The sequence below is a fragment of the Pantoea sp. DY-5 genome, assembly GCF_019795955.1.
GTDB lineage: Bacteria > Pseudomonadota > Gammaproteobacteria > Enterobacterales > Enterobacteriaceae > Pantoea > Pantoea leporis.
The window spans coordinates 57517-111597 of sequence record NZ_JAIMIE010000009.1 but is presented as its reverse complement, the minus strand read 5'-3'; the positions used below and the strand labels follow the sequence as shown (position 1 = coordinate 111597).

Here is a 54081-nt window from a genome sequence, read left to right as displayed (position 1 = left end):
GTCAGCAGCATATCGCCGTGATGACGCAGCTTGATCAGCAGAATATTTTTCGGTGCAAATTGGTCTGGAATCGGGCTTGCCATACTCAAATGATCTCAGAATTCAGTCAGCTGATTGTAGGGCAAACCCCAAAGGCGTGAAAGCCAGACTCGGCGCTTATTTCTTGCGCCAGCGATAAATCCGGCTCAGCCACAGCAGCAGTTGATACCATTGCTGGATACCGCGCGCGTTACGCAGCATGCGCTTGTGGGTTTGCGTGGCGAACAGATCGGCAATCATCGCCTGACGGGCGCTCTCTTCGGGTTCGCGGCGAATAGAGTGGCAGACGCTGAGCGCCTCATGCGTAATCTGGTAGTGAAATGCCGGGTAGATTTTCACTTTAGAACGGTAGCGTGCGTTGATCTCTTCCAGTAATTGCGCAATCTTCAGGTAATGGCGCTGATATTCCACGTTGCGCTGGCCGGTGCGTTTGCGGTTGCTGATCGAAGCATCATGCATGTAATAACGGTAAAGCACTCGATCGGTGTAGCGTACGCGTTGGGCATTGAGCATGAACTCGGTGGTCCATGGAATGTCCTGATGATGCAGGCCGGGCTCAAAGTAGAGTTTGAGCTGTTCGATCAATTCTCGGCGGTATATGCCCAGCCAAACCACATGCATGTAGCGATGCGTTTGCAGCGCCTTATTGAGCCACTCAGGGCCGCTCAGTACCTCGGTACTGGTGAGGCGATCGAGGGGAATCAGCGGCTTCACTTGCTGGCTGGCTTTGAAAAACCACTCCGCGTTGCACTGTGCGGCATCCAGATTATCGCGCTCTGCCATTTCAACCAGCGTTTGATACATCGCGGGATCCATGGTGTCGTCAGCATCCGGAAACGAAACGTACTTACCGCGCGCCACCGCGAGTCCGGCATTACGTGCGCGTGATACGCCGCCATTGGCCTGATGAACAACATGCACATGCGGGTGTTGCTGCGCATAAGCGTCAGCGCGCTCGCCCGAACCGTCAGTGGAACCATCATCAACAATGATGATCTCCAGCGAGGTTAACGTTTGAGCCAGTAGCGCTTGCATACAGGCAGCAAAATCGCTGCCCGCGTTGAACATAGGAATAATGAGACTGAGTAACGGGGCTGAGCTTTCAGGCTGCGTGGTCATGCTGTTTTAATGTTCTTCCGTCGCGCCAGGCGTTGTTGCTGCCGCGCGCTAATAAAATCGTGAATATCGTCAAGTTTCCGCTGATCCAATTCAAATAGATGTTCAGTGGGATGCATAAATTTGTACTGCGCAGCGAACACAAAGGATGAGGGCGCAATATGATTTGGACCAATCAATAACACATCGCCCAGCGGCCGCTGTTCTTCAACGCAGCATGGGCCATAAATCAAAATGATCGGCACTTGCTGCGCATCGGCAATATAGACATTGCCGGAATCTGACGCGATATAGAAATCCATCTCGCTAATTGCTCCAGGGACATCTTCCAGCTGCACTTTGCCTACCAGGCTGATCAGGTTCTCGCGCGCGCCGACAACTTTATACAGCTCCTGCAAACGTGATTGTTCATTCGGTGCGCCAAAGGCATAAAACTGGCAGGGCAAATCGCCTAAGTGGTCAAAAAGTCGCTGCCAAATCATCGGCGGGATAGTTTTTGCCTGATTGCCTGCGGTGATACTGATGCCAATGCGAATGCCATCATGCTGGAAGATTTCATCCGGTAGCGACTTGGGTTGCCAAAGTGGTTGTGTCGCATGCTTCGGATAGCTCTCTTTAGTAAATGAGCGATCGGCGAGTTTTAGATAGTTTTCCAGCGTAAGGGTATTTTTCTCATGCTCAACCACGCCGCTTGCGGTGAGATAAAACAGTCCCTGATAACCTTTGCGGCGATAGCTGGAAAGAAACTGTTTGTTGCTGGCATTACAGCAAGCGGCAATAAACAGATTAAGATTGGTTGGATGTAATAGATAGATGTTGTCGTAGCGGTTGAGTATCTGCCACACCAACTTCATTTTTTTGACTAAGCCTGAACGATGCTCTTCGATATACCAGATGTTTTCCAGCGTGTTATCGCGCGTGGCAAGTGCTGCAACGCTATTACTCAACAGCGCATCGCTTTTTCCCAGATGGGTTAACAGCGGAGTGATATTAATGAAATCACCGATTTTGGCTGTTTGAATGACTAGATTTTTACCGGTTCGGCCATGGAAGATTTTCATCACCCATTTGACCGGTAAAAAGAGTAAAAAGAGAATTACATACGTCAACGATCTATCCCCATGATACGGCCACACCGACATGGGGACCTGTTAATCTGAAACGTGCTGAGTGCCTGAAAATGCGGGTTCTTCCACTTCTGCCAGTTGCAAATATTGCTGACAAATAACCTTGAGACTATAAATGCTTAAGTCCAGATGTTGCAACTCAGGCGGAGCGGCATAAATCTCGCGCATTTTCTGCGCCAGAGAATCAGCATTCAAATCAGCCAGCCCGCGTGCAAGATCACCGCTCATGATAGTCGATGGCGCGCCGGGGCAACGTGTGCTCACTATCGGTGTGCCGCAGCTTAAGGCTTCGACCAGCACATTGCCAAATCCTTCGCTGTCTGAACTCACCACTAACAAGCGAGCATGGCGAATCCATGGATAAGGATTTTTATGGAAACCTTCGAAACGAACGCGTTCGGCGATGCCTAAATCCGCTGCTTGCTGGCGTAATCTTTCCGTGATTTTTTCGCTTCCCTGACCCAATAACACCAGTGGAGCCGTGATGCCACTCTGGGCATAGGCGGTCAGCAAACGATCGTGGCGTTTGGTTTCATGAAAACGGCCAACATGAAGGACAAAATTACTCCCTGCTAACGGACAAGGTTCTGCTGCCAGACGGGAAATCAGATCGAAATCGAACGGGTTATAGATTACCTGCGCTTTGCTGGGCTTCACGCCGATGTTCTGAATCACATCATCAATCACATATTGTGATACACCGACAAGCTGCTTGCCGCGATAAGTATCACGGATTTTCAGCCGCTTGAGCCACAAAGAGAAGCCCGATTTGCGAGCAAGATAGGAGGCGGAAAACACGCCGTGCAGGCAATACCAGGTTTTAGTCGCATCTAGCGCACGCGCATAGCGGACAATGCGATCGGTTTTATGCAGATTAGACAAAACCAAATCGAATTTTCCGTGCAGTGCTTCGCTTTGACGAACGGCTTCATCAAGCAAATACGCACGACGATGGGTTTCAGTCAGTTTGCGCCACGGACGTGTACTTTTATCAATCACGGTCTGATAATCCACGCCTGCGGGAATCGGGTATTCACATACTTTGCGCAATGAGAAGAGCGACACCCGATGCCCCTGGCTGACAAAACCTTCAGCCAGCGTCAGTACGACTTTTTCGGCACCGCCGCCCGGCAGGCCATCAATCACCATCAGAATGCGCTTCGACAAATTCTTGTGCTCCTAATCGCCAGCCTGTTTTGTATGACAAAATATCTATCATCCCCTGATAAAACAGGACTGAATATAAGATAAATCAATTTATTAGGTATGTTTGGCTTAAGACATTTCGTATTGTTCTTTCGAGAAGCATTCGATGTTGTCGTCGCAATTTACAGTCTGACGTACTCTAGTTTAACAGTAATTATACTGCTACCAACTTCTGTTAAATGGCGCCAGCTGAAAAGTTTGCCCTCATTCATGGGCTTGCGTACCATAGCGATGAGAAAGTGCTCATTTTACTGGATAAGTTATGGATAAGCCTGCGTTTTTAATCACTCTCGATACTGAAGGGGATAATCTTTGGCGCAATCGCAGCGGCAAGGTTACCACGCGCAATGTCCAGTTCCTGCCGCGTTTTCAGGCACTATGTGAGAAATACGGTTTTAAACCCACCTGGCTAACGAATTACGAAATGGCGAGCGATCCTGCTTATATTGAATTTGGCCGCGATCTGCTTACGCGTGGGCAAGGTGAAATCGGCATGCATCTTCATGCATGGTATAGCCCGCCGGAATACGCGTTGACCGATGATGACTGGCGCTATCAGCCTTATTTGATTGAGTTTCCTGAAAATATCCTGTACGACAAGGTCGCTTACATGACCGATTTGCTGGAAAGCGCTTTTCGGCAGAAGATGACCAGTCATCGTGCCGGACGCTGGGCTTTTAATGAAGTTTACGCCCGAGCATTGATCGACAACGGTTATTTGGTAGATTGCTCCGTCACACCTCGCGTGGATTGGCGCAATTCATCCGGCGCGCCGCAAGGCAAAGGTGGCACCGATTACAGCCGTTTCCCGGATCATGCCTATTACCTTGATGTTAATGATATTTCCCGCGTGGGTGACAGTCCGTTGCTGGAGTTGCCGATGAGCATTCAGTACCGCTATGGCGCTTTCACTAATCAGCTAAAAAAAGTATGGAACGACGTGCGCGGCAAGAAACGCGGTCCGTCCGTCAACTGGCTGCGTCCAGTGGGTGGCAATGTGCAGCAGATGAAGCAGGTGGTTGAGCAAACACTTAGCCAGGGAAATGATTACGTTGAGTTCATGCTGCATTCATCAGAATTTATGCCCGATGGCAGCCCCACGTTTAAAAATGAGGCTGATATTGAGCACCTTTACGATGATTTAGAGCAGCTATTTAGCTGGTTACAACCACGTACTCAGGGCATGACGCTAACAGAATACGCGCTTTTAAAGAAAAGTTACCAGTCACGCTAAATTACGGTACGTTATAAAACTATACGGTGATTTCTTTAATCATTGTTGCGACATCTATGGCTTGAATATCCGCCATGCTGTGGCCTTCTGCAGGGCGCAGCACGTACTGATTCTCGCCATAGCCACCAATTAGACCGGGATCGGTTGGGCCGTACAGCGTGATATTCGGACGATCCAGCGCCGCCGTCAGATGACTTAAACCGGTATCTACCGACACCACCGCGCGCGCGCCGGCTAACTGCTGCGCTACCTGCTCCAGCGTTAACTTTGGCAATACCTCAACATGGTCGAATCCTTCGGCCAGCCGCTGTGCGCGTTGGTGTTCATGCTCTGCGCCCCACGGCAATTTCACGCGTAATCCTGTTGGCTGCACCAACTCAATCAGCGCACGCCAATGTGATTCCGGCCAGTGTTTGTTATCTCGCGTGGTGGCGTGCAGAAACACCAAATAAGGCTGTGCATCGTTAGGTAGCGTAGAGCGGAAATGGCCGGCAATCGCATAGTCGCCCTGCGTTGCAGGTTTTTCATAGCCGAGGCTTTTGGCAAACAGCTCGCGCGTGCGTTCTACGGCATGCTGTTGTTTGTTGATTTCATGGCGTTTGTCATACCACCAGCTAGCGAAAGGTTCGCGGGCGCTGCGGCTATCCTGGCCGTGTTTCTCGCCTTTTGCCAGGCGCGTAACCAGCGCGGCGCTTTTGATCAAACCTTGCGCATCCAGCACCACATCATACTGACGCGATTGCAGCTCACGCTTAAATTTCACACGCTCTTCACGCTGCTGGCTACCGAACCAATGCTTACGCCAGCGGCGAATCGCCACCGGCAGCACTTTATCGACGGCCGGATGCCAGGCTGGAATTTGAGCGAAGTTTTCTTCAACCACCCAATCAAACTTGATGCCAGGAATCGCCTGCATCGCATCCGTAAGCGCCGGTAAGGTATGCAGCACGTCTCCCATCGAGGAGGTTTTAACAATCAAAACGTGCATCTTTACTCCTGCACCGGATGCAACAGCGCGCTCAGTTCCTGGTGGACGCGCGCTGGCTGAATATCAATCAGGCTCTGGTGATAACCTTGCTCGGCATCACCTTTGCGGACTTTGTGATAGCCGGTGATCAAACGAATAATGCGCGCGTGCTGAGACAACGGCGGCGTGAAGTCCGGGCTGCTTGGGCCATACAGCGCCACCAGCGGACGATTCAACGCCGCGGCGATATGCATCAGGCCGGAATCGTTACTGACCACCGCCGCACAGTTCGCCAACAGAATCACCGCTTGCTCCAGTTGCGTTTCACCTGCCAGATTTTTGCAGTGCGCACGCGCCGCTTCTGACAGCGTCTGCACAATGGTGTCGCCGGTTTCACGATCTTTCGCCGAACCGAACAACACCACCTGATAACCTTCGCCAATTAGCTGCTCTGCCAGCGCGGCATAATGATAGTGCGGCCAGCGCTTCGCCGGGCCAAACTCTGCGCCTGGACAAAACCCAATCACCGGACGATCGGCGGACAGCGCAAACTGCGCCGCCGTCATCCGCTTTTCATCTTCATCGACACGCAACTGCGGCCACAGCAAGGGCTGCGGCAGCTGCTGCGCGGAAGCAACCGGTTTGTCATAGCCGAGCGCTACATAACGCTCAACCATCAACGGAAAGGCCGCTTTATCCAGCACGCGGACATCATTCAACACGCCATAGCGCATCTCGCCGCGCCAGCCGGTGCGACGTTTGATCCCGGCGAAAAACGGCACCAGCGCAGATTTGAAGGAGTTCGGCAGCACATAGGCGCGGTCATAGCCGCTGGCCTGCAGGGTTTTTCCCAAACGACGACGCTCGCCCAACGCCAATGCGCCGTGGCCGAGCGGCATCGCCAGCGCCTGATTCACTTCCGGCATACGCGACAGCAATGGGCGGCACCAGGCCGGCGCCATCACGTCGATCACCGCTTCAGGATGCTCAGCCTTGAGCGTGCGATAGAGACTTTGCGACATCATCATATCGCCGACCCATGATGGGCCAATAACCAGAATTTTCATCGCTGCTGCCGGTTTCCTTATGCGTTACGGTTCAGCCAGGCCATGTATTCGCCCACGCCTTGCGCGACGGTTTTGAACGGCTTGTCGTAACCGGCTGCACGCAGGTTAGTGAGATCGGCTTGAGTAAACGCCTGATAACGGCCTTTCAGCTTATCCGGGAACGGAATGTATTCAATCTGGCCTTTCTGATGGAAATTCAGCACCGCATCCGCCACTTCCTGGAAAGATTCAGCACGGCCAGTTCCGCAGTTGTAGATACCGGAAACACCGTTTTCCCAGCACCACAGATTTACCGCAACCACGTCATCAACGTGGATGAAGTCGCGGCGGAAATCGTCGCTGCCTTCAAACAGTTTTGGATTTTCACCATTGCTGATCTGCGTGTTGAGGTGGAACGCGACGCTCGCCATGCCGCCTTTGTGGCCTTCACGCGGACCGTACACGTTGAAGTAGCGGAAGCCGCATACCGGTGATTCGGCTTCTGGCAGAATCTGGCGCACATAGTGATCGAACAGCATTTTAGAGTAGCCGTAGACGTTCAGCGGCTGCTCGTACTGGCGCTCTTCGATGAAGTTCTCATTGCGTCCGCCGTAAGTGGCAGCAGAAGAGGCGTAAAGGAACGGAATTTCACGCTCGAGGCAGAAGTGCAGCAGATCTTTCGAGTACTGATAGTTGTTATCCATCATGTACTTGCCATCCCACTCGGTGGTTGCGGAACAGGCGCCTTCATGGAAAACGGCTTCGATGGGGCCGAGATCTTCGCCAGACATGATGTAGCTGAGGAATTCCTCTTTATCCATGTAATCGGCGATGTCGAGATCCGCCAGATTCACGAACTTGGTGCCATCCTTCAGATTATCCACCACCAAAATGTCGGTCAGACCGCGGTCGTTGAGCGCTTTAACAATGTTGCTGCCAATCATGCCAGCGCCACCGGTTACGATAATCATATGCTTTGCCTTTAAAGAGTTGGGGGGAAACAGGAGGTTTCACCCACGAATGCCTATCATCATAACATTTCAGCCAGACGCAGGCAGCCAGATGACTCTGTATGCGCTGCACAAATCCTGTTCGCAGCGTGAACTATGCTGCAAAACCGAGATATTGATGGCTGAAATATCGTCTATTCGCTTTTCGATCAGTAATATGTGCCAAAATTTTGCTATCTGAGGAGCAGAATCATGTCCAGTCAGTTTTATTCGCAAATTCGTCAACAGCTTGAGACAACACGTCAGGACGGATTGTTCAAACAAGAACGCACCATCACGTCGGCGCAGCAGGCAGAAATCAACGTTGCCAACAGCCCGCCCGTCATCAACTTTTGCGCCAATAACTATTTGGGTTTAGCTAATCATCCGGCATTGATTCAGGCGGCGAAAGACGGCATGGATTCGCACGGTTTTGGCATGGCGTCGGTGCGCTTTATCTGCGGCACGCAAGACATCCACCAGCAGCTGGAACATAAGCTGGCTGAGTTCCTCGGCATGGAAGAGGCGATTCTGTTCTCGTCCTGCTTTGATGCCAACGGCGGCCTGTTTGAAACGCTGCTCAGCGCCGAAGACGCGATTATTTCAGATGCCCTTAATCACGCATCGATCATTGATGGCGTGCGTTTGTGTAAAGCGCAGCGCTATCGTTACGCCAATAATGACATGAGTGAGCTGCGTGCGCGTTTACAGGAAGCACGCGACAAAGGCGCGCGCCACATCCTGATTGCCACCGATGGCGTGTTCTCGATGGATGGGGTGATTGCCAATCTGCAGGGCATTTGCGATCTGGCCGATGAATTCGATGCGCTGGTGATGGTCGATGATTCCCATGCGGTGGGCTTTGTGGGTTCTGCCGGACGCGGCACGCACGAATATTGCGGCGTGATGGATCGCGTCGACATTCTGACCGGCACGCTGGGTAAAGCGCTGGGTGGCGCATCGGGCGGCTACGTGGCGGCGAAAAGAGAAGTGGTTGAGTGGCTGCGTCAGCGCTCGCGTCCGTATCTGTTCTCCAACTCGCTGGCACCCGCGATTGTGGCTGCCTCGCTGCGCGTGCTGGAGCTGCTGAGTGAAGGTGACGGTTTACGCCAGCGTCTGTGGGAAAATGCCCGCTTCTTCCGCGAAAAGATGACTGCCGCAGGCTTCACGCTGGCCGGCGCCGATCACGCTATCATTCCCGTGATGCTGGGCGATGCCAAAGTGGCGCAGCAATTTGCCAGCCTGTTGCAGCAGGAAGGAATCTACGTCACAGGCTTCTTCTATCCGGTGGTGCCGCAAGGTCAGGCGCGTATCCGCACGCAGATCTCTGCCGGACATACACAGGCGCAGCTGGAGCACGCCGTGGCAGCCTTCACCCGCATTGGTCAACAGCTGGGCGTTATCTCAGGAGCAGGGAAATGAAAGCACTCGCCAAATTAAAAGCCGAAGAAGGCATTTGGATGGTCAAGGACGCGCCAATACCTGAACCCGGCCATAACGACCTGCTGATTAAGATTCGTAAAACCGCTATCTGCGGTACCGACGTGCACATCTACAACTGGGATGACTGGTCGCGCAAAACCATTCCGGTGCCGATGATCACCGGCCACGAATATGTGGGTGAAGTGGTGGGAATGGGCCAGGAAGTTAAGGGCTTTGCCGTTGGCGATCGTGTTTCCGGTGAAGGCCACATCACCTGCGGCCATTGCCGCAACTGCCGCGCTGGACGCACGCATCTGTGCCGCAATACGGTAGGCGTTGGCGTCAATCGTCAGGGCTGCTTTGCCGAATATCTGGTGATTCCGGCGTTTAATGCCTTCAAAATTCCCGACAACATTTCTGACGAACTGGCGGCGATTTTCGATCCCTTTGGCAATGCGGTGCACACTGCGCTGTCGTTCGATCTGGTGGGCGAAGATGTGCTGATCTCCGGTGCCGGGCCGATTGGCATCATGGCGGCGGCGGTGTGCAAGCACGTCGGCGCGCGCCATGTGGTGATCACCGACATCAACGACTATCGCCTCGATCTGGCGCGCAAAATGGGCGTAACGCGCGCCGTCAACGTAGCGCAGGAAAACCTGCGTGACGTGATGGCCGAACTCGGCATGACCGAAGGTTTTGATGTCGGTCTGGAGATGTCTGGTGCGCCACCGGCGTTCCGCACCCTGCTGGAGGTGATGAACCACGGCGGCCGCATCGCGCTACTGGGCATTCCGCCGGGCGAGATGTCCATCGACTGGAATCAGGTGATCTTTAAAGGCTTGTTCATCAAAGGCATCTACGGCCGCGAGATGTTCGAAACCTGGTACAAGATGGCGGCGCTAATTCAGTCCGGCCTCGATCTCACGCCCATCATTACTCATCGCTATCACATCGATGAGTTCCAGCAGGGCTTTGATGAGATGCGCTCGGGAAGATCCGGCAAAGTGGTGTTGAGCTGGGATTAATTCATCCTCCGGCCTGGTGGCCGGAGAGTTTCAGGATTGTTTCTTTTCATCATCCGTCAGATAGCGTACTTTGCGCGTGTAATCCTGGCCTTTAAAGGTGAGTGGCTGAGTGGGATCATTCAGATACTTTTGCCATTCACTCAAGGGAAAGCCACCGTGCGCGCCAATGACGTCTGCCGGAATGGTTGCTGAGCTACCGCCAATCTTTTTGGAAACCGGCCAGTTTGCCCATTCTCCTAAATTGACGGTGCGAAGATCCAACATATCCAACAAAGCGGCGAGGGGAAGCTGATCCGTCGGCGGTTGGCTGTCATTCATTAATTCCCAGGTATCCTGAAAGAGCGTTAACCAGAGTGGACAAATACGTTTCCAGGTTTGTCGGGTTGCCGCCAGGTACGCACCATTAACGTGATCTTCAAAATAAGGTCTTATTGATGGCCGGTAATAGGCGGGAATGGCCTGGGCTTCCGCGCCCTCTAGCTTGGCGATCATTTTCCCGTTACGGAAACTGGAGTAAAGGTGGCCTGGATGCATACGAATATCAGGCGATTTAAGCAAATTAAGATCCGAATCAATCATTAAAATACCGTCGCCTTTGGCTTGTAAAGGCGCCTGAATTTTAATTAGTCGACTGCGATAGATTTGCTTATAGCGATAGCTTTCCTCGCGATGCGGAACATTGAGCGTTACCACGCGACAATTATGTGGAAGTTTGCCAAAAGCCTGCTCAGATTGGTCGCTCACGATAACAATCTCTTCCATTTCCGGCGCAAACCGACGAGCAAACTCAGCGCTTAATAACGCTTCTTCAACATAATCCGCGCCGGTACAAGGTATAACAACCGAGGTAACCGTAACGTCGCCTTGCGTATTGCTTTGCGCATAAGGGATATTATGGCGTGCACGAATGTGCCGACGATTTTTGTTCAAAAAATCAAACATGAGTTTTCCTTTCAATACTGTTATCCAATATCGTCTCCACCCCGGCCACATAGTTTTCAATGGCGTAGCATTCGCGTACACGTTCTTCGGCGGTGTTAATGAGACGTTGGCGTAAACTTGCGTCTTGCCATAATACGGCAAGATGCGCACTTAATTGTTTAATATCGCCGTATTCGAATAATAATCCGGTTTCGTTGTGGCTAATTAGTTCTGCCGTTCCAACTACGTTCGAACCAATCACGGCCGTTTTCACCAGCATGGCTTCCAACACGACGCGCGGTAGGCCTTCACTACTTGAAGCGAGAATAAAAGTGTCAAACGCCGCGAGGTAATCCAGAGGGTTATTTTGAAAGCCAGTAAACACAATATTCGACGCAATGTTCTCTTTGCGCGCCAGCAAAACCAAATTCTCCTGTTCCGGCCCGGCACCCACCACCACCATTTTCCAGTTGGCTTCGGGATGTATGCGTTTGAATTGGCCCAGCGCCTGGAAGATATGATGGTTCGCTTTACGCGTAATAAGAGAGCCGATGGAGCCAAAAATAAAAGTATCAGGCGAGTAAGCAAAGCGCTCGCGCACTTCCTCGCGATCCGGTAAGGCCTGATGGATATCAATAGCATTTGAAACGGTGAAGCAACGCTGCGCATCAATGCCGCTTTGGCGCAAAGTCTGATTTACGCCATGCGAAACCGCAATAACGGCATCAACACGTTTATTAACCATGTCCACTAACACTGAATTTAACTGTGGCTCAATGCGGCAATGTTGAATCAGTGCAACCTGCAAATCCTCAACCGCGCGATAGCCTTCAACATTTGTGCTCGGTTGATTATTCATATACAGCGCGTCATATTGCCCAGCTTGCAAAAGAGATGAAATCTGTTGGGCGTTTGGCAACACACGCCATTTTTCATCGACCCGATCAATCATCTGTTTTTTCAACGAACGGTTAAAAATGAACAGCGTTCGCAACAATTCTTTAGCGATTTTCGCCCATTTCGGCTGACGACGCTGGGCGATAAATACCACCGGAATACCTATCGAATTTAAGATTGACTCAATGGTTTCACTGTTACCGCGCGAATAGTTGTTGTAGAAACAGCAGGTAATATCGAACCTCTGCCGATCAATGCGCTTGAGCAATTCGAGCATACTGTTGGTACCGCCGCCCCATTCGCGGCCGGTATCCAACAGCAGAATTTTTCTTCTCATTGAATTTCTTTTCCCGAGCTCAGAAGAGCTGCCTTATTGACTGAACCAATAGACTTTGCGCAATGCTTTCACTGATCAACTCAACGGCGTGGCTCTGCGGCACTGGCGCCAACGGTTTGTTCGGTTTACATACGCCTGGCGCGCGGAAGCGTTGAGGCTGCGTTTTGGATGGCGGCGGAGTCGTGCCCTGATGCAGCGGCTCATTCAGTAACTGGCTTGGCCGCACTAACGTGATATCGGCGGGTAATGTCGGCAGCATCTGCTGCAGGACGCGCACCGTCGTGGGATGCGGATGGCCAATGGCGATGGCATAACCATCGCGCTGCGCCAGTTTCACCGCGCGGGTAAACTGTATGCGAATTGAAGCTTCATCCTGGCTATCGTCAAGGAATACGCGACGTTTGAGTACCTTAACGTTAGTGCCTTGCGCGGCCGGGATCGACTGACTGTTGCCAATCGTCATGCTATCGAGAAAGTAGTAGTTGTAGTGATTGAGCACCTGCATCACTTTCTGCATGCCGGGCAGGCTGGATGTCATTTTGCTGCCCATATGGTTATTCAGGCCGACGGCGTAAGGCACTTTGTCACTGGCTTCGCGAATAATCCGCTCGATTTCCGTGCTGCTCATCTCTGGCGTTAGCGTGTCTTTCTCCAGCGGCTGTTTGCTGAGCGGTGCCATCGGCAGGTGAATCAGCACTTCGCGACCGCCCTGATGCGCTTTCGTCGCCATCTCACGCGCATGTGGCGCATTCGGCAGGACCGCAACGGAAATCGCAGTAGGCATCTGCAGCACTTTATTCTCTTCTTTTGGCCGATAACCGAAGTCGTCGATCACGATGGAGAGTTTTCCCGCATGGGCGGAAAGTGATAGAAACAGGCCGCACAGGGCGGCCGAGAGCTTAGAGGGTTGAAACAAAACTTATCTTCCTAACCACGGTAGTGGATTGACGGCCTGTCCCTGGCGTCGGATTTCAAAGTAGAGCGAAGGCGTGCCGCGGCCGCCGCTGGTGCCCACAAGGGCGATAGGCTGTCCTGCCTTCACCTGAGCACCCACGCTCACCAGTGCGCTTTGGTTGTAGCCATAAAGGCTCATATCACCTTTACCGTGTTCCAGAACCACAACCAGACCATAGCCTTGTAGCCAGTCGGCCATCAGTACGCGTCCATCTGCGATAGCTTTCACTTCGGTGCCTTCTGGCGCATCGACCACCAGACCTTTCCAGCGCAATTCGCCCTGCATCGATTCACCGAAGCGATGTTCAATGCGTCCACGTACCGGCCAAACCGCTTGCCCGCCGGGCTTGCCTAATCCGCCGGTACGCGCCATCAGCTCGCGCTCACTCTGCGTTGGCTGATAGCTTGATCCTTTGGCTTTCGCCTGTGCCTGACGTTGACGCACTTTTTCCGCCTCGCGCGCTTCCCGTTCGGCACGTTCACGCGCTTCACGCTCAGCCTTGGCGATTTTGCTCTGCAATCGGCTTTCGTTCTCACGCATCTCAACCAGGTCAGCCTGATCTTTCTCCAGCGAGCTTTCCAATGCGGTTAGCGTTTTCTTACGCGCCGCGCTAGCTGCTTCCAGCTTGTTTTGCTGCGTCTGCTGCTGAGCTAACAACGATTTTTGCTGATCCTGTTTACCCTGCAATGATTGGCGCTGTTCCGCTAATTGCTGTTGGGTTTGCTTGAGATCGTCGATGTTTTTCTGGCGTGCGGCGTTGAGATAGCCGAAATAGGCAAGAATACGCTCACTGCGCTGGGCTTCTTCGCCACCAAGCAGCAACTGTAGACCATTATGCTGTCCCTGACGAAAGGCGGCATCAAGCTGTTGTGCCAGCAGTTTTTCCTGCTGCGCTTGCTGCTTTTCCAGCCGCGAAATAGAGGAGGTGACCTGCGCGATTTCACCTTCGAGCGTGCTGAGGCTGTTACGCGTTTCGCGCAGCTGACGGCTGGCCTGCGCAATCACTTTTTCCTGACTCTGCAGTTGATCCAACAGCTTACTGCGCTGCACTTTCTGTGCTTTAACGCTTTTCTCTTTCTCGGCGATATCCTGCTGAATGGACTTCAACTGCGTTTTACTGTCATCCGCACTGCGAGCGGCAGCAGGAAGTAATAATGTGCCCGCCAGAAGCAGACTCAGGGAGATTTCGGACCAGCGAAATGACAACGGAAGCGCAGTGCCGTTGTGACGGGTCCTTGTGTGTGTAACGGTCGCTTTTCCCTTCATAGTCGATAATTATTCCACGATGAACAGCCGCTTACCAGTTAGCCCGGCCGGGTTTTACTTTGCTAAAAATGTCTGTACCGAGCTTACCGGCATAAACTTTGTCTTAATTTTGGGATTAGAACACTTTTTTTGGAAAATGACGCACAAATCGTAACTCTGTCCCCTTAGCGACTGTACATGCGAAGTGGCGCAGGTATACTCAGAACCCTTGTTTTAGCTTATCAGCCCGGTTTGGAGTCGTTACCCCTCATGCAAGAAATTATGCAGTTTGCAAGCAATCACCCCATCCTCAGTCTGGCATGGGTCGCTTTACTCGTTCTCGTGATTGTGACCACCGTTAAAGGTATGTTCTCTAAAGTAAAAACCATCAGCCGTGGTGAAGCTACCCACCTGATTAACAAAGAGGACGCGGTGGTGGTAGACGTTCGTTCACGTGACGATTACCGCAAAGGACACATTTCTGGGGCTATCAACGTAGCGGCAGCAGACATTAAAAAAGAGAGCTTTGGCGAGCTGGAAAAGCACAAGTCACAGCACATAATTGTAGTTTGCGCGACCGGTCAAAGTGCGGGTGAATCTGCAGCGAAATTGAGCACAGCGGGTTTTGAAAAAGTCTCCGTACTGAAAGATGGCGTGAGCGGCTGGAGTGGTGAAAATCTGCCACTGGTGCGCGGTAAATAACTTCTTCGAGGTAACCGTATGGCGAATGTAGAGATCTACACCAAAGTCACTTGTCCTTATTGCCACCGTGCAAAGGCGTTGTTGGATCAGAAAGGCGTGTCGTTCCAGGAGATTCCCATTGACGGGAACGCGGCGAAACGTGAAGAGATGATTCAACGCAGCGGCCGCACTACGGTGCCACAGATTTTCATTGATGCGCAGCACATTGGCGGCTGTGACGATCTTTACGCGCTGGATGGGCGTCAGGGACTTGATCCTTTACTCCAGGCATAACTTTTCGGTCAGACAATTTTAACTCACAGGATTTAGTCACATGTCAGAGCAAAGCAGCAGCGAAATGCAGTTCCAGATTCAACGTGTTTACACCAAAGATGTTTCTTACGAAGCGCCAAACGCACCGCAGGTTTTCCAGAAAGAGTGGGAACCGGAAGTGAAGCTGGATCTGGACACCGCCTCTTCTCAGTTAGCTGATGGCGTTTTTGAAGTCGTTCTGCGCGTTACCGTAACGGCAACCGTTGGCGAAGAGACCGCATTCCTGTGCGAAGTACAGCAAGCGGGCATTTTCACCATTAGCGGTATCGAAGGCACGCAGATGGCGCATTGCCTCGGCGCGTACTGCCCGAACATTCTGTTCCCGTATGCACGCGAATGCGTAACCAGCCTTGTGTCTCGTGGTACTTTCCCGCAGCTCAACCTGGCGCCAGTGAACTTCGATGCGCTGTTCATGAACTATCTGCAGCAGCAAGGTGAAGGCGAAGCGCCACATCAGGATGCCTGATGACTACACTCAACGCTTCAATTAGCGTCATCGGTGCCGGCTCGTACGGCACCGCATTGGCCATCACGCTGGCCCGCAACGGCCATCCGGTTCTGCTCTGGGGCCACAATCCTCAAAGCGTGGCGCAGCTGCAAGCTGACCGCTGCAATGCCGCTTTCCTGCCCGATGTCCCTTTCCCTGATAATCTTGTTCCTGAAGCCGATCTGGCAACCGTGGTTAACGCCAGTCGCGATCTGTTGGTCGTCGTGCCGAGCCATGTATTTGGCGACGTGCTGACGCAGCTTAAGCCGCATTTGCGTGCCGATTCGCGGATTGTCTGGGCGACTAAGGGACTGGAAAAAGAGACCGGCCGGTTGCTGCAGGATGTGGCGCGTGAAATCCTCGGCGATGCGATTCCACTCGCGGTGATTTCCGGACCCACCTTTGCCAAAGAGCTGGCAGCCGGCATGCCAACGGCCATCGCACTGGCATCCACCGATGCGGAGTTCGCTGAAGACCTGCAGCAGAAGCTGCACTGCGGCAAAAGTTTCCGCGTCTACAACAATCAGGATTTCATCGGCGTGCAGTTAGGCGGCGCGGTGAAGAACGTGATTGCGATTGGTGCGGGGATTTCTGACGGCATTGGCTTTGGTGCCAACGCGCGTACCGCCTTGATCACTCGCGGCCTGACGGAAATGAGCCGTCTTGGCGCAGCGCTGGGCGCCGATGCCACCACCTTTATGGGCATGGCCGGTTTAGGCGATCTGGTGCTGACCTGTACCGATAATCAGTCGCGCAACCGCCGTTTCGGCATGATGCTGGGGCAAGGCGAGAGCGTAGACGATGCGCAACGCATTATCGGACAAGTTGTAGAAGGCTACAGAAACACTAAGGAAGTCAAAGCATTGGCCGCGCGTGTCGGCGTAGAAATGCCGATTACTGAGCAGATTTATCAGGTGCTCTATTGCGGAAAATCAGCGCGAGAGGCAGCATTGACCTTACTTGGCCGTGCAAGGAAGGACGAAAACAGCCAAAGCTAAAGCAGGATGCGCCAGCGTCACCACCTGTAGCGCCCCATCAGGCGCTTTTTTTATCGGGAGCAAACAGCAATGTCGTCTGAAGAGTTAGAACTGGTCTGGAACCATATCAAAGCCGAAGCCAGAGCCCTGGCCGACTGTGAACCGATGCTGGCCAGCTTTTACCATGCGACACTGCTCAAACACGAAAACCTCGGCAGCGCGCTCAGCTACATGCTCGCTAACAAGCTGGCGAACCCGATCATGCCCGCTATCGCTATTCGCGAAATCGTGGAAGAAGCCTATCGTGAAGACCCGGAGATGATTGTCTCTGCGGCCTACGATATTCAGGCTGTACGCCAGCGCGATCCCGCCGTTGATAAATACTCTACGCCGCTGCTTTACCTCAAAGGTTTCCACGCCTTGCAGGCCTATCGCATCGGCCATTGGCTGTGGAAAGAGGGCCGCCGCGCGCTGGCTGTCTATCTGCAGAACGAAATCTCCGTCTCATTTGCCGTGGATATTCACCCGGCGGCACGCATTGGTCGCGGCATCATGCTTGATCATGCTACCGGCATTGTCATCGGCGAAACGGCAATCATTGAAAATGATGTTTCAATTCTGCAATCGGTGACGCTCGGCGGTACTGGTAAAACCAGCGGCGATCGCCATCCGAAGATCCGTGAAGGTGTGATGATTGGCGCCGGCGCCAAGATTCTGGGCAACATTGAAGTGGGGCGCGGCGCAAAAATCGGAGCCGGTTCAGTTGTCCTGCAGCCTGTACCGCCGCATACCACGGCGGCCGGCGTACCAGCGCGCATTGTCGGTAAACCGACCAGCGATAAACCGTCGATGGATATGGATCAGCACTTCAACGGCGCAGGCTTTGAGTACGGTGACGGCATCTAGCCTTTGATCAGTGCGCCAGCATAATCGAGTTGGCGCCACGCTTCATACACCACCACTGATACTGCATTAGACAGGTTCATGCTGCGGCTCTCCGCCATCATCGGAATGCGGATTTTCTGCTCAGCGGGTAGCGCGTTGAGAATTTCTGCGGGTAAACCGCGACTCTCCGGACCAAACACCAAATAATCACCCTTCTGATAGCTCACCGCGCTGTGCGCCGGCGTTCCTTTGGTGGTGAGGGCGAACATGCGCTGTGGCGTTTCTGTTGCCAGAAACTCTGCGTAATTGGCGTGTTTTTTTAAGGCGGTATATTCGTGGTAATCCAGCCCGGCGCGGCGCAGGCGCTTGTCATCCCAGGCAAAGCCCAGCGGTTCAATCAGGTGTAACTGGAAACCGGTATTTGCGCACAAGCGAATGATGTTGCCGGTATTTGGCGGAATTTCAGGTTCAAATAAGACAATGTTTAGCATAAGGCCCCCAGAAACGAGGGCCGAAGCATAACAAATTATTGACGGGCGGAGTACAGCGGCAGCCACAGCGTGAGGCGTAAACCGCCGAGCGGGCTGTCATCCGCTTTAACCCAGCCGCGATGCTGCTGGATGGCGGTTTCGACAATCGCCAGGCCCAATCCGGTGCCGCCTGACTCACGATCGCGCGCCTCATCGGTGCGGTAGAACGGACGGAAAATCTGCTCGCGATCTTCTGGGCTGACTCCTGGACCATCATCATCGACATGAATGGTGATGCCCGCAATATCCACCGAGAAGCTGACGCTGATGTGCGAATTCGAATAGCGCAGCGCATTACGCACGATATTCTCCAGCGCACTCTCCAGCGCATGGGGATTACCGTACAGCGGCCACGGGCCAGGCGGATAGGGCACTTCCATCAGTTTGCCCATCTGCTCGGCTTCAAATTTGGCATCTTCCAGCACGCCATTCCACAGCTGATTGGCCTTCATCGCTTCGCTAACCAACGCGTTATTGTGCTGAGTGCGTGACAGGACCAGCAGATCGTTAATCATGCCATCAAGACGCTGCGCTTCCGTTTCAATGCGCTGCAGCTCTTTGCCTTCACCGTTACGGCGACGCAGGAGCGCGGTTGCCAGCTGCAAGCGAGTTAACGGCGTACGCAATTCATGGCTGATATCGGACAGCAGACGCTGTTGCGCCGTCATCATGCGTTCGAGCGCGCTCACCATTTGGTTGAAACTGGAACCCGCAGCCAGAAACTCTTGCGGCCCCGATTCCAGTTCCGGATGCTGGCGCAAATTGCCGCTTGCCACTTCATCCGCCGCATATTTAAGTTTGCGCGCGGGGCGTGCCAGGCTCCACGCCAGCCACAGCAGCAGCGGCGAGCTGATCAGCATCGTGACAATCAGCAGCAGTAGCGGGCGGTCAAACAGCAGATTAACGAAATCGAGCTGCGAGCTGGTGGCAGGACGAATCAGGTAAAGCTGATAGTTGTCTTCGCCATCGCGGACCGCGAAAGGTCCAACCATCTCCACGCGACCATACTTTTTCTTTTGTGGGTGGTCGGCGTTATCCGACTGCCCAATAAAGTTGCGGATGATCTGCATTTCATTGTGCTGCGCGCCAATCACCCGGCCTTCGCTGGTTACTAATAATAAACGCTGACCGGGCGGCGCCCATTTGTCGATAGAGCGGAAAAGGCGACGCCACCACATTAAGTCGTTCGGCGGATCCTGAGACAGCTCCGCTTCAACGTGCTGTTCAATCATGGTGCCCTGACGTTGCTCGCTTTCCAGTAACGCGGTCATCTGGCGCGAATCGAGTTTAGGCACCATGAGAACCAGCATCAACACCAACGCTAGCGTGAGCCAGAAGATGGCGAAGATGCGGGTGGTTAAACTTCCAATCATGATGCCGAAACCATCAGATAGCCGCGTCCGCGTAGGGTTTTAAACCACGGATGACCATCACGACGTTCCGGCAATTTACGACGCAGGTTAGAAATGTGCATATCGATAGCGCGGTCAAACGGTGTCAGACGTTTGCCCAACACTTCCTGACTAAGGTGCTCACGCGATACTACCTGACCCAGATGCTGTGCCAGCAAATAGAGCAGGGTGAACTCGGTGCCGGTGAGGTCCAAAGTTTCGCTGTCGAAGCTGGCTTCCTGACGACCCGGATTCAGGCGCAGGCAGTCGACTTCCAGCGTTGGTGAGCTGTTATCGTGCTGCTGTTGCTGCTCGCTCCAGTTTGAACGGCGCAGAATGGCACGAATACGCGCTACCAGTTCACGATCGTTAAACGGTTTAGGCAGATAGTCATCTGCACCCAGTTCGAGGCCCAGAACGCGGTCCAGTTCGCTGCCACGTGCAGTCAGCATAATGACCGGAGTTTGGTGCTGTTGGCGTAGTTCTTTCAAAGTGTCGATACCGTTCTTCTTCGGCATCATCACATCAAGCAATAGCAAGTCCACGGTGTTGTCTAGCAGGTTAAGCGCCTGCTCACCATCGCTTGCCACAATGACTTCAAAACCTTCCATCTCAAGCAGTTCTTTAAGCAGCGAAGTTAATTCGCGGTCGTCATCAACCAACAGGATTTTATTCATTTTTTATTGCCCTCCGCAGGCAAAATACCGTGTTCCTTGACTTGCAATCCAACGCTTTACGTACTTTTACACCCCCTGACGGATGTTTGCAGCCACCGCCGTACACTGGCTCTCGTTGAATCGCAAAACGGAACGAACTGGGAGTTAACGATGCGCTACTTAACCGCCGTCGTCATTGCCTCAGCGATGGTTCTCAGTCACGCCAGCGCCGAAGCAGCAGACACGACGTCGATTGACGAGATGCATCCGAACAGCGGATTGACGACAGGCAGTATGACGCAAAATCCGCAAAGCTACATGTTCGATGGCATTGAGCTGACTGAACAACAGCGGCAACAGATGCGAGACCTGATGCAGCAAGCGCGACACGAACGCCCAACAATCAGCGTTCAAGATATAGAAACTATGCATGACCTTGTCATTGCAGACAAATTTAACGAATCGGCTATCCGACAGCAGGCAGAGAAACAAGCCCGCGCAGCGGTAGAACAGCAAGTCGAGATGGCTCGGGTTCGTAATCAGATGTATCACCTGCTAACGCCTGCACAGCAAGCGACATTGCAGAAAAATTATGAGCGACGATTAGCTGAAGTTCGTCGGCTCTCAGGATTGCAGCCATCGTCACCGCTGCAAGCAGTGAGTAGTACCAGCAGTAACCAGTAACATAGTATCCCTGTTTTCCTTGCCATAGACACCATCCCTGTCTTCCCCCGCATGATGCGGGGGTTTTTTTTATCAATAACTTACCAACAAAACCACGCCAAAACAGTCAGTTAGTTTGAGTTATCAACCAACAGGAACCAGTTAAAAGCAACTGGAAAAGGGTCGCATTGGGGTCACTGGTGGACACAAGGTGGACGCACTTTCGGGAATGCTCCCCCGCATCTCAACTTATGACCGGCTCAGCGGATTCCTGACGGCTTTTCCTATCTCAATCGCCTCCAGTCCACCGCGCAGCGGATTGAGCGTCACAGCGTGCTGGAGGAAGTCTGGCGCAAAGTGGGCGTAAATCATCGTCTGCTCAATTTTCGCATGTCCGAGGATGTCACGTAGGGTAATGATGTTTCCGCCGTTCATCATAAAATGACTTGCGAACGTGTGCCTGAGAACGTGTGTTGCCTGACCGCGTGGTAGCTCCGGTATGGCGGTTCTCAGCTTTTCCCTAAAACTCTCGTAATCCACTTTGAACAGCTTCCCGCTTTTGCGCGAGCCGATAAGTTTTTCCAGCTCATCCGAAATCGGGATCACCCTGTTTTTGCCGTTCTTCGTGGCGAAAAAGTGGATGCGTCCCATACGCACGCGCATTGCATCCAGTTCTGCCGCCTCACTCCATCGTGCTCCGGTGCTCAGGCAAACCAGCGCAACCTTTCTTTCATCCCCTTCCAGAACGGCCAGCAGTGCGGTGATCTGTTCCGGCATCAGGAATATGACTTCAGGGTCTGCCTGTTTTAACGGGGGCAGCTTCTGCACCGGATTAGGCTGGCGATACTCACCGAGCTTAATCAGTGTCGTAAACATGCCGGAAAGGCGATAAACATCACGGTTTATTGTGGCTGGCGAAATCCCAGATGCCAGCCTGGACGTTCTCAGCTGAAGCAGGTTCTTTTTGCTGAGCGCGTTAGCCGGCATATCGCCAATATGAGAAATGGTTTTGAGTAGGTGCATCCGCTCAATTTTTCCATTCTTCAGCGTGATCCCGTGTACTTCCCACCAGTTAGCCAGTAGCTCAGAGATTCGCCTGCGGTCTGAGGGTTGCTTAGACCATTCCTCCGGCTCGCTGGCCTTACTCATTACCCAAAGCTCATACGCCTTCGCGTCTGATTTCCTGCTGAATTTCTTCCGAAATCGCTTTCCTGCTTTTCCGGTCGGGCGGATGTCCACCATCCATTGACCATCATCAGTTGGTTTAATGCTCATGGCTGAGCCCTCCTGATTGATGGTGTTGCTTCGTCGTTTGCCGGGCCAGTGTGGCTCAGCAGCCAGGCGGAATGTACAACTAACCATCCCAGCCTGTTAATTGGCGTTACTCTGTTTTTTCTGGCCCACTGTGTGAGAGAGCCGGCGATATCTGGCCGGCTGCTTCAGTAGTTTTGCCGATCATCATCCACAACGTGTATTTCTCAAATTTTGCTGTTCTAACAATCCTTTCAATTGTGCTTAGTCCTACATGATTGCTGTCAGATTCAATATTTTTAAAACTACCTAATGGAAGGCCGCATTCCTTAGCCATGGCGGCTTGCGTCATTCCTTCTGCCATCCTGATGGCGCGTATTTTATTTCCATAGTCCTGAGTCATTTGAACTCCCAAAAGTACCGGATTTATTAACGAGGCTACTGATTAGCAGCATCGGCGTTATCGCCCTCGTCATTTAAATCTTCAGCACCTTTAGGGGCTACTTGTCCAGCACGTATCGCGGTTTCGCCCGTCATCAGCCATAAAACGTATTTTTGAAACCGTGGATGTGCGCACATCTTTTCAATGATGCTTAGGCCTACCTCTCTTCCGGTTTCGTAGTTTTTAATGGTACTCAGTCCAATCCCTGTTAAATCACGTAGTTGCATCTGGGTAAGCCCCTCCGCAATACGGATTAATCTTAATTTCTTTCCATACGCTGTTGACATCGTTCCAGATCTCAGACTAGATTAGCGTCATGGTTCCATATCTCAGACCATGACAGTTTCAATAAACCCAACAGCAACTAGAAGCCGTAGGAAGCAGTTAGAAGCAGTTGGAACCTTACACAGGAGATTATCACATGAGCACGATGAGTGATGGTTTGGAGGTTAAAAGCCTCGCTGACGCAGTTACGTACCAGAAGTTTGGCGAGATGATCGGGAAGCCGGTCAGCGCAATTAAGGCGATGGCTGAGAACAATAAGCTGCCGCTGATTGAATGGCGTAACCCGGAAAACCCTACCGGCCGAGCTGGTGAAAAAATGGTGTATCTGCCTGAATTTAATCGTGCTATGCGCGATGCATATTACTCCCGACCGGTAGAACAACGCGATGCCTGGTTGCTATGGCTGGGCCTGTAAATGTCAGCGGCGCATCAGATAGTTGAAGTAAACAAGCACGTTAGCCTGTATCGCGGTTTCACAATTCAGCGTTTGCCGCGCAGCACAGTTGATAAGAATCACCGTTATCAGGTGACAAAAGACGGGATGTATTACGGGCAAGAGTTCGCCCAGGCTGAAGCGATACGCACAATTGATGGCCTTCATCGTGATCATGAAGTCTGGTGTGAGCGCCTAGGGGTTGCGGTAGTGGTTGGCGAGGTGACGAATTGTTCAAAGCCGATGAATGGCAACTAGCGGTTTACCTCACGGTTCTGGCGTGGGGATTAATTGAGTCGATGCAGCTGATCATTCAGGACATCTGCCGGCGACAAAAGGCAAAGCGTTACAAGGCAAGCAAAAAGGGAATCAAAGCAAATGCGTCATGAATACCAGGTATTAAAAAATAACCTTCTCAACTCTTACCACAACAAAGTGATGGTGCTCAAAGCTGCCACCGCCGTTGCGCCACAAGTGCGTGAGAACTCCATCGCTGATCACGCTTTCCGCCTGAGTATCGGTCTGGAAGGTCTTGTGACTGTCGCAAACGCCTCGGGTGATGCGGAATCTGCTGATGAGCTGGAAAAGGTTGTTGCTCAGTGCAGTCGCGGTGAAATTCCACTGCCGGCCATTACGTAATAATCCGGCGCGGTGCGCCGGGCTTATCAGGGGCATCATTTGCGAGTGATGCGGCTGATGAGTAGTTAAAAGGGGGTAATTATGGAAAGCAGTGGAGCAGAAGTTAAGCAACCCGTTTTATACCGAGGTGATTATTCCGATAAGCAGTTAGTGGCTTGGTTGAATAAATTGATCATGGCGATTGAGTTGCCTGCTGAATTACAAAAGACCGCTGAGTCTCAGCAGCAGTCTCTTGAATTTACAAAGCTAAAATTAGATGAACTTAATACATTGCGCGAGAAGTCAATTTGTAACGTAGTTCAGGATCCCACTCTTTATCCATGAAGGGACCCAGGCTGAACTTTGACATTTCCATGTCAGCTAAGTCAGAAGGATAGGGATTGATTATTTCCTTTAATACTTCTGCGGGAACTGGAAAACTATTAATTTCTGTATGGAGAGTGGTAATTAAGTCATCCAATGAAAACTCTCTTGCAACACTTGGCGAAATTTTAAGTTTTTCACAGCACAGGACAATCGCCGCGTTTTTTCCATGAAGGTGATCGGCTTTAGAATTATTTGATGTTCGATAGGAATCTAAAAACATATCAAATTTCATGAGAAGGAAGGTGCGGTGTTGTATGTGAATCCGTTGATAACTCCCAACGCTATACCAATCTAAACCATGAGTTTGATAGATGGATTCCGCGATAGCGTTGTAAAGCTCGTAATGACTTAGTGATTTAGACATTGTTTTCTCCATGTGTTGTCTTCTGCGTTCCACAGCCAATGCGACGCAGGAAATCAACATATCACACCATGAACCGGGCATGGTTAAAAAGCCGGTGCTTATCCGAGGCATCGCTTGCGAGCGGTGCGCCTAATAAGTCTTAGTGAGGTGAGTATGGCTGTTATCGAAAATGGAGAAGGGGCGGTAAACCCTTATGCCGCGATAGCTGCCCCATACCTCCGCAAATTTCATAAAACGAGAGTTGAGAAATGCGCGGGAACACCTTTAGAGCGAGCATTTAATAAGTTATCAGTACCAGAGAAAAAGGCCGTCTTTGTGCTTGGAAATGCCAAAGCGGAAATATGGCCGGGGAAAATGGCGAAGCTGGGACATAACCAGATTGCATTTGAATACAGCCAGTTTTCAGGGCAGGAAAAGTTAACACTCATTTCCGGCATGAAATCCCTGAAAGAATTGTCCGACAAGATTCCATATAGCCGGCCCGGTGAAGAAGGTGCCGCAAGGCTTACGGAGCATGAGGGCAGCGAAGGAGAAGAGCCCGAAGAGGTGCCGATTTCCTGTGTTACCAACGTTACTGAACCACCGGATATACATCTGAACGTTCTCGGCTTCTGAATTAAATAAACACTCATTTTTTAATTAGGCGAATTACTCGCCGGGCTTCGTGCAACCTGAAAAAGGTGTCTACATGCAATCAATACCTCGGGCGAAAGTGACGAATTGTGAAAACGTCATGATCTCCATGCTTTCCCAAGCTAATCAGGAGGGCCAGCAGGATAAGGCCTACTCCGTTTCAATCCGCCTCAATGCGTTGGCGATCATCATCGTTAAAAACCAACTCAGCCCCGCTGCTACTTCCGAACTTCTGCTGAAAGAAGCCGCGAAGTATGAAGCACAAGCGGTAGGGGGTTTGTGATGCCAGACATTATCGATATCGCCCAAGAGCACGCCGCAGAAATGCTGGCGCATCAGATTACTGCAGCAAGGTCGAAAGTAACCGCTGTAAGCAGTTCATTCTGTGAGTCGTGCGGTGATCCTATTCCTGAAGCCCGCCGCCGTGCGGTGATTGGCGTGTCTACCTGCGCAACCTGCCAGGAATTAATTGAGCACCGCGCGAAAGTCAGCGGTATGCATCAGGGTGGCCGCTCATGATTAAAACCATTCTGAAATGGCCAGGCAGCAAGGCCAAGTTGATGGGCGAGCTGAACAAGCACCTGCCAGCTGGTAAACGTCTAGTTGAACCCTTCGCGGGATCGTGTGCCGTGATGATGAATACGGATTATTCGGCTTATCTCGTTGCGGATATCAATCCTGATCTAATTAATCTGTATCGCCAAATTCAGGAATTTGAAAAACCATTCACCGCATTGGCCGCCAGCGTTTTTGCGCAGAACGCTGATGAAGACAGCTATTACGAAATCCGCAAGGTATTTAACGATGACGCCGGCATGACTCTCATGCATCGCGCAGCTTACTTCCTGTATCTGACCCGCCACGCCTACCGTGGCCTTTGCCGCTTTAATCAGCGTGGAGGCTTTAACGCGCCGTATGAGAAGACGGCTAAGCCTTATTTCCCTACAGAGGAAATTCAGGCGTTTTCGATTAAGGCGAAAAGAGCCATGTTCATCTGCGCCGATTTCACCGAAACGCTGGCGCAGGTCGAAGTCGGTGATGTCATTTATTGCGATCCCCCTTATGACGGCACATTCACCCAATATCATACAAATGCATTTCCCGAAATTCAGCAGCGCCAGTTGGCGCAGAAGCTGATTGAGTTGGCGACAGCTGGCGTGCCAGTTGTTGCTTCAAATAGCGATACGTCTCTGATCCAGAGCCTTTATGGCGACTTTGACCGTCACAGCATTACTGCCCCTCGCAGTATCGGTGTCGCAGCTGGCACTGGTAAAAAGGCCAATGAAATTATTGCGGTTAGCCGTCCAGCTAAGTCGGGCGAGGTGGCAGCATGAATCTCATTGACGTAGTGGTAACCAGAATTATTGACGTCAGACCATATCGTCATTTCTGGTTGGTTGAAGTTGAGGCCAATGCTTACGGGTGTTTGACCAAAACTGAGCTCATCAGAGATACCGAAGAGCAGGCTCGTAGTGTCAAGCCGGGTGATGTCATCGCGGTATGACTGAGATAAACCGCGGCAGAATCACCCCAACACCTCCACCTCCTTACCCCGGCAAAGCGCCAGAGCCTGCCGGGGCTTATGCATGGAATGCATCCAGAGATTCTGAAGAGTTTGCCGTTGACCGTACTCCGGGTGTAATTCGTTATCGGCATGATGGTGAATCACGTTCGGTTGAGCTTTTTGACCTTTTCGGTCAGCGCCGTGAGCGCGATCGGGAAGAACGTGTTTTACGACGTCGCCTACAAGCGCTGCCGCAATATATTCGGCGCTTTTATGCGCAAAAGCTCACTGAGATTGAAGAAAAACAGGGTAAGAAAAAAGCGGCTCATTGGCTTAAAAGTTCGTTTGGCCGCTTTGTTCTTCCTCGTGTTGATGCTGTTAACCAGCAGTATCAGCCTGACGGCGAAATGCCTCCTGCGCTCATTGAGTTTCGCAGTAATTTTTACCGTATTCCTTGGGCGGGAAAACGAGAGTTGAAAAAACTCTCATATCTGTTGGCCGATAAATTAACTAATGAGCTGATTAACGAAACCAACTTGCAAATGGAAAAACACGGTGATGCCGAGTTTTCTATTTTGTCCGGTTACGGTCGTGCAGCTTGGCTAATCTCACATCTGAAAATGACTGCGCCAGGCTGGCAGCGTTACTGCGCCGAAGAGCTTACCGCAGAAGAGGCTTTGTCAGCCGCCGCTCGTATTGAATCACCATCATGGTGGATGCGCCGCCTTCGCAAGTTACATGATCAGTGGCGCGAGCATTTGATGATCGCATCAGGTTATGTGCACAAGAAAGCGGCACCATATTGCAGTGAGTCTGTGCTCAATGAGTGGGTAGCCCAAAAACGCGCGAATCGTGAATTCCTGAATGCCATGGAGTTGGAGGATCAGGCTACGGGGGAGCGTACATCACTGGCTGATAAGGTAGACGGTAGCGTTGCTAATCCTGCAATACGTCGCGCTGAGCTGATGGTCAGAATGCGAGGCTTTGAGGATTTGGCAAAAGCTCAGGGCATGGTTGGTGATTTCTATACGCTGACTGCACCCTCCAGATATCACGCAATGCAGGTAAGCGGTAAGCGCAACAATAAATATCAGTTTGCTAACCCGCGCGAAACCCAACGGTATCTTTGCAAAGTATGGTCAAAGGTTCGCGCTGCATGGGCTCGTAAAGGTATTCGCACCTTTGGCTTTAGGGTTACTGAGCCTCATCACGATGCTACGCCTCACTGGCACCTGCTGCTGTTTTTCATGCCCGAACGTATTGAGCAGGCTCGCGCCATTTTCCGTAAATATGCTCTCAAGGTTGATGGTCACGAAAAAGGGGCGGCAGAGGCGCGTTTCAAGATTAAGCCTATGGACGAACAATTTGGTTCAGCAACTGGATACATCGCTAAATACATCTCCAAAAATATAGATGGCTATGCACTTGATGGTGAAAAGGATGACGAAACCGGCGAAGAGTTGAAGGATATGGCTAAGCGCGTATGTGCTTGGGCGTCGCGCTGGCGTATCCGTCAATTTCAGCAAATCGGCGGTGCTCCGGTAACAGTTTATCGTGAGCTTGGCCGTCTGCGTGATCGCGATCTGGTTCTGCATCCGGAGATAAAACCTGCTCAAGAAGCTGCGGGCGGATATGACTGGTTTGGGTATACGCAGGCGCAGGGTGGGCCATTAGTTCCACGTGATCTCCTACGCGTGCGCCTCAGTTATGAAATGACAGAAAACGGTAATGACTATGGAGACACCGTCAGCCGTATCAGTGGCGTTTACTCTCCATTTTCCCTTAATTCAACCATCTACACCCGCACTACCGATTACAAAATCGTGCCGAAACAAAAGACCAATTCGGATGAGGCTTTTGACATTTCAGGCGGCATCGCCGCCCCTCGGAGTTCTGTCAATAACTGTACGCGGGAGCCGATACAGGAAGAAAAAATGCCGGTATCGAGAACGGTCACTGGCGACCGTGGCAGCCGTAGTGAGCAAATTGAGGCCCCGGAAAGTGCAGTTGTGGCGATTGATTTCGGGAAGTTAAGCCGTAAAGAGCGGCGCGAAATCAATCGCCGGCTTTTGAATGAGGTTCGGGGCGAAAAAGATGCAGCCAAAGAACGCCGCGCATCAGTGGCGGAGCCAGTGATCATCGTACCGCTGACACAAAAGGTCATTGAAGATGCCCGCTGGCTGGGGATTGACCTGAGTGTTAGCCAGGCAAAATTGCTTACCTCCGGCAAACGGATGTGTTTTGACGGCCATTGGTGGGAGGTGTTTGCAGGTGAGCTTAAATCTGCTCAGCCTCCAGCTGCGAAACGGGCTCAGTCTCTGATTGAGCGAATGAAGAAGGCGCTTTAACCGGAGTGATAAAAGCTGCAGCACGGGCAATTTTGACCCTTCTGGCTATATCGGTTGGAAGCGGCCATGTGGTACCAACGGAGAAAAAAATGGGATACCTCGGGAGCAAAGCCGCAAGTGGTGCCTACCAGAAAATCATCGCACTGATGCCGGCACATGATACTTACATTGAGACGCATCTAGGTGGAGGTGCCATCATGCTGAGAAAGCCACTGGCCGCCAGGAATATTGGCATCGACATTGATCCAGTAACTATCAATGATTTCACTGAAAAAAATGCTGATTTTTTGGATTCGGGCAAATTCGAAATAATCCAGGGTGATGGTGTTGGGTTACTTTATGGGTTTAATTTTCAGGCCGCCGGCAGTGTGCTGGTCTACTGTGATCCGCCTTACCTACCAGAAACCCGCACCAGTAAAAATTGTTACCGTCATGAGTACACGATTGAAGACCATGTGAGCTTAATTGAGTGCCTGCGCAGGTTGCCACCAAATGTGCATGTAATGTTGTCGGGATACCCATCAAAGTTATACGACAGCTTACTAAGCAACTGGCATAGCACAGAGTTTCAGGTGATGACGCGTGGCGGCGTAAGGACTGAAAAGCTTTGGGTTAATTTTGACCCTGCTGCAGTGCTTCGTTTTTCTGCCGCATTCGCGGGTGAAGACTATGAAGACCGCCGGAGGATAAAGCGCAAAGCGGAGAGGTGGCGTAAAAAGTACACTCAGTTATCTCAGCAAGAGCGTATGGCGATCATGGCTGAGCTATCAGAGGTTGATTTTAAGGAGATGTACCGGGTGAGTTTCTAGCTGCTGCACAGTTAGCTTTTCCCCGCTGTTCATAAAGTAAAAATTGGTTGCTCTGATACTAAAGGTTCGCATTTTTTGCCCTCCTATGTCACAAGAATGCTGTTATTATATACAGTATTCTTGTGGCGCGGTCATGTATCGATGATATGTGCCGCTCCCCGCAGCACCGATTAGCGAGCGTGGCGAGTCTGTCGGGCGAGGAAGCGGAAGGGAACGGCAGGTGAATGAAAATACGAGTGGTGCTGTAGTTTCAGGATAATTCCTAAATGGCTTCGCTTGCTGGGTGGGGATGTTGAATGGATTCGGATTACTGGTTATACCGTAGCTGAGTCCAATCCGCCCCCCCGGCGACATTCCCCATGAAAATCTACGACACGAATTACGGGCCTGATACATTCGGGCGTATACGTATGGGTCTGATTACCGAAATGTTCCTGACTTTTGAAGGCTATCTCAAACCAGAGGTTGGTGATCATCTTCGCATCAGCTGCCTTTTTAAAGGCATTGTGCAAGACGTTTATAAAGTTGAGATATCGCAGGTGTCAGAATGTGTTGATGAGCCTGATACGGTACTCATCCAGGTTAAGAAAATTATTAATGTGCCGGACGTTAAGGCAGAACGGATAAGTGCATTATGGGGTGGAGCTTATGCCGTATCGAGTGGGCGTTCGATACACTGAGTGAAAGCAGTAATTGAGGGGTTAATTCAGCATTTATCCACTGTTTGATAGAACGGCGTTGTGAGATAAATGTCTAAAGTATAATCACGAAATGGCGATAATTTAGTACATGTGATGTTCATTAGTGTTTTTATAACCGCTAAACACTATATGTAGTATGTGCAAAAAAATTATTTGCTCAGAGAGTAAATTTTATTGCCGCTTAAGCTACATTGTTATAAAACGTCAACCCAATTTCACAAAAAACGTCCAATACATAAGTGAAATTAAACAATTTCTTTGTGTTTTACCAGATGTCACGCTGAAAAATGTATGTCCGTTATATAGTTAGCGTGGGATTCCCCTAGGAGGTCGCATGAGTTTTTCAACATTTGCAGGACGTAACCCTTTCAACACGCGCTCAAGCTTGATGAAGGCACTGAAGGAAAACCGTGGCTCTTATACTATCAGCCGCGACGGCCAGGTTTCACTTGATCTAAACAATGCCACTGTTAAGAAAAGCATTGCTAAACAGATTTCAAAGCTGGGCGGTATTAAGGAAGATAGTTCGAAGTGATAAACACGTTAAGTCTGGCGTTCCTGATTTTAAGTGGTTATATATTCTCGATTAATTCCCTGACAATCCGTTATAAACTTAAGCGCGCCGAAGGTTGGGGCGCTTATTTTTATGTCGCGATGTGGGGCGGGCTTTTCTCCGCACTATCATGGATTCTGTGTTCCCTCCTTAGTTATTCTGATGTTCTGCGCGATTTATACAACTGGATGCTATCGCATCACTTTTTTGATAAAGAACTGGTTGCGCGTCTCTTTCCTCTTAACACTAGTCATCCGGTCCCGGTTGGCAATGTCGCGACTACCAATGGCAATCTAAGTTTCAGTGATCTGAAAGTGTTGGTTTGGGGAGTGACATCAGTTTTGCTGGCTCTCTTTACGGCGCGTGCGGTATTGCCTTTTTGTGCCTGGCTGAGATGGGGCGAAGATCGCAGCGCCTTCGCACTCGCTTCGGCTGTAAATGATAATCACCAGGAAGCGTTACTCATTGAGGCATCAGTAAGGCAGTACCTTCTGCTGATAACGCTTGGCTCAAGAAAATTCTATGTCGGCATTGTGATCTGCCCGAAATTCGATAATGGAAAAGCGGAATACCTTCAGATCATCCCGATGCTTAGTGGCTATAGAGATAAAGACACATTGGTCACTCATGTCACGTCTAACTACAAGAGATTGTACGTTGAAAGCGGGTTGATGACTCCTGATGGCAAATTGCTTGAGCCGCCACCATTAGTGGAAGGTCAGGAAGCAAAGCCTAGGGTCGAAATACAGGATTTTCGTACGCTAATCTGCTTTGACGAGATTGAAACTATTTCATTCTTCGATTCAGATACTTATAACAAATTCAAAGATGCTGAAGAGAAAGATAAAGAGCATTCTAAGTCACTTACAGCTGACTTATTACCTAATGGATTACCACAGCAGCCAGAACCATAAATAGCAATCAGCATTATGAAGTCCCTCAATTGAGGGGCTTTTTTTTTGGGCGGCATAATCGCCGCAACAAATTGCATTTATTTGCACAGATTTAAGTTGCTGGCTAATGCCGCGTGAGGCCAGCTCTGGTGCGGTTTCCGGTTGACCGCATAAGTGCAAAAAAAGGCACTGTTTTTGTGTGCGGGCGAGGCGGGGGAGCAGTCGCGCTCTTCAGGGGGTAGCTATGCCCCTTTGATTCGCTGAAAATGGGCGCAAAAATGCCGCGCCCTGAAGCGTTCAGGCGTGCGGCCTAGCGTGACGGGGGAAAAGCAGAGAGCCCCGCAGCGTGGCGCTGAGGGGCTCTGGTGAGATGGGGTGTTATCGGCGGTGTCGGGATCGGGCGTCAGTCGCCTGCTTTCTCTTCAGCCAGAGCATAAGGGTTGAACTGGAACACCTCAACGCCTAGCCAGTCGTTGACCGCCTTCAGCGATTCCATGATCGGGTAGAGTTCGTTGATAGCAAATACCCTGGCAGCCTTCACAATGTCACCGAGGCCGCTGGTATTGTTGGGCATGACGCCCATCAGCTGAGGCGGTACGCGGTGGATGGCCAGCATGTCATCACGCGTGGCGTCTTTGATGCCGGTGAACTCATCTTTTGCAGCTATCTGACTGAACGGCAGGATTTGTAAGCCGTCCTTCTTACCGCCTGCGGCATACACAAACAGGTTTTTAAACGCGCCGCCGCCGCGCGCATCTTTCAGTGATCGCTTCAGCTTTTCCACGTCTGCCGAATTTGCCACGGGATCGGTAAGGTAAACGATAACCCCGGCGTGACTGCCGTTGATGTAGTAATTTCGGCGGAACAGCGTGGCCTCGCCGTTCAGCATGATGGACTGGAGGGCGGACATGTATTCCGGCGCACCGTAAATCTCCTGGTGGATGCTGGCGTTTCGCAGGTGGAACACCTTGCCGGGCTCAAAAGCGTAATCCTCCTGGTAGTAAGTCACAAACCAGTACTGATCGAGGTCCACGCCACGGCGGGTGTATTTCGCCAGCGAGTGCTTAAGCTTCAGCGGCTCACCCAGGCGGTTATCGCGCCGCTCAAGATAGGCATCACCAAACACCAGGTAATCCATCACGAATGCGCTGGCATCCTGACGCGAAAGCATCGGGTGTGGTTTAAAGCATGACATGATCACATTGCGTTTAAAGACCAGCGGCGATTCATGGTGCACCGCGCCGGCCAGCAGACGGGCGAGTCCGTAGGTGCTGATTGGCGGTTCATACCATCGGCCATTGTTGGCGCACTCCATGCAGTCCTGAAGGTCGCGCTGATCCATGATTGATGTGGGTTCACCAAAGCTAAATGATTCCAGCCCCTCAACCGGTTCGACCATCTCTGCGGCAGGCTGGCTGTTTGCTGGCGTGGCGGGTTTACTGAACGTCTTTTTATTCCTGCGGCTCATGGTCAAAATTCCTCAACAAAGCTTTCTGTGCCGCTGCCGGCGTCATTGCCCAGCGGTTCATTCATAAGTGCGTGCATCGTTGCCCAGGCTAAGTCACCGTGGCTGCTGCCGCGTGTACGGTCTGATGCGTAAGAGGTCTGGCCGCTCTGCGTGACGAATTTGCGGATGGTCATAAAGCTGCTGACGATATCCATCATGCCGGCGTCATATTCGAAGCGGCCGGCGCGAATCACCATCTGCGCCTTGAGTACCAGCTGGCGTTTAACCGCAGGGGTGTAAAGGTGCATTTGCGCTGCCGGGAAGAATTTCAGCACCAGTTGATGCACTGCCGCGCCTATGCCGGTGCCGTCGATATCGATGTGCTGCACGTTGTACATGCGGGTGAGGCGCTCAATAAATTTCGCCTGCTCTTCAAATTCCATGCCGCGCAGCTGGTGTCGTTCAATGACGCGGAATTTGCCGCCGGGCACCAGTGGTGGCGAGAGCACGACGAGGCCGGCGCTGTCACCTTTATCACTGCTGCCATTGGGATCGTACCCAATCCAGACCGGGCGGCTGGCGAGTGGGCGCGGGGCGTAAGGGTTCCAGTCCGGCCAGATGCCGCTGTACCCATCCACGCCGCAGCCAATCAGGGCGTTGTAGTTAAACGCACGTTCGCCGGCGACGACGAATTTACACATGTAGAGGTTGTCGAAATCCTCATCGCTGTTTTCGCTGCGGATCTCTTCCAGGTTGATAAGCGGGAAGCCCTGATCAATCACGTCCTGTACGGTGACAATCTGACGCCAGATATTGTCACCGCACAGCACGCCGTTCTTCAGCGCCTTGTGTGACAGGTCTATCTGCACCTGCTTGCTCTTAAGCTTGCCCTTGTTGTAAAGGTCTCCGTTCCAGAATTTATAGGCTTCGTGCTCTTCCCCTGATGGAGTGGAAAAGTAGGTGCGGCGCAGGCCTACCTGCGTTGCCATACCGGCGGCGACTTTACGCAGGTTCAGGAAGTTGGCGACCCAGAACGCCTCATCGAAATACAGGTCACCCGTGTATGACTGCGCGGTTGCCGCAGAGGTGCCAAGAAAATAAAGCGTTGCGCCGTTCGACAGAATGATCGCATCGCCGCCCTTCAGCTCAACGCCGATGCTGCGTGCCAGAAAAATAATGAATTTCTTAAACTGGAACGCCTGCGCACGCGATGCAGACAGGAATATCTGGTTAGTGCCAGTTTCCAGCGCACGCAACAGCGCTTCGCGGGCAAAGTACCAGCTTGCGCCAATCTGACGGCTTTTCAGGATGAAGCGGTTACGCAGGTTGCGCTGCTTGTACCACCGTTTCTGATGCTCAAACAGCGACTCCAGCACAAGTGTGCGCAGCTCTGTGATCTGCTCAGCCGTGAAGTGGTTCTTCGGCGTCTTCTTCTTCTGCTCTTTGTCCTGCTCTTTCCTTTCATCCCTTGCGAGGCGTGCCAGCTGTCGCCCGAGCAGGTCAATCGTCTTGAAGTCGTGAGAGGATAAATCTTCTTTCTCAATCAGCCGCAGATAGCGGACATCGGTGCGCTCAAGCGCCCGCTGAATGGGCGTTGATTTGTCCCATTCATCACGGCGGCGCCAGGAATAAAGCGTGTTCGCCTTCACCCCAAGTCGCTGAGCGATTTGGAGGATGCTGTATGCCTGCCAGTAGAGGGCTTTGGCTTCTGTTCGGGGATCGAGGGCTGTTTTCATGGGTACAGGCTATCGCGCCCGCGCGAGGTGGAATATCGCCGGCTGTTGTCACAGGCACCTCACAATTCCCTTATGTGGCGCGGCTTTGCCCGGTTTCGGAAGATAGGGGCACAGGGTGAAAGCACCTTAATCAACCGGAGCAAAGAGAATGCCGAAGTCGAAATTATTCCGCGTGGCCGTCGAGGGTGCGACCTGCGATGGCCGCCAGCTGGAGCGCCAGCACATTCAGGAAATCGCAGATACCTACAACCCGCAGGTCTACGGTGCGCGAATCAATCTGGAGCACCTGAAGAGCCTCAGCCCTGACAGCACTTTCCGCATGTACGGTGATGTCGATAGCGTGCAGGCCATCGAAATCAAAGAGGGGCCGCTCGCCGGCAAGCTCGGTCTGTATGCGCTGATTGATGGGACTGATGATCTGGTCACCCTCAATAAGTCACGTCAGAAGGTCTATAGCAGCATTGAGTTTGATCCGAATTTTGCCAAAACCGGCAAAGCCTACCTGATGGGTCTGGCCTTCACTGACAGCCCGGCAAGCCTGGGCACTGAAATGCTTCAGTTCTCTTCAAAGGCTGCGGTTAACCCGCTGGCTCACCGTAAAACCAACGAAAACTGCTTCTTTAGTGAAGCGTTCGAAACCGCAATTGAGTTTGAGTTGGAAGAGTCTCAGACAGACGGCGGTAAGAAGTTCTTCTCCAAAATCAAAGACCTTATCACCGGTGGCGAGCGCCGTTTCTCGGCAGAAGCTGGCGTGATCCGCGAAGCGGTGGAGATTGTAGCTGAGTCTCAGGGGCAGGTGCTGGACCGCGTCGAAGCGCTGAGCCAGCAGCAGACCGGCATGGCGAAGGCGGCAGACGTTGAGAAGCTGAGCAGTGAGCTGGCCGCGCTGAAAACGCAGCTGGCGTCACAGGATGGCGGGTTCAGCCAGCGTCCTCAGTCTTCAGGCAGCAACGGCGTAGATAGAACGCAGCTGGCTGACTGCTAATCCGGCAGTCACGTAAACCCGAATAAACCGATTAAGGAATAGTGAGATGAAATTAGAAACCCGCAAGCTGTGGGATGGTTACAGCCAGCGTCAGGCTGAGCTTAACGGCGTGCCAATCCACCATGTAAACACCCACTTTGCGATTGCACCAAGCGTGTCACAGACGCTGGAAGATAAGGTGCAGCAGTCCAGTGAGTTCCTGAAACAGATTGGTATTTTCCCTGTAACTGAGCAGGAAGGCGAGAAGCTGGGCTTGGGTGTAGGTGGCCCGGTTGCCAGTACCAACGCCAGCAGCACCACGCGCCGTGATCCGCGTTCAGTGCATACGCTGGACAGCGACAAGTTCCGCTGCGAGCAGACCAACTTTGACACCTTCATCACTTATGCGCAGCTGGACATGTGGGCCAAGTTCCCGGACTTCCAGCAGCGCATTACCAATCAGCTGGTTAACCGCCGTGCGCTGGATCGCATCATGGTCGGCTTCAACGGTATCAGTCATGCGGATAAGTCAGACCTGACGGCTAACCCGCTGTTGCAGGATGTGAATATCGGCTGGCTTCAGAAATACCGTGCCAATGCGCCGCAGCGTGTGATGTCAGGCGTCACGCTGACCAGCCGCGATGAGTCAAACAAAATCACCGCCAAAGGTGACTACAGCAACCTTGATGCGCTGGTTTATGACGCAACCAGCTCGCTGCTCGATGAGTGGTACAAGACATCGCCTGATCTGGTGGTGATCACGGGTCGCAATATCATGACCGCGCGTGAATACCCGCTGATCAACGGCATCAGCGACAACAACCCGAACAGTGAATCACTGGCCGGTCAGCTGATTGTGTCGCGTAAGACGATTAACAACCTGCCAACCCTGATTGCGCCGTTCTTCCCTGAGCACGCGATGCTCGTGACCTCGCTGCGTAACCTGTCGATTTACTGGCAGGAAGGTAAGCAGCGCCGGATGTTGAAAGAAGAGCCTGAGTTCAACCGTATTTCGACCTATGAGTCATCGAACGATGCCTACGTAATCGAAGACTACGGCTTTGGCTGCCTGATCGAAAACATCACCTGGGCTGAACCTGCCGCAGGTGGCGAGTAAATCACATTGAGCCGCCGGGCGAGCCCCGGCGGACTGGGGGAAACATGCTGACACCTGCACGCCGCCATTTTGAATCGGTAATGGCGCAGAATCGCGGCACTGCCGCAAACACGATGGCAGACCTGACGGCTTATGAGCAGATGCTTCACCGCCTGCGCATCGATAAAAACCGTTTTCGTGGCATCCAGAACAACAAACTCAAGGCGGACATCAAGGCCGAAGCCCTGCCGAACTATCAGGGCTGGGTAGATGGCGTGCTGGCATCTGACAGCGGTCAGGCCGATGAGGTGCTGACCACGGTCATGCTCTGGCACGTCGATGCCGGCAGTATCGCTGAGGCGCTGCGCATTGGTGAGTACGTTATCCGTCATCACCTGTCTATGGGCGACAACTTCCAGCGTACGGCGGCTGTGGTGCTGATGGATGAAATTTGTGATCCGGTGCTCTCGCACTTCAAAGCCAGCCAGTCAGACGTGCCGGTCAGTGTGGACTTGCTGAAGGCGCTGGACGGCCTGACGGCGAATGAAGATGTGCCTGAAGCGGTTCGCGCGAAGCTCTGGAAGTGCATCGGCTACACCCTGCGCACCAACCCGGAAACGCTGGATGAAGCGCTGGAATATCTGCGTAAAGCCATTGCGGAGTTCAGCGAAATCGGCGTTAAGCGTGACATTGAAATTCTTGATCGCCTGGTGAAAAAGGCTGCGTCAAACGTGACGGAATCCACTGAAGAGTTGAATGGCGGCGGCAACAGCGGCGCTGATATCCCGCGCTCTGCTGTAACAGCCATGACGGTGATTAACGGTGAGTCCGTACCGCTGGCCGCTGGCCCGGTAGTGCTCCGCCAGGAGTCTGGCAACGCACCGGCAGTTGATCTGGTTGCTACGGATTCAGCCACTGTGCCGGTAATTGCTGAGGCCGGTGGGGCAGAAGCAACCGTGCCAGCAGCTGAAACACCGGCGGCGGAGCCGGCAGCCAAAGCCCCGGTTAAACGTGGCCGTGCTGCAGGTAAGACAACAGCCGCTGGTAAAGCCAAAACCAGCGCAGCTGCGGCAAAGAAAACCACTGGCACAGCGAAAGCCAGAACGGGAGCGGCGGCAAAAACCGCTAAGCCGCAGTAAACGAATGTGCCCCCGCGCACCCGGGCGGCACGGCTGAGGTAAACAGCAATGCTGCGTTAGTTCAGCCGTCCACCGCCCGACTTTTGAGAGAGAAGCGATGAGCCTTGTAGCCCGTAAAGACATCAATCCCGTTGAAGGTGACGCACCAGATATCAGTGACGGCGGCGTGACGGTGAAAGCCGGCGCGTTCTGGCCTGAAATCCGACTGGCTGACCTGCGCAAATCAATGCGACTCAACGGGACGGTGACAACGGACAGGCTTCAGCACAACACCCGCGAAGCGGTGAGAAGCGTGACGCGCCAGCTGGCTGACTGGAAAGCCATGCAGGAAGCAGAAGGATATGCGGCGCTGGATGCCGTGCCGGCTGATGAAATCGACGGGCAGTCTGAGCGGGTTTATTGCTTCCAGCGTGCGGTGTACTGCATGGCGAAAGCGCTGCTGACTGAAGGTTATCGCGACTTTGATACGACAGAGCAGGGAGAGAAACACGCGGCGGCGTTGACCTCTCAGATTGACACGCTTTGGCGCGATGCGAATTGGGCAATTCGTGACCTTCAGGTTATGCCGCGCGGTCTGGCGGAGCTGGTCTGATGATCGTGCAGGCGCTACAGGGCGACACGCTGGACCAGATTTGTCAGCGCTATTACGGGCGCACGCGGGACGTAACTGAAGCGGTGCTGGATGCCAATCCGGGGCTGTGTGAGTTCGGGCCGTTTCTCTCGGCGGGGCAGGAAGTCTATCTGCCGGATATCGACCCGGCACCACAGGCGGAGATGGTGCAGCTATGGGACTGACCATGGATAGGGTTGTGTCGTTTCTCTCTTATCTTCCTTCGGCGTTTCTGACGTCACTGGGGCTGCTGTCTCTGACGCAGTGGGCAACGCTGATTGGCGTGGTGCTGGGCATCCTGACTTACCTGCTCAACCGCCGCCACAAACAGCGGATTGAAGAGGAAGAGAAGAAGCGCACGGCCATTTTTAAAGAGATGGCGGAGCGTGCGACACAGCACGATTTGCCGGATGTGGTCTGTGCGATTGAAGAAATCGCCAGGCTGGATAAGAGGCGAAAAACCGCATGAGCATGAAGCGTAGAGCTGTGACCTGTGCTGTATCCGTGATCATCGGGTTGATGGGTGTGAAGTACGCCGGCGAAATCCGTTCCAGCCCGCAGGGATTGGCGTTAATCGGTGATGCCGAATCGTGCCGGCGTGATCCTTATATCTGCCCGGCAGGCAAGCTGACCGCCGGCATTGGCTCTACCACGGCCATTGATGCCCATCACTTCTACAGCGATGAAGAAATTGCGGCGATGTGGGCCGATGACGTGAAGACGGCGGAGCGTTGTGTAAATCAGAACTTCAACGGGAGTGAGATGAATCAGAACCAGTTCGACGCCATGACCTCTGCGGCGTTCAACATGGGGTGCCTCAATCTCATCTGGTACACGGACCGCACCGGAAAGCGGGTGAAAACAACCATCTGGCGCAACGCGCAGGCCCGTCAGTGGGATGCGATGTGCGGACGGCTGAATGACTTCGTTAACGCCGGCGGCGTGAAGCTGGCCGGGCTGGTTAAACGCCGGGACGCTGAGTCCCGCCTGTGCCTGACGCGGGAGGACTGATGAGCCAGCTGAAGTTAAGTCCGGTGGTGATCCTGCTGATTGTGACCGTGCTGGCCATAGCGGTTGCCGGCTGGGAATTTTTGGCAAACCGCAGTGCTCAGGCGGAACTCAGCCAGGCGAAAAAAGATATCGACAGCGCCGCCACCGTGATCGGCAACGTGCAGCGCACCATGACCATTTTCAGCCAGATTTCAGCGGGGCGAGCCAGTGAAAAAGAATCTGATCGGCAACAGGGAGAAAAAGACCGCGCGGCGCTGCGTGCGTCACTGGCGGGTGACCGCTGCGCAGCTGAGCCTGTGCCTGCTGATGCTCAGCGCCGGCTGTTCGACAAAGCAGACCGTATACGTGCCCGCGCAGTGTCCCCGCCTGCCGGCGGAACTGTATCAGGCAACGCCGGTGCCTGAGCCACGCATGGCGGGCAAGCGCCTGTCATGGGGCGAATCACTGGAATGGAATGATGCGTTGCTGGATGCGCTGGACAGCGCGAACAAAGACAAAGCCGCGCTGATGAAAGCAGACGGCGTAAGAGCGGAGAACTGACATGCTGAAGGCGGATTTACTCAGGGCGGCCATCGTAGCGCATCAACCGTGGTTTGTGCAGAACCCTGATCGGCTGGAAGTGTACGTGACCAGCGGCAAAGTGATTGCCGGCGGCGCTGCTTCAGCCTCGTACAGCTACGGCTATGAACTGAACGTGCTGGCGATGGACTACCCGTATGACCTCGACAGCCTGACGATGCCGGTGCTGGGCTGGGCGCGGCGTCATCAGCCAGCACTGCTGCTGAATCCTGCTCTGCGTCAGGAGGGCATCAGCTTTGATGCTGAGCTGCTCAACAACGACACGGCGGACATTCTCTTTGTCATCAAAGCCAGTGAAATGGTGATCGTAACTTTTGATGAGAACGGCAAACCGCAGGCTAAGCACCGCGATGAACCGCTTCACGAAGAGATGTTCCCACCTGATGATCAGTGGTCACTGCTAGCCATCAACGACAACACTGGCGAAGAGCTGACGGAGGGTGACGCCAATGGCTGATGTGCTGATGTTTCATGAGCTGGACGCGATTATCCGCGATGTGATTGGCGTAACCAAAGCCACCACGCGGCGCAGCATGGCGCGGCGTATTGCCGGCGATATTCGCCGCAATCAACAAAAGCGTATCGGCAGGCAGAAAAACCCGGACGGCACGGCTTATAAAGCCCGCCGCAAAAAGAAAATCGGCACTCAGGGCGGCATTCGTTTCCTGTGGAACGGTCAGACGCGCAGCCTGCGCAACTGGCGACACAGTAAGGGCCGCTATGGTGACCGCATGATCACCGGTTTTGATGAAGAACGCGGCTCAATCCGCTCCTTTCTGCGTGATGACATTGAGCGCTATCTCAGCGTTGACCTGCGCCGAAGCGAGAAAACCAAAACCAAACCTGACCCGATGTTTCGCCGGCTGCGTCAGGAGCGATTCCTAAAGGCGAGTGCCTACCCGGATGCGGCAGTGGTGGGCTTTTCTGGCCGTGCTGCAGCGATCGCCCGGATTCACCAGGACGGTTTAAGCGACAAGGTTTCACATAACGCCACCGCGCGCTATCCGCAGCGCCAGTTGCTGGGGCTGACGGAGGCTGATCTGGATGCGGTGACTGAAGCCATTACCGATGCGTTGAAGGGGGCGAAGTGAACGATTTAACACTGGCTGAGCTTAACCGCCTGCTGATGAGCATGATCCGTGTCGGCATCGTAACGGAGGTGGATTTGCTCATGACCGTGGCGCGCGTACAGACGGGCGGGCTTCAGACTGACTGGATCCGCTGGGGTGCTGACCGCGCCGGCGATGCCGTTACGTGGTGGGCGCCATCCGTTGGAGAGCAGGTCGTGATTCTGGCTCCCGGTGGCGCGCTGGAAAACGCCTTCATTGCGTTCAGCCTTTACAGTGATTACGCGCTACCGCCGGATAACGGCAAAAAAATAGATGTGACGCGCTACCCGGACGGGGCGAAGAAAAGTTATGACCCGGCAGCCGGGCTTCTGAGCCTGCTGGCGATGAAAGCCGGCCTGATTGATATGAGTGGAACGCTGACGCTGAACGTTGGCCGTCTTGTAATCAATGCCGGCGAAACAATCATAAACGGCGAAGTGGTTCAGGGCGGCGGCCAGATGAGCTCAAACGGTGTGATTGCGGATGCGCACGTGCACGACAAGGTTAAGTCTGGCGGCGATATGTCAGGGGGGCCGCAGTGAGTACCGGCTGGAAGGGAATGAACAGCGCTGACGGCGCTGTACTTGATGATGAGGCCCATCTGCATCAATCAGTGAACAACATTCTATTGACACCGGCAGGCTCGCGGGTGATGCGTCGCGATTACGGCTCGTCCATCTTCTCGCTGATTGACCAGCCTGACAATGCGGTGACACGCCTGAAGCTGATGTCAGCAGCCTGCATCGCGCTCTGGCGCTGGGAACCACGACTGACGCCGGTAGCTGTGACTGTTGAGACGACGGAACAGGGGGCGGTACAGATGATTGTTAAATCCCGCCGCAGCGATACGTCCTCAACCATTACAACCGATATCACTCTGAAGGAAGGCCAATGAGCGGAGTCATCGACTTATCACAGCTGCCGGTGCCGCAGGTTGTCGAGGTGCCGGACTATGAGGCATTACTTGCTGAGCGAAAAGCCTACTACGTTTCGCTTTTCCCGGCATCGCAGCAAGCGGCCATTGCGCGCACGCTTGAGCTGGAGTCTGAGCCGGCGCTGATGCTGTTGCAGGAAGGATGCTATCGCGAAATCCTGCTGTGCCAGCGCATCAACGAGGCGGCGGTAGCCGGCATGGTGGCATTTTCTACCGGCACGGATCTGGACAATCTGGCTGCTAACAACAATGTCACCCGCCTGACCATTACGCCGGCAGACTCATCTGCGGTGCCGCCGCTGGATGCCGTGATGGAAGATGACAGTGATCTGCGGCTGCGCGTGCCGGCAGCCTTTGAAGGGCTGTCAGTTGCCGGGCCAACCGCCGCCTATGAATCCCACGCGCGCAGCGTGGATGGCCGCGTGCTGGACGTTTCGGCGACGAGCCCCAGTCCGGCGGTAGTAGTGCTGACGCTGCTGGCGCGGGAAGGCGACGGCACGCCGCCAGCGGATTTGCTGAGTGCAGTGAATGTTGCGCTAAACGGTGAATCTGTTCGCCCCGTTGCTGATCGTTTGTCCGTGCAGCCGGCAGTAATCAGCAATTATCAGGTTAAAGCAACGCTGCATCTTTATGACAACGTGGCGGGCGCGCCCTGTCTGGCGGCCGCAAGTAAAGCGATGGCGGCTTATATTGCTGAACAGCGAAAGCTGGGCCGTAGCGTGCGCCGCGACTCTTACAGCGCCGTGCTGCGCGTGGCCGGGGTGGACTGGGTAGAACTTCATGAACCCGCAGCGGATATGATTTTTGACCGCACGCAGGCGGGATACTGCACGGCAGTATCGATTGAGGTGGCGAGCGATGAGGTGCTCGCATGACGGTGAAAAACAGCCTACTCCCGCCGTCTGCCACGAATACTGAAATTCGGCTGGCGAAAGCACGCAGCGGCCTAAGTGCGCTGGCCGCACCGCTGCGTGATATCTGGAATCCTGACACCTGCCCAGTTTCGCTGCTGCCCTATCTGGCGTGGTCTCGTTCGGTTGACCGGTGGGATGAAAACTGGACTGAAAGCGTGAAGCGCAAAGTGGTGAAGGACGCATTTTATATCCATCAGCATAAGGGCACCATCAGCGCGATCCGGCGAGTGGTCGAGCCGCTGGGCTATCTCATTCGCGTGATTGAGTGGTGGAAAACCAACGATGAGCCGGGCACTTTCAGGCTGGACGTGGGCGTGCTGGACACCGGCATCACCGAGGAAATGTATCACGAGCTGGAGCGTGTGATCGCCGACGCCAAGCCGTGCAGCCGCCATCTTATCGGGCTTTCGATCACCTTGGACGCGAACGGCACGGTGCCGGTGGCCGTTGCCAGCTACAGCGGCGACGAGCTGACCGTTTATCCCTATACCCCTGAACTAATCAGCGTCGGCGGGCCGGTGTATTCCGGTGCGGCGGTGCATCTTATCGACCTGACGGAAGTGAGCGCATGACGACAAAATATTTTGCCCTGCTGACCAATCAGGGCGCGGCAAAGTTAGCCAACGCTGCCGCACTCGGAACAAAAGTGAACATAACGCAGCTGGCCGTGGGCGATGGTGGCGGCACATTGCCCACGCCTGACCCGGCGCAGACGAAACTCATCGGCGAGAAGCGCCGCGCGTCGCTCAACTCGCTGACGATAGATGCCGCTAATGGCAGCCAGATTATTGCCGAGCAGATTATCCCGGAGGGTGAGGGCGGCTTCTGGATCCGCGAGATTGGGATGTTCGACGCCGACGGCGTGATGATTGCCGTGGCTAACTGCGCCGAAACCTACAAGCCGCAGTTGGCTGAGGGCAGCGGACGCACGCAGACGGTGCGCATGATTATCATCGTCAACAGCACCAGCGCGGTGACGCTGAAGATTGATCCGTCCGTAGTGCTGGCGACGCGTAAATATGTGGACGACGGCGTTATAGTGGCGAAGCAGTGCGCCGAAAAGTTGCAAACAGAAGCAAAGGAGTATGCCGACACGCTGCTGGAGCAGGCGAAAGAGTACAGCGGCGACACGCTGAAGCAGCACGTGGACGATGCCAACCCACACGCGCAATACCTGAAGATTGCCAGCGCTCTTAAGGAACTGGCTGATGCAGGTAAAGTCCCTGATGCCCTTGCGGTGCTGGGACTGACCGAGCCAGCGCTCGCAGGCGCAAGCGGCGGCGTTCTCGGTGAGTCGGGTTACATCAAAATCCCAATGATTATCGCGGGTATCAAAAAGGTGCTTTACCTTCAGTGGGGAACCTTTACGAGCGTAACGGGAGGCTCCGGCACAAACGGTGTTTACGAAAGCCCGACAGCCACCGTCACGTGGCCGGTTGCATTCCCAAACAATGTCCTTCAGGTGATTACCGGCGGATCGTCCGACGTTGGCGGAGCCGGTCAGCAGGAAATGGCCTGGGCATTTGGCAAAAGCAGGACGTCTGGCTCCTTTGGCTTTCAGTGCCGAAGCCCGAACACCACCATGACAGGTTCATATATTGCGCTGGGGTATTAACGATGAGATTTTCTGAAACAACGCAGGCTTTCTACGACGAGGCTTTTGAGGACAATGCAGCGGTAGATGATATTCCTGCAGATGTCCGAGAAATCACTTTGGAGCAATATCAGGAATTTTATAGCGCCATAAATAGTGCTTGCCGGGTGTACGTTCAGAAGGACAAGCTTGTCATTTCCGAACCACGTCCCGGCGCACTCTGCGAATGGGACGACGGCAAAAAAACGTGGTTTATGAGCGATGCGGCAAAAGCGCAGCAGCAGGCGCAGGACATTGCGAACGCAGAGCGGCAGCGTCAGACTCTGACTGAAGAAGCTACGCAGAAAATATCACTTTTGCAGACAAAGGTGATGATTGGCAGGGCGCTGCTGGACAATGAAAAACAGACCCTGAATATCTGGCTGGACTATATCGACCAGCTGAACCTTGTTGACGTGTCAGCCGCGCCAGGTATCAGCTGGCCCTTAAAGCCCCAATAATTGAAAGCCCGCAGATAGCGGGCATTATTTTTTACAGACTTATCATCGAAAGTACGTCACTGGTTGTGAGGCTACCCAGCCCTTCGCGTATATCCTCGCTCTGTTTTTTCAGCGTCAGCGTAAACTCAATTTTCTGCGCCTTGCCATCCTGCATAAACTCGGTGCGGTTCTCCCTGATGCTGGTAATGGCAAAAATGCCGTAAATCGTGCCGGTACCTTCAATCAGGGGCCAGGCTTTGCCGCCGTAAGCCATGGTGCGAAGCGCGGCGAGTGACACATCACCGCCGGTTATCTCCGGGTACAGCGTGCCGGTGAGTGTGATCGTATCCTCGCCCGCCCCGATGTACTGCCACTTTGCCGATTTTCCTACCCGGTCATTTTTAACATGGCGAAATTCTGTCTGCTGCTCTAGCGACTGATATGGCGCAGTCTGGCGCATGAAAACGAACATGCCGTAAATCATCATCATAAAATCACCTATTCTCTGTCGCGCAGCTGTGAGCGGCGGCGGTTATCACGTTCACGCATCAGCCCGTCAAGCTCGCGGCGCACCGCTGAAGCCAAGCTCTTTTCGTCCATTTTTGCGCTTTCATAAAAATTAATTGTCAGGTTAATCACGTCGCCGCCCGCAGCCGCGCTGATGGCGGCTGTCGTCAGGCCGTCCGGATTTGACCGTCCTGCAGGTGTGATAGGGACTGGCATAGCGGCTGAAAGTGCCCGTGTTGGCCATGTCGCTATGCCGCGCACCATGTCGCCTACGCGCTGGGTAATTCCGGCCATGCTCGATGCGGGAGTGCTAATAGTTGGCTCCCGCCAGTCACCCACAACCGGCAGCACCGGGGGATGGTCTTTAAACACAATTTCGCCGAGCTTGTCAGGATCGCGTGCGGCTGCGCTGACATCAGTGGCGCTTTCAGCGGCTGACTTTTTCTTTTTGCCGGGATTGGTGCCTTTAAGTGCGTCAAAGCCTGAAGCGCTGGCCGGTGATGCGGTAGGCGGTGATGCCGGCGGCTTGGGTGGTGCATTCTGAACGGCTGCGGCAACGGTTGTTGCCGGCACAGGGTTCCATGCCTGCGCGACCATCTTTTTCTGCTTGTCGTCCCATATGTACATGATCGGCGCTTTCGGCTTAGCCGGTGCAGCGGCGTCCATGACGTTTGCGACCTCTTTGGCAGCGTTCGCCGCTTCAGGGATGGCGCCAAGTTTTTTCAGCAGGTAGCCAATACCCTCAGCCACTTTAATGATGACGCTGAGCACGCTGGAAACCGCATTACCTACAATCACCCCGAATGACTGACCGGCTTCCGTACACTCCTTCAGAGAGTCAGCAGATGTTTTCACCGGTTCGAAGAGATTTTTAAACCAGTTCCACACGCCAGAAATCGCGTTGCCGATGCCTTCAAACACCGGAACCAGTCCTGAAAACGCGGAGCGAACAGGTGCAAGCCCTGTGATTAAGCCGTCAAAGAATCCACTGAAGAAGGCTTTGATCGGTGACCAGTATTTCCAGATAAGCAGTGCTGCTGCTGCAACGGCTGCAACGAGCAGACCGATAGGGCTCAGCAGAAAACCAATAATGGATGAAACACCGATGAGCGCATATCTGATTGCGGTGAGGGGGGATGTGGCCACCCACATCAGGGTTGTTCCAATCTTGCTGGCACCGGCTGCAAAGGTGGCAAAGGTGGTCGCGGCCATTGCTGACATCTGTGCCCGCAGCAATGTCAGCGCCTGAAGGGGATTGCGGAAAGCCGATACCAGCGCCTGTCCGGCATTTTCTGCCTGCTCTTTTATGGCATTTAACGCGCCGCCTTTGAATGAATTAAGGATGCCTCCCTCATCATCGTTGTCTCCGCCTTTTAGGGCGCCAAGACCTTCCCTGATCCTCTCAAGCCAGCTGACACCTTCAGCGGCTTCGCTGCCTGAGAACAAACTGATGAAGGATCTAAATGCTTCACCTGCTGAGCCGGATGCCGGGACGATGTTTTTGAACCGCGCCGCCATGCCCGCCAGTGAAGCGAGTGCGCCACCAAAGCCCCTCCCTCCGCCAAGAAGCGTCAGGCCGAGTCGCATGGCGCCCAATGGCACAAGCACCGCACCGATGGCCAGCGCCAGCGATCCCATTATGGCAAGCGCTACGCCAATGACGGCGGCAACCTTCAGGAGGGAAGCGACTACCGCCGGATTGGCTTCTGCCCACGCCCGAAAACGCTGCGTTATCTGTGTAACGTATTTAATGACGCTCATGGCGGGGCCGCGCAGCGTTTCGCCCAGGCTGCTGAAGCTGTTATTCATAGCGGCTTTGGCAATCAGATACTGCGCGGACACAGAGTCTTTGTTGATATCCGACTCGCGGCGCATTGAACCTTTAGAGGCTTCGCCATTAACCAGCTGTAACTGCCGGTAAAGTTCGGGAAGGTTGTTTGCCAGTTTGGCTGCGTCATCACCGAATTCTTTGCCAAAAATCTGCGTCAAAACGGATGTTTGTTTATCAGGGCTGAGTTTCTTCGCAGCCTCGAGCACGGTAATAATGGTGCCCATTGCATCTGTCGGCATCGCCTTCTGGATTTTTTCAGCGCTGAGGCCAAGCGAATTTAGTCCATCGGTAAAGTTCTGGCCCTGTGTGGTGGCAATAGCGAGCTCACGCACCATCGCATTGGTAGCGCTGGCGGCAATTTCTGGCGCAGCGCCTAACGTCAGGAAAGTCGAGCCCAGCGCGGCCGCTTTACGGTAATCGAGCTTGTCTGCAATACCACCTACACGCTGTAGCACGTCGATAATGTCCGCACCCTTGGACTTAGCGTTGTCATCCAGGTAATTAAGTGCATCGCCGAGCTGCTCAATATTCTGTGTAGGTACTTTGTACAGGCCGGCGATTTTGCCCAGACTTTCAGACAGCTCGCCGGCGGGCAGGTCGAATGAGGTGGCCGCCATCGCGGCAGTATTGGCAAAACTCATTAAATCGGCTTTCTGCTTTTCCCAGGGATCGTCACTGTTTGACACACCCATTCGCGCGCCGCCGGCGACAAGCGCGGCATAATCCTGCGCGCCGTTCTCCATAGGAAGAGTTTCGCTGGCCGCTTTGATGGACTTTTGCAGGTCGTAATACTGTGCTGTGCGGTTGCCACTGGCGTCGCGCAGGTCATTAACCTGTTTGGCGACGTCCTTCATGGCATCTTCCATGCTGGCGTAGCTGGTTAAAGATTTAACGACTGGCGCAACCGTAGCGGCACCGGCTACAACTGCTTTCATCCCGCCGCCGGTCAGGCTATCGCGGCGCTCTTTTGCCCTCTCGTAATTACCCTGCGCGCGACTGACCGCCGCCAGCCTTCGCTGCTGTTCTGACAGTTGCCGGTTGTATTCGCCTGTCCTGCGGCTGATTTGTTCTGTGGCCGTTGAGCCGTTACGCAGCACAATGCCGTGGCGCAGCATGGAGGAACTCAGCGCGCCAAGTTTCGCGCGCTCCTCGTTCTGGGCGCGGGTCAGTTGACGGATACTTTCCGATTGTCGCTTCAGCGCGGCGGTTTGCTCTTCGGTGCGCTGACTGGCCGGGCCAAAGCTGTCACGCAGCTCTTTCGCTTTGTTCTTTGCTTCGTTCAGCTGCTGTGAGGTTTTCTGCGATGCGCGCGTAAGCCGGTCAAAACTGGCGGCGTTGCGTTCCATGCTTTTAAGTGAGGACTGCGTGTCGCGGATTTGGGAGGCCAGCGCGGCGGCACTTTTCTGCGCGGCACTGGCAGGACTGGTGAGCTTATTAACCGCGTCGAAGGCGACGCGGATACTGAGATTGCGATCTGTCATTCTTCGCTTCCGCTACGGGCTACCGCGCGCGAATGCCAGTCAATCAGTTCATTCACGGGCATGTCATCAAACGCGGACGGCGGCCAGTGAAAGATAACGGCGATATCTGCGATCAGTTCATCGGTCAGAACCGCCGGGCACAGTATTACGCGTCTTCCGCTTCGGTCGTGCTGGTCACGGAGGATGGCGCCAAAAAATCAGCCACTTCTTTAGAAAGTTCTGCGAAGTCGCGCACGTCCAGCAGTGATACTTCAGCTTCAGTCAGCGCCGGACTGGTGACGCGTGGCAGCAGCTTAATCAGTGAATCGACGTCGCTGGTCATGACGTCATACAGCTTCAGTCCGCGCAGGGAGCCGGTTTGCTGCATGGCTTCAGTGACGGTAACTTCTTTGATCTCGCTGTTTTTACGGATGACCGGTTTTACCAGGGCGATAGGTTTACGCATTTTTTTATTCCTATTGAACCGGCGAATGGCCGCCGGTGAATTGATTATGTAGGGTTAATTACAGGCCAATATTGGCGCGGTGTTTCTCAAGGATGTCCGTACCGTCAACCTTCCAGATCATGTTGAGAAGGTCGATTTCAAACAACTCATCGCCATCTACAGTGATCTTGCAGTAGGTATTTTTCAGCGTGTACTTATGCTGCGTGTTATCCCCCTGCTTTGCTGAACCCCAATCCATTTCAGTCACGCGTCCGCGTGTCTGGATTTCACAGGCTATTGCTTCACCGGTAGCGTCGTCGGAATAGGAACCAGCAAAGCGCAGCTGCGTACCGTCGATGTTAGCGCCATAGGTTTTCAGCATTTCCACTGACAGGCCGCCCATGGTGAGCTCCATATCCAGCGCGCCTGCCTCAAACCCCATGTGAGCGGCTACCGCGCCAACCATGCCCGCGCCCTGATAATCCTCCGTTTTACGGGTGAGCTTTGGCGTAGTGAGTTCTTCCGCCTGACCGAGAAAGCTTGCGCCGTTGAGGAAGGTGTTAAACAGAAACAGTTTTTTAGGTAATGACATTGCTTCCTCCGTTACGCTGAAAGCTGATCGAATACGGCAAAGTATTCGTCGGTGAATTCCTGCGTCAGTCCCAGCTGTTCAAGCGGAGGAACTGGCGTGTATTTGTAGCGGATGCGCAGCTTGCCATCGCGCAAATCGCCCGTGAAATTATCGTTTTTGTCATACCAGCAGCTGAAGCCCAAAAGGCGGTTTGACGTTACGAGCGAAGCGCCTTTGCGGTTAATTCCGTCCACGATGTCCTTAACCAGCGATGGCGTAAGCGGCTTATCGATATACCCGAAGTGCGCCTCAGCAATCATGTCTGCCAGAATCTGAGCGGTGCGGGTATAGCTTTCGAAGGTATAGGTTTCCGCATCGCATGTGCGGGAGCCCCAGAAGCGGAAGCCATCACGCTTAATCAGCGTGGTAATGCCTTTGCTATTGAGCTCATCGGCGTCCGTATCGGTGCCCTGAAGCGACCAGTAAACATCAGCTGAAATGCCCAGCACGTTGCTGACCACAACGTTCGACAGCGTTTTATGCCAGCCCTGATCGGCATCAATTTTCGCACGCAGACCCACGGCGTAAGCGGTGGCAGGGATGGTTTCGTTTTGACCTGATGCCGAGTTGTAGGCGATAAACTCAGGCCAGATGACCATCAGCTCGCGCTGCGCAAAGGTGGCGCGATAGGCTTTGGCTTCTGCGATGGTTTTGCAGCCGTATGCGCCGATGTAAGCAAACGCGCGCAGTTTTTCTGCAATGACGCCAAGCTGCGCAGCGACAGCAGCTGAGTCCAGACCCGGAACGGCCAGAACGCGAGGCGTTTCACCGGTACTGGCCGATACAGACAGCAGTGCAAACAGGCCGGTATAGCGTCCGTCTGCACCAGTGCCGCCGATGACAAGCTGATCCTGCGTGGGTGCGACTTCCCCCTCAGCTTTTTTGTAGGTAGATGCATCCTGCACGCGGATGACAATCACCTTCGGGCTGGCCTGATCGGAAATGGCTTTTAACGTGGTGTAGAGCGTGCCTTTTTTGCCGGCTTTGCCGAGCACGCTGCTTACGCGGGTGATCAGCACCGGCGTATTAAGCGGAAACGCTGCTGCGTCCGCGTCATCCGCGATACAGACAACACCAATCGTAGATGTGTCGATATCACGGATAAGCGTGCTGAGTTGAGTGGTCTCAGTTGTCTTCACGCCGTGATGAAATGTGTCGGTCATGGTCGTATTGCCTCTCGTTGATGAGTGGTTCCATCATCACCAGTTACCTCATCCAGTTCACGCGCCGGCGGTTGTCAGAAGCGGCTAACAACCGCCTGTGGCTGGCGTAACCCTCGCGCACGCGGGAGGATGCGACAGGGGGAAACTATGCTGAACATTCTTGATAAAGACTTAACACCTCGCCCGGCTTTCAGGCTGACGATTGACGGCACCGTATCGGCAAATCTGGATGCGCGCCTCATGTCACTGACTCATACCGACAACCGCGGCTTTGAAGCTGACCGCCTTGAGCTGACTATTGATGATTCAGACGGGCTGGTCTCAATGCCGGCGCGCGGGGCAAAGGTCAGTGTCGCCATCGGATGGCAGGGAGAAGCGCTGGTAAGCAAAGGGATATTTGTCGTTGATGAGGTATCTCATCAGGGGCCGCCGGACCGGCTCATCGTGACGGCAAGCAGCGCGGATTTCAGGGATGATTTCAACGTCAAGCGCGAATACAGCTGGCACAACGTGACAGTGGGAGATGTGGTTTCCGCGATAGCCGGACGCTACAAGCTGAAACCGGCGGTGAGTGTCTCGCTAAAGGATATCGGCATCGATCATGCTGACCAGACCAGCGAGTCAGATATCAGTTTTCTAACGCGCATGGCTCAGATGCTTGGCGCTGCTGCCACAGTGAAAAACGGTTCACTGCTATTCATTGTGCCTGGTAAGGGGGTATCAGCAAGTGGTCGGGTGCTGCCGGCTGTGACCATTACCCGTGAAAGTGGTGACAGTCATTCATTCAGGGTGGCTGATCGTGATGCCTACACTGGCGTTCAGGCTTACTGGCTGGATCTTAATTTTGGTAAGAAAAAGCCCACCACGGTCAAACGCCGGCGGAAAAAGAAAAAGGTAAACGTTGAGCCCGCATCAAGCAAAAAAGAGGGTGATTACGTAGAAGGTGCAGAAGGGAACGTATTTGTAATGCGCCAGACGTTTAAGACCGAACGCGCTGCCCGTCGCGCCGCGGCGGCTAAATGGAATCAGCTTCAGCGTGGTGCGGCAGAGTTTAATATCACTCTGGCTCGCGGCAGGGCAGATCTGTTTCCCGAACTGCACGCGAACGTGTCAGGCTTCAAGCCCACAATTGACGCGGCAGATTGGGTGATAAAGCAGGTGAATAACACGATTGATGAAAATGGCTTTATAACCGGGCTGGAGCTGGAAGTCAGAATTACCGATTGGGATGCGGAAGAAATTGGTGATGATTCGGAATAGATTATAAATCAGACATCTCTTAAACTATGCAACGAGTCTAATCAGAAGTGGTGAGGTCTTATGTTCACCTGCCCAAAGTGTAACGCCGCCGCAAGAACCCGTACCAGCCTGATGCTCAGCAAAGAAACACGTCGCAGCTATCACCAGTGCACGAACATGCTGTGCGGGCAGTCATTTACTACTCTGGAGTCAGTAGAAAATTACCTGAATAATGTAACGCCTTCCGCCAAGGCACACATTATTCCGGCAGGTGCTTTTCCGCGATCTAACTACGGCGAGAGCCAGTTGTCATTGCCAGTATGATGTACCCCAAAAGAACCCTGCAAAAGCGGGGTTTTCATTATGAAAAGTTCAAATGGAGGAATCATGGAAGTTTACGTTTACGCGGATGAATCAGGAAATTCAGGAAGAAATATCTTTGACCCCAAATCTCTAACTTATTATCAGGGGGCGATAATTTCATTGGGCGATGCAGATGAAATTATTGGAGAAGTAATTAATAGGCATTGCGCTAGATTAAATGTGCCAAGGATTCATTCCAATGAGCATTTGGAAACTGAAGTAGCTTTAATTTGCGATGATTTGATTAATGCGCTATCGCATTACAAATGGAAATTTTTTTACTGTGTAATTCATAAACCATATATTGTGCCAACTAAATTTGTTGATCTTTTTTTTGATAGCTATGATAACCCCGGGGTGCCAGTGCTGTGGTATACAACTGAGCTCTTCCGTCATTCACTGTGTTTAGCTGTAAACCACCTAATGACTGAAGATGAGGCTAAAACCTTTTGGGATTCATATTTGTCAGATGATATTAGC

Annotated in this window: 68 protein-coding genes (2 of these 68 cut by a window edge); 42 read left to right on the top strand and 26 right to left on the bottom strand. The window is 53.2% G+C overall.

The genetic code is table 11. The features are described 5' to 3' along the window. The 4 genes from rfaQ to K5Y30_RS22890 all read right to left on the bottom strand — a co-directional run. Positions 1–83, bottom strand: the 5' portion of a protein-coding gene (gene rfaQ / locus K5Y30_RS22905; RefSeq protein ID WP_222213532.1) for a putative lipopolysaccharide heptosyltransferase III. It extends 994 nt beyond the left edge of the window; only the first 83 of its 1077 coding nucleotides appear in the window; its start codon is at positions 81–83; the stop codon falls past the left edge of the window. A 73-nt stretch (positions 84–156) separates the two neighbouring features. Then, complete coding sequence (locus K5Y30_RS22900; protein WP_222213530.1) at positions 157–1158, bottom strand: glycosyltransferase; 1002 nt, start codon at positions 1156–1158, stop codon at positions 157–159. Continuing rightward, complete coding sequence (locus tag K5Y30_RS22895) at positions 1155–2264, bottom strand: glycosyltransferase family 9 protein (RefSeq protein ID WP_222213528.1); 1110 nt, start codon at positions 2262–2264, stop codon at positions 1155–1157. The genes K5Y30_RS22900 and K5Y30_RS22895 overlap by 4 nt, the downstream gene beginning before the upstream one ends. A 42-nt stretch (positions 2265–2306) precedes the next feature. Next, positions 2307–3431: a glycosyltransferase gene (locus K5Y30_RS22890; protein WP_222186126.1), complete on the bottom strand. Its 1125-nt coding sequence runs from the start codon at positions 3429–3431 to the stop codon at positions 2307–2309. A gap of 319 nt (positions 3432–3750) precedes the next feature. Here K5Y30_RS22890 and K5Y30_RS22885 point away from each other — a divergent pair, with 319 nt between their 5' ends. Beyond that, positions 3751–4722 (top strand): polysaccharide deacetylase family protein, encoded by a 972-nt coding sequence (locus K5Y30_RS22885; protein WP_222213525.1) that lies wholly within the window; start codon positions 3751–3753, stop codon positions 4720–4722. A 19-nt stretch (positions 4723–4741) separates the two neighbouring features. On the opposite strand, the gene rfaC is transcribed toward K5Y30_RS22885, so the two are convergent. Genes rfaC through rfaD form a run of 3 tightly spaced genes read right to left on the bottom strand, consistent with a single transcriptional unit; the run spans position 4742 to position 7706 of the window. Further along, a complete protein-coding gene (rfaC, locus tag K5Y30_RS22880; protein WP_222213523.1) occupies positions 4742–5710 on the bottom strand; it encodes a lipopolysaccharide heptosyltransferase RfaC in 969 nt (322 codons plus the stop codon). Between the two features lie 2 nt (positions 5711–5712). Continuing rightward, complete coding sequence (gene rfaF / locus K5Y30_RS22875; protein ID WP_222213521.1) at positions 5713–6756, bottom strand: ADP-heptose--LPS heptosyltransferase RfaF; 1044 nt, start codon at positions 6754–6756, stop codon at positions 5713–5715. 17 nt (positions 6757–6773) lie between these two features. Beyond that, positions 6774–7706: an ADP-glyceromanno-heptose 6-epimerase gene (rfaD, locus tag K5Y30_RS22870; protein ID WP_008109718.1), complete on the bottom strand. Its 933-nt coding sequence runs from the start codon at positions 7704–7706 to the stop codon at positions 6774–6776. Positions 7707–7937: 231 nt separating this feature from the next. Here rfaD and K5Y30_RS22865 point away from each other — a divergent pair, with 231 nt between their 5' ends. Continuing rightward, the gene (locus K5Y30_RS22865; protein ID WP_222213518.1) at positions 7938–9146 is read left to right on the top strand and encodes a glycine C-acetyltransferase; all 1209 of its coding nucleotides are present in this window, start codon (positions 7938–7940) and stop codon (positions 9144–9146) included. Then, a complete protein-coding gene (gene tdh, locus K5Y30_RS22860) occupies positions 9143–10171 on the top strand; it encodes an L-threonine 3-dehydrogenase (RefSeq protein WP_101760674.1) in 1029 nt (342 codons plus the stop codon). Before K5Y30_RS22865 ends, tdh begins: the two co-directional genes overlap by 4 nt. Before the next feature lie 30 nt (positions 10172–10201). Here the strand turns inward: tdh and K5Y30_RS22855 are convergent, their stop codons facing one another. Genes K5Y30_RS22855 through envC form a run of 4 tightly spaced genes read right to left on the bottom strand, consistent with a single transcriptional unit; the run spans position 10202 to position 14547 of the window. After that, positions 10202–11113 carry a hypothetical protein gene (locus K5Y30_RS22855; protein WP_222186089.1) on the bottom strand — a complete coding sequence of 304 codons (912 nt, stop codon included), beginning with the start codon at positions 11111–11113 and terminating at the stop codon, positions 10202–10204. Further along, positions 11106–12326, bottom strand: coding sequence for a glycosyltransferase (locus K5Y30_RS22850; protein WP_222213517.1), 1221 nt, complete (start codon positions 12324–12326; stop codon positions 11106–11108). The genes K5Y30_RS22855 and K5Y30_RS22850 overlap by 8 nt, the downstream gene beginning before the upstream one ends. 19 nt (positions 12327–12345) lie before the next feature. After that, positions 12346–13242 (bottom strand): divergent polysaccharide deacetylase family protein, encoded by an 897-nt coding sequence (locus K5Y30_RS22845; RefSeq protein WP_222186087.1) that lies wholly within the window; start codon positions 13240–13242, stop codon positions 12346–12348. A 3-nt stretch (positions 13243–13245) separates the two neighbouring features. Then, positions 13246–14547 carry a murein hydrolase activator EnvC gene (envC, locus tag K5Y30_RS22840; protein WP_222186086.1) on the bottom strand — a complete coding sequence of 434 codons (1302 nt, stop codon included), beginning with the start codon at positions 14545–14547 and terminating at the stop codon, positions 13246–13248. A gap of 249 nt (positions 14548–14796) precedes the next feature. Between envC and K5Y30_RS22835 the strand changes: the two genes are divergently transcribed. From K5Y30_RS22835 to cysE, 5 genes are all read left to right on the top strand, one after another. Further along, entirely contained in the window at positions 14797–15228 is a 432-nt protein-coding gene (locus K5Y30_RS22835; RefSeq protein ID WP_222213515.1) for a rhodanese-like domain-containing protein, read from the top strand. Positions 15229–15246: 18 nt separating this feature from the next. Then, positions 15247–15501 carry a glutaredoxin 3 gene (gene grxC / locus K5Y30_RS22830; protein WP_007885328.1) on the top strand — a complete coding sequence of 85 codons (255 nt, stop codon included), beginning with the start codon at positions 15247–15249 and terminating at the stop codon, positions 15499–15501. A 40-nt stretch (positions 15502–15541) separates the two neighbouring features. Further along, positions 15542–16006: a protein-export chaperone SecB gene (gene secB, locus K5Y30_RS22825; protein WP_101760668.1), complete on the top strand. Its 465-nt coding sequence runs from the start codon at positions 15542–15544 to the stop codon at positions 16004–16006. Next, positions 16006–17025, top strand: coding sequence for an NAD(P)H-dependent glycerol-3-phosphate dehydrogenase (gpsA, locus tag K5Y30_RS22820; protein WP_154194956.1), 1020 nt, complete (start codon positions 16006–16008; stop codon positions 17023–17025). The genes secB and gpsA overlap by 1 nt, the downstream gene beginning before the upstream one ends. Before the next feature lie 69 nt (positions 17026–17094). Next, complete coding sequence (cysE, locus tag K5Y30_RS22815; RefSeq protein WP_007885334.1) at positions 17095–17910, top strand: serine O-acetyltransferase; 816 nt, start codon at positions 17095–17097, stop codon at positions 17908–17910. On the opposite strand, the gene trmL is transcribed toward cysE, so the two are convergent. The 3 genes from trmL to cpxR are packed head-to-tail and all read right to left on the bottom strand — an operon-like array spanning position 17907 to position 20487. Beyond that, positions 17907–18380 (bottom strand): tRNA (uridine(34)/cytosine(34)/5-carboxymethylaminomethyluridine(34)-2'-O)-methyltransferase TrmL, encoded by a 474-nt coding sequence (gene trmL / locus K5Y30_RS22810; RefSeq protein ID WP_101760666.1) that lies wholly within the window; start codon positions 18378–18380, stop codon positions 17907–17909. The two genes, cysE and trmL, sit on opposite strands and share 4 nt — an antisense overlap. A gap of 35 nt (positions 18381–18415) precedes the next feature. Further along, complete coding sequence (gene cpxA, locus K5Y30_RS22805; protein ID WP_101760665.1) at positions 18416–19792, bottom strand: envelope stress sensor histidine kinase CpxA; 1377 nt, start codon at positions 19790–19792, stop codon at positions 18416–18418. Continuing rightward, positions 19789–20487 carry an envelope stress response regulator transcription factor CpxR gene (cpxR, locus tag K5Y30_RS22800; RefSeq protein ID WP_007885339.1) on the bottom strand — a complete coding sequence of 233 codons (699 nt, stop codon included), beginning with the start codon at positions 20485–20487 and terminating at the stop codon, positions 19789–19791. Before cpxR ends, cpxA begins: the two co-directional genes overlap by 4 nt. Positions 20488–20637: 150 nt before the next feature. On the opposite strand from cpxR, the gene cpxP reads away from it, so the two are divergent. After that, entirely contained in the window at positions 20638–21150 is a 513-nt protein-coding gene (gene cpxP / locus K5Y30_RS22795) for a cell-envelope stress modulator CpxP (RefSeq protein WP_222213513.1), read from the top strand. Between the two features lie 228 nt (positions 21151–21378). Here the strand turns inward: cpxP and K5Y30_RS22790 are convergent, their stop codons facing one another. The 3 genes from K5Y30_RS22790 to K5Y30_RS22780 all read right to left on the bottom strand — a co-directional run bounded on the left by K5Y30_RS22790 (position 21379) and on the right by K5Y30_RS22780 (position 23109). After that, a complete protein-coding gene (locus K5Y30_RS22790; protein WP_222213511.1) occupies positions 21379–22404 on the bottom strand; it encodes a tyrosine-type recombinase/integrase in 1026 nt (341 codons plus the stop codon). Positions 22405–22510: 106 nt separating this feature from the next. Beyond that, positions 22511–22783, bottom strand: a complete 273-nt coding sequence (locus K5Y30_RS22785) for a helix-turn-helix transcriptional regulator (protein ID WP_222213509.1) — start codon at positions 22781–22783, stop codon at positions 22511–22513. Positions 22784–22818: 35 nt separating this feature from the next. Next, positions 22819–23109, bottom strand: a complete 291-nt coding sequence (locus K5Y30_RS22780) for a helix-turn-helix transcriptional regulator (RefSeq protein ID WP_222213507.1) — start codon at positions 23107–23109, stop codon at positions 22819–22821. 134 nt (positions 23110–23243) lie between these two features. Between K5Y30_RS22780 and K5Y30_RS22775 the strand changes: the two genes are divergently transcribed. The 3 genes from K5Y30_RS22775 to K5Y30_RS22765 all read left to right on the top strand — a co-directional run bounded on the left by K5Y30_RS22775 (position 23244) and on the right by K5Y30_RS22765 (position 24179). Further along, positions 23244–23522 carry a Cox family DNA-binding protein gene (locus tag K5Y30_RS22775; RefSeq protein ID WP_222213505.1) on the top strand — a complete coding sequence of 93 codons (279 nt, stop codon included), beginning with the start codon at positions 23244–23246 and terminating at the stop codon, positions 23520–23522. Next, positions 23523–23798 carry a DUF4761 family protein gene (locus K5Y30_RS22770; protein WP_222213503.1) on the top strand — a complete coding sequence of 92 codons (276 nt, stop codon included), beginning with the start codon at positions 23523–23525 and terminating at the stop codon, positions 23796–23798. 120 nt (positions 23799–23918) lie between these two features. Next, complete coding sequence (locus K5Y30_RS22765; RefSeq protein ID WP_222213501.1) at positions 23919–24179, top strand: hypothetical protein; 261 nt, start codon at positions 23919–23921, stop codon at positions 24177–24179. Between the two features lie 262 nt (positions 24180–24441). Here the strand turns inward: K5Y30_RS22765 and K5Y30_RS22760 are convergent, their stop codons facing one another. Further along, positions 24442–24909: a hypothetical protein gene (locus K5Y30_RS22760; protein ID WP_222213499.1), complete on the bottom strand. Its 468-nt coding sequence runs from the start codon at positions 24907–24909 to the stop codon at positions 24442–24444. A 153-nt stretch (positions 24910–25062) separates the two neighbouring features. On the opposite strand from K5Y30_RS22760, the gene K5Y30_RS22755 reads away from it, so the two are divergent. The 10 genes from K5Y30_RS22755 (at position 25063) to K5Y30_RS22710 (ending at position 32371) form a co-directional block, all read left to right on the top strand. Continuing rightward, positions 25063–25524, top strand: coding sequence for a hypothetical protein (locus K5Y30_RS22755; RefSeq protein ID WP_222213497.1), 462 nt, complete (start codon positions 25063–25065; stop codon positions 25522–25524). A gap of 73 nt (positions 25525–25597) precedes the next feature. Continuing rightward, on the top strand, positions 25598–25825 hold the full coding sequence (locus K5Y30_RS22750) for a DUF2732 family protein (RefSeq protein ID WP_222213495.1): 228 nt from the start codon (positions 25598–25600) through the stop codon (positions 25823–25825). Next, positions 25825–26061, top strand: coding sequence for a TraR/DksA family transcriptional regulator (locus K5Y30_RS22745; RefSeq protein ID WP_222213493.1), 237 nt, complete (start codon positions 25825–25827; stop codon positions 26059–26061). Before K5Y30_RS22750 ends, K5Y30_RS22745 begins: the two co-directional genes overlap by 1 nt. Continuing rightward, positions 26058–26876, top strand: a complete 819-nt coding sequence (locus K5Y30_RS22740; protein ID WP_255606759.1) for a Dam family site-specific DNA-(adenine-N6)-methyltransferase — start codon at positions 26058–26060, stop codon at positions 26874–26876. The genes K5Y30_RS22745 and K5Y30_RS22740 overlap by 4 nt, the downstream gene beginning before the upstream one ends. After that, the gene (locus K5Y30_RS22735) at positions 26873–27046 is read left to right on the top strand and encodes a hypothetical protein (protein WP_222213491.1); all 174 of its coding nucleotides are present in this window, start codon (positions 26873–26875) and stop codon (positions 27044–27046) included. The genes K5Y30_RS22740 and K5Y30_RS22735 overlap by 4 nt, the downstream gene beginning before the upstream one ends. Then, the gene (locus K5Y30_RS22730) at positions 27043–29394 is read left to right on the top strand and encodes a replication endonuclease (protein WP_222213489.1); all 2352 of its coding nucleotides are present in this window, start codon (positions 27043–27045) and stop codon (positions 29392–29394) included. Before K5Y30_RS22735 ends, K5Y30_RS22730 begins: the two co-directional genes overlap by 4 nt. An 89-nt stretch (positions 29395–29483) precedes the next feature. Further along, complete coding sequence (locus K5Y30_RS22725) at positions 29484–30203, top strand: DNA adenine methylase (protein ID WP_222213568.1); 720 nt, start codon at positions 29484–29486, stop codon at positions 30201–30203. 359 nt (positions 30204–30562) lie between these two features. Next, a complete protein-coding gene (locus tag K5Y30_RS22720) occupies positions 30563–30883 on the top strand; it encodes a hypothetical protein (RefSeq protein ID WP_222213487.1) in 321 nt (106 codons plus the stop codon). A 355-nt stretch (positions 30884–31238) separates the two neighbouring features. Further along, on the top strand, positions 31239–31439 hold the full coding sequence (locus tag K5Y30_RS22715) for a hypothetical protein (protein ID WP_222213485.1): 201 nt from the start codon (positions 31239–31241) through the stop codon (positions 31437–31439). Then, complete coding sequence (locus K5Y30_RS22710) at positions 31436–32371, top strand: hypothetical protein (RefSeq protein ID WP_370634236.1); 936 nt, start codon at positions 31436–31438, stop codon at positions 32369–32371. Before K5Y30_RS22715 ends, K5Y30_RS22710 begins: the two co-directional genes overlap by 4 nt. Before the next feature lie 382 nt (positions 32372–32753). On the opposite strand, the gene K5Y30_RS22705 is transcribed toward K5Y30_RS22710, so the two are convergent. After that, on the bottom strand, positions 32754–33818 hold the full coding sequence (locus K5Y30_RS22705) for a phage portal protein (protein ID WP_222213483.1): 1065 nt from the start codon (positions 33816–33818) through the stop codon (positions 32754–32756). 2 nt (positions 33819–33820) lie between these two features. After that, positions 33821–35533: a terminase large subunit domain-containing protein gene (locus K5Y30_RS22700; RefSeq protein WP_222213481.1), complete on the bottom strand. Its 1713-nt coding sequence runs from the start codon at positions 35531–35533 to the stop codon at positions 33821–33823. A gap of 148 nt (positions 35534–35681) precedes the next feature. Between K5Y30_RS22700 and K5Y30_RS22695 the strand changes: the two genes are divergently transcribed. The 17 genes from K5Y30_RS22695 (at position 35682) to K5Y30_RS22615 (ending at position 45983) form a co-directional block, all read left to right on the top strand. Beyond that, positions 35682–36518: a GPO family capsid scaffolding protein gene (locus K5Y30_RS22695; RefSeq protein ID WP_222213479.1), complete on the top strand. Its 837-nt coding sequence runs from the start codon at positions 35682–35684 to the stop codon at positions 36516–36518. 46 nt (positions 36519–36564) lie between these two features. Then, complete coding sequence (locus K5Y30_RS22690; RefSeq protein ID WP_222213477.1) at positions 36565–37614, top strand: phage major capsid protein, P2 family; 1050 nt, start codon at positions 36565–36567, stop codon at positions 37612–37614. A 44-nt stretch (positions 37615–37658) separates the two neighbouring features. Further along, entirely contained in the window at positions 37659–38732 is a 1074-nt protein-coding gene (gene gpM / locus K5Y30_RS22685; protein ID WP_222213476.1) for a phage terminase small subunit, read from the top strand. A 97-nt stretch (positions 38733–38829) separates the two neighbouring features. Beyond that, the gene (locus K5Y30_RS22680) at positions 38830–39324 is read left to right on the top strand and encodes a head completion/stabilization protein (RefSeq protein ID WP_222213475.1); all 495 of its coding nucleotides are present in this window, start codon (positions 38830–38832) and stop codon (positions 39322–39324) included. Continuing rightward, on the top strand, positions 39324–39527 hold the full coding sequence (locus K5Y30_RS22675) for a tail protein X (RefSeq protein ID WP_222213474.1): 204 nt from the start codon (positions 39324–39326) through the stop codon (positions 39525–39527). Before K5Y30_RS22680 ends, K5Y30_RS22675 begins: the two co-directional genes overlap by 1 nt. After that, on the top strand, positions 39518–39811 hold the full coding sequence (locus K5Y30_RS22670) for an HP1 family phage holin (RefSeq protein WP_222213473.1): 294 nt from the start codon (positions 39518–39520) through the stop codon (positions 39809–39811). Before K5Y30_RS22675 ends, K5Y30_RS22670 begins: the two co-directional genes overlap by 10 nt. Continuing rightward, positions 39808–40353, top strand: a complete 546-nt coding sequence (locus K5Y30_RS22665) for a lysozyme (RefSeq protein WP_222213472.1) — start codon at positions 39808–39810, stop codon at positions 40351–40353. Before K5Y30_RS22670 ends, K5Y30_RS22665 begins: the two co-directional genes overlap by 4 nt. After that, entirely contained in the window at positions 40353–40757 is a 405-nt protein-coding gene (locus K5Y30_RS22660; protein WP_222213471.1) for a hypothetical protein, read from the top strand. Before K5Y30_RS22665 ends, K5Y30_RS22660 begins: the two co-directional genes overlap by 1 nt. Continuing rightward, entirely contained in the window at positions 40750–40893 is a 144-nt protein-coding gene (locus tag K5Y30_RS22655; RefSeq protein ID WP_222213470.1) for an Rz1 lytic protein, read from the top strand. The genes K5Y30_RS22660 and K5Y30_RS22655 overlap by 8 nt, the downstream gene beginning before the upstream one ends. A 1-nt stretch (position 40894) precedes the next feature. After that, positions 40895–41389 carry a phage tail protein gene (locus K5Y30_RS22650; RefSeq protein ID WP_255606757.1) on the top strand — a complete coding sequence of 165 codons (495 nt, stop codon included), beginning with the start codon at positions 40895–40897 and terminating at the stop codon, positions 41387–41389. Then, a complete protein-coding gene (locus tag K5Y30_RS22645) occupies positions 41382–42023 on the top strand; it encodes a phage virion morphogenesis protein (protein WP_222213469.1) in 642 nt (213 codons plus the stop codon). Before K5Y30_RS22650 ends, K5Y30_RS22645 begins: the two co-directional genes overlap by 8 nt. Continuing rightward, positions 42020–42583: a phage baseplate assembly protein V gene (locus K5Y30_RS22640; RefSeq protein ID WP_370634235.1), complete on the top strand. Its 564-nt coding sequence runs from the start codon at positions 42020–42022 to the stop codon at positions 42581–42583. The genes K5Y30_RS22645 and K5Y30_RS22640 overlap by 4 nt, the downstream gene beginning before the upstream one ends. Next, a complete protein-coding gene (locus K5Y30_RS22635) occupies positions 42580–42936 on the top strand; it encodes a GPW/gp25 family protein (protein WP_309832593.1) in 357 nt (118 codons plus the stop codon). The genes K5Y30_RS22640 and K5Y30_RS22635 overlap by 4 nt, the downstream gene beginning before the upstream one ends. Beyond that, positions 42933–43850 (top strand): baseplate J/gp47 family protein, encoded by a 918-nt coding sequence (locus K5Y30_RS22630; RefSeq protein ID WP_222213467.1) that lies wholly within the window; start codon positions 42933–42935, stop codon positions 43848–43850. Before K5Y30_RS22635 ends, K5Y30_RS22630 begins: the two co-directional genes overlap by 4 nt. Before the next feature lie 2 nt (positions 43851–43852). Beyond that, positions 43853–44461 (top strand): phage tail protein I, encoded by a 609-nt coding sequence (locus tag K5Y30_RS22625; protein WP_222213465.1) that lies wholly within the window; start codon positions 43853–43855, stop codon positions 44459–44461. Next, positions 44458–45504, top strand: a complete 1047-nt coding sequence (locus K5Y30_RS22620; protein WP_222213464.1) for a phage tail protein — start codon at positions 44458–44460, stop codon at positions 45502–45504. The genes K5Y30_RS22625 and K5Y30_RS22620 overlap by 4 nt, the downstream gene beginning before the upstream one ends. A gap of 2 nt (positions 45505–45506) precedes the next feature. After that, positions 45507–45983 (top strand): tail fiber assembly protein, encoded by a 477-nt coding sequence (locus K5Y30_RS22615; protein WP_222213462.1) that lies wholly within the window; start codon positions 45507–45509, stop codon positions 45981–45983. A gap of 31 nt (positions 45984–46014) precedes the next feature. Here K5Y30_RS22615 and K5Y30_RS22610 read toward each other — a convergent pair whose 3' ends face one another. Genes K5Y30_RS22610 through K5Y30_RS22585 form a run of 6 tightly spaced genes read right to left on the bottom strand, consistent with a single transcriptional unit; the run spans position 46015 to position 51999 of the window. Further along, positions 46015–46452 carry a phage tail protein gene (locus K5Y30_RS22610; protein ID WP_222213460.1) on the bottom strand — a complete coding sequence of 146 codons (438 nt, stop codon included), beginning with the start codon at positions 46450–46452 and terminating at the stop codon, positions 46015–46017. A gap of 8 nt (positions 46453–46460) precedes the next feature. Next, the gene (locus tag K5Y30_RS22605) at positions 46461–49781 is read right to left on the bottom strand and encodes a phage tail tape measure protein (protein WP_222213458.1); all 3321 of its coding nucleotides are present in this window, start codon (positions 49779–49781) and stop codon (positions 46461–46463) included. Continuing rightward, positions 49778–49894: a GpE family phage tail protein gene (locus tag K5Y30_RS22600; RefSeq protein ID WP_222213558.1), complete on the bottom strand. Its 117-nt coding sequence runs from the start codon at positions 49892–49894 to the stop codon at positions 49778–49780. The genes K5Y30_RS22605 and K5Y30_RS22600 overlap by 4 nt, the downstream gene beginning before the upstream one ends. A gap of 32 nt (positions 49895–49926) precedes the next feature. Then, a complete protein-coding gene (locus tag K5Y30_RS22595; RefSeq protein ID WP_222213456.1) occupies positions 49927–50226 on the bottom strand; it encodes a phage tail assembly protein in 300 nt (99 codons plus the stop codon). Between the two features lie 58 nt (positions 50227–50284). Beyond that, entirely contained in the window at positions 50285–50797 is a 513-nt protein-coding gene (locus tag K5Y30_RS22590) for a phage major tail tube protein (RefSeq protein ID WP_222213454.1), read from the bottom strand. Positions 50798–50808: 11 nt separating this feature from the next. Further along, the gene (locus K5Y30_RS22585; RefSeq protein WP_222213452.1) at positions 50809–51999 is read right to left on the bottom strand and encodes a phage tail sheath subtilisin-like domain-containing protein; all 1191 of its coding nucleotides are present in this window, start codon (positions 51997–51999) and stop codon (positions 50809–50811) included. Positions 52000–52146: 147 nt separating this feature from the next. Here K5Y30_RS22585 and K5Y30_RS22580 point away from each other — a divergent pair, with 147 nt between their 5' ends. The 3 genes from K5Y30_RS22580 to K5Y30_RS22570 form a co-directional block, all read left to right on the top strand. Further along, positions 52147–53259, top strand: coding sequence for a phage late control D family protein (locus K5Y30_RS22580; protein WP_222213450.1), 1113 nt, complete (start codon positions 52147–52149; stop codon positions 53257–53259). A gap of 60 nt (positions 53260–53319) precedes the next feature. After that, positions 53320–53562 carry an ogr/Delta-like zinc finger family protein gene (locus K5Y30_RS22575; RefSeq protein ID WP_222213448.1) on the top strand — a complete coding sequence of 81 codons (243 nt, stop codon included), beginning with the start codon at positions 53320–53322 and terminating at the stop codon, positions 53560–53562. Positions 53563–53625: 63 nt separating this feature from the next. After that, positions 53626–54081 carry the 5' end (the start) of a DUF3800 domain-containing protein gene (locus K5Y30_RS22570; RefSeq protein WP_222213445.1) on the top strand. The gene runs 657 nt beyond the window's last position, so only the first 456 of its 1113 coding nucleotides appear in the window; its start codon is at positions 53626–53628; its stop codon lies off the right edge, out of view.

Excerpts from the sequence above, each read along its gene's own strand:
- K5Y30_RS22670 (WP_222213473.1), top strand. The coding sequence starts at position 39,518 with ATGGGACTGACCATGGATAGGGTTGTGTCGTTTCTCTCTTATCTTCCT.
- K5Y30_RS22715 (WP_222213485.1), top strand. The coding sequence starts at position 31,239 with ATGAGTTTTTCAACATTTGCAGGACGTAACCCTTTCAACACGCGCTCA.
- rfaC (WP_222213523.1), bottom strand. The coding sequence starts at position 5,710 with ATGCACGTTTTGATTGTTAAAACCTCCTCGATGGGAGACGTGCTGCAT.
- K5Y30_RS22900 (WP_222213530.1), bottom strand. The coding sequence starts at position 1,158 with ATGACCACGCAGCCTGAAAGCTCAGCCCCGTTACTCAGTCTCATTATT.
- K5Y30_RS22700 (WP_222213481.1), bottom strand. The coding sequence starts at position 35,533 with ATGAAAACAGCCCTCGATCCCCGAACAGAAGCCAAAGCCCTCTACTGG.
- K5Y30_RS22675 (WP_222213474.1), top strand. The coding sequence starts at position 39,324 with ATGATCGTGCAGGCGCTACAGGGCGACACGCTGGACCAGATTTGTCAG.
- K5Y30_RS22855 (WP_222186089.1), bottom strand. The coding sequence starts at position 11,113 with ATGTTTGATTTTTTGAACAAAAATCGTCGGCACATTCGTGCACGCCAT.
- K5Y30_RS22610 (WP_222213460.1), bottom strand. The coding sequence starts at position 46,452 with ATGATGATGATTTACGGCATGTTCGTTTTCATGCGCCAGACTGCGCCA.
- K5Y30_RS22585 (WP_222213452.1), bottom strand. The coding sequence starts at position 51,999 with ATGACCGACACATTTCATCACGGCGTGAAGACAACTGAGACCACTCAA.
- K5Y30_RS22680 (WP_222213475.1), top strand. The coding sequence starts at position 38,830 with ATGAGCCTTGTAGCCCGTAAAGACATCAATCCCGTTGAAGGTGACGCA.
- gpM (WP_222213476.1), top strand. The coding sequence starts at position 37,659 with ATGCTGACACCTGCACGCCGCCATTTTGAATCGGTAATGGCGCAGAAT.
- K5Y30_RS22755 (WP_222213497.1), top strand. The coding sequence starts at position 25,063 with ATGGCTGTTATCGAAAATGGAGAAGGGGCGGTAAACCCTTATGCCGCG.
- K5Y30_RS22885 (WP_222213525.1), top strand. The coding sequence starts at position 3,751 with ATGGATAAGCCTGCGTTTTTAATCACTCTCGATACTGAAGGGGATAAT.
- K5Y30_RS22750 (WP_222213495.1), top strand. The coding sequence starts at position 25,598 with ATGCAATCAATACCTCGGGCGAAAGTGACGAATTGTGAAAACGTCATG.
- K5Y30_RS22745 (WP_222213493.1), top strand. The coding sequence starts at position 25,825 with ATGCCAGACATTATCGATATCGCCCAAGAGCACGCCGCAGAAATGCTG.
- K5Y30_RS22660 (WP_222213471.1), top strand. The coding sequence starts at position 40,353 with ATGAGCCAGCTGAAGTTAAGTCCGGTGGTGATCCTGCTGATTGTGACC.
- K5Y30_RS22890 (WP_222186126.1), bottom strand. The coding sequence starts at position 3,431 with ATGGTGATTGATGGCCTGCCGGGCGGCGGTGCCGAAAAAGTCGTACTG.
- K5Y30_RS22835 (WP_222213515.1), top strand. The coding sequence starts at position 14,797 with ATGCAAGAAATTATGCAGTTTGCAAGCAATCACCCCATCCTCAGTCTG.
- K5Y30_RS22780 (WP_222213507.1), bottom strand. The coding sequence starts at position 23,109 with ATGTCAACAGCGTATGGAAAGAAATTAAGATTAATCCGTATTGCGGAG.
- K5Y30_RS22735 (WP_222213491.1), top strand. The coding sequence starts at position 26,873 with ATGAATCTCATTGACGTAGTGGTAACCAGAATTATTGACGTCAGACCA.
- rfaF (WP_222213521.1), bottom strand. The coding sequence starts at position 6,756 with ATGAAAATTCTGGTTATTGGCCCATCATGGGTCGGCGATATGATGATG.
- K5Y30_RS22695 (WP_222213479.1), top strand. The coding sequence starts at position 35,682 with ATGCCGAAGTCGAAATTATTCCGCGTGGCCGTCGAGGGTGCGACCTGC.
- K5Y30_RS22580 (WP_222213450.1), top strand. The coding sequence starts at position 52,147 with ATGCTGAACATTCTTGATAAAGACTTAACACCTCGCCCGGCTTTCAGG.
- K5Y30_RS22765 (WP_222213501.1), top strand. The coding sequence starts at position 23,919 with ATGCGTCATGAATACCAGGTATTAAAAAATAACCTTCTCAACTCTTAC.
- K5Y30_RS22705 (WP_222213483.1), bottom strand. The coding sequence starts at position 33,818 with ATGAGCCGCAGGAATAAAAAGACGTTCAGTAAACCCGCCACGCCAGCA.
- cysE (WP_007885334.1), top strand. The coding sequence starts at position 17,095 with ATGTCGTCTGAAGAGTTAGAACTGGTCTGGAACCATATCAAAGCCGAA.
- K5Y30_RS22740 (WP_255606759.1), top strand. The coding sequence starts at position 26,058 with ATGATTAAAACCATTCTGAAATGGCCAGGCAGCAAGGCCAAGTTGATG.
- K5Y30_RS22760 (WP_222213499.1), bottom strand. The coding sequence starts at position 24,909 with ATGTCTAAATCACTAAGTCATTACGAGCTTTACAACGCTATCGCGGAA.
- K5Y30_RS22785 (WP_222213509.1), bottom strand. The coding sequence starts at position 22,783 with ATGACTCAGGACTATGGAAATAAAATACGCGCCATCAGGATGGCAGAA.
- secB (WP_101760668.1), top strand. The coding sequence starts at position 15,542 with ATGTCAGAGCAAAGCAGCAGCGAAATGCAGTTCCAGATTCAACGTGTT.
- K5Y30_RS22645 (WP_222213469.1), top strand. The coding sequence starts at position 41,382 with ATGGCTGATGTGCTGATGTTTCATGAGCTGGACGCGATTATCCGCGAT.
- cpxP (WP_222213513.1), top strand. The coding sequence starts at position 20,638 with ATGCGCTACTTAACCGCCGTCGTCATTGCCTCAGCGATGGTTCTCAGT.
- K5Y30_RS22595 (WP_222213456.1), bottom strand. The coding sequence starts at position 50,226 with ATGCGTAAACCTATCGCCCTGGTAAAACCGGTCATCCGTAAAAACAGC.
- rfaD (WP_008109718.1), bottom strand. The coding sequence starts at position 7,706 with ATGATTATCGTAACCGGTGGCGCTGGCATGATTGGCAGCAACATTGTT.
- K5Y30_RS22775 (WP_222213505.1), top strand. The coding sequence starts at position 23,244 with ATGAGCACGATGAGTGATGGTTTGGAGGTTAAAAGCCTCGCTGACGCA.
- K5Y30_RS22665 (WP_222213472.1), top strand. The coding sequence starts at position 39,808 with ATGAGCATGAAGCGTAGAGCTGTGACCTGTGCTGTATCCGTGATCATC.
- K5Y30_RS22720 (WP_222213487.1), top strand. The coding sequence starts at position 30,563 with ATGAAAATCTACGACACGAATTACGGGCCTGATACATTCGGGCGTATA.
- tdh (WP_101760674.1), top strand. The coding sequence starts at position 9,143 with ATGAAAGCACTCGCCAAATTAAAAGCCGAAGAAGGCATTTGGATGGTC.
- K5Y30_RS22605 (WP_222213458.1), bottom strand. The coding sequence starts at position 49,781 with ATGACAGATCGCAATCTCAGTATCCGCGTCGCCTTCGACGCGGTTAAT.
- K5Y30_RS22615 (WP_222213462.1), top strand. The coding sequence starts at position 45,507 with ATGAGATTTTCTGAAACAACGCAGGCTTTCTACGACGAGGCTTTTGAG.
- trmL (WP_101760666.1), bottom strand. The coding sequence starts at position 18,380 with ATGCTAAACATTGTCTTATTTGAACCTGAAATTCCGCCAAATACCGGC.
- envC (WP_222186086.1), bottom strand. The coding sequence starts at position 14,547 with ATGAAGGGAAAAGCGACCGTTACACACACAAGGACCCGTCACAACGGC.
- K5Y30_RS22770 (WP_222213503.1), top strand. The coding sequence starts at position 23,523 with ATGTCAGCGGCGCATCAGATAGTTGAAGTAAACAAGCACGTTAGCCTG.
- gpsA (WP_154194956.1), top strand. The coding sequence starts at position 16,006 with ATGACTACACTCAACGCTTCAATTAGCGTCATCGGTGCCGGCTCGTAC.
- K5Y30_RS22690 (WP_222213477.1), top strand. The coding sequence starts at position 36,565 with ATGAAATTAGAAACCCGCAAGCTGTGGGATGGTTACAGCCAGCGTCAG.
- K5Y30_RS22650 (WP_255606757.1), top strand. The coding sequence starts at position 40,895 with ATGCTGAAGGCGGATTTACTCAGGGCGGCCATCGTAGCGCATCAACCG.
- cpxR (WP_007885339.1), bottom strand. The coding sequence starts at position 20,487 with ATGAATAAAATCCTGTTGGTTGATGACGACCGCGAATTAACTTCGCTG.
- K5Y30_RS22850 (WP_222213517.1), bottom strand. The coding sequence starts at position 12,326 with ATGAGAAGAAAAATTCTGCTGTTGGATACCGGCCGCGAATGGGGCGGC.
- cpxA (WP_101760665.1), bottom strand. The coding sequence starts at position 19,792 with ATGATTGGAAGTTTAACCACCCGCATCTTCGCCATCTTCTGGCTCACG.
- K5Y30_RS22730 (WP_222213489.1), top strand. The coding sequence starts at position 27,043 with ATGACTGAGATAAACCGCGGCAGAATCACCCCAACACCTCCACCTCCT.
- K5Y30_RS22575 (WP_222213448.1), top strand. The coding sequence starts at position 53,320 with ATGTTCACCTGCCCAAAGTGTAACGCCGCCGCAAGAACCCGTACCAGC.
- K5Y30_RS22725 (WP_222213568.1), top strand. The coding sequence starts at position 29,484 with ATGGGATACCTCGGGAGCAAAGCCGCAAGTGGTGCCTACCAGAAAATC.
- K5Y30_RS22790 (WP_222213511.1), bottom strand. The coding sequence starts at position 22,404 with ATGAGCATTAAACCAACTGATGATGGTCAATGGATGGTGGACATCCGC.
- K5Y30_RS22630 (WP_222213467.1), top strand. The coding sequence starts at position 42,933 with ATGAGCGGAGTCATCGACTTATCACAGCTGCCGGTGCCGCAGGTTGTC.
- K5Y30_RS22865 (WP_222213518.1), top strand. The coding sequence starts at position 7,938 with ATGTCCAGTCAGTTTTATTCGCAAATTCGTCAACAGCTTGAGACAACA.
- grxC (WP_007885328.1), top strand. The coding sequence starts at position 15,247 with ATGGCGAATGTAGAGATCTACACCAAAGTCACTTGTCCTTATTGCCAC.
- K5Y30_RS22620 (WP_222213464.1), top strand. The coding sequence starts at position 44,458 with ATGACGACAAAATATTTTGCCCTGCTGACCAATCAGGGCGCGGCAAAG.
- K5Y30_RS22590 (WP_222213454.1), bottom strand. The coding sequence starts at position 50,797 with ATGTCATTACCTAAAAAACTGTTTCTGTTTAACACCTTCCTCAACGGC.